Raw genomic sequence first — 46749 nt, forward strand, 5'->3', positions numbered from 1 at the left:
TGGTTATTTCAGTAACTTCTACCGTACCTACAATCGTAGCCCTTTAGCAGAAGAGGCGTTGTTCATGAATGCATACTCGCTATATTTAGATGCTCCAGATTTCAATTTGGATCAGCAGAGTAGTCAAGAAGCAGTCTCAGCTATTCAGCAGTTTGTGACTAGATTCCCAGGATCAGCGAGCTATGAAAGAGCCATGGATATGCTTCAGGACCTTGAGGGAAGATTTGAAGAAAAAGCCTATCACGAAGCGTCGATGTATTATCGATTGAAGGATGGACTTTACCCTGGTCAAAACTTGTTGGCTTGTGTGGTAAGTTTTCAGAACTTTGCAAAAGATTTTCCTGAGAGTAAATACAATGAGGAAATCGCATATAAATTAGTAGAGGTAAGTACAGCCTTGGCCGAAAACAGTGTTTATTCCAAAAAAGAGGATAGATTAAATGAGGCTTTAGGTTTTGCTACTACTTTCTACAGAAGGTACCCAAGCAGTAAATTTACCGCCGAGGTTCAATCTTTTGAGTCAGAGACGAAGAAAGAATTGGAGGATCATATGAAGTTGAAGCAAGAAGTAGCAGAAAGAAATGCAAAAGCAGAAGCTGAGGCTAAGGCTGCTGCAGAAGCTGCAAGTGCGACTCCTCCTCAAACAAAAAATGATAATTAATTAAATCGAGATAAAATGGCAACTAACCCATCCATCATTACACGCGACTTGGATAAAGTAGCTGCGAAAACTGGCAACATCTATGAATCTCTTCATGTTGTAGGTCAGAGAGCAAAGCAAATCTCCAGCAACTTGAAGGAAGAATTGAATACCAAACTTTCTGAGTTTGCTTCTACTGTAGACAACTTGGAAGAAGTATTCGAGAACAAGGAGCAAATCGAAATTTCAAAATTCTACGAAAGAATGCCTAAGCCGTCTACTCTATCTATGGAAGAGTTTATGGAAGGTAAAGTATATCACAGATTCCCAGAGCAGGAAGAAGGTCAATAAAATGAGCCTGAAAGGGAAGCGGATTGTTTTAGGAGTAACCGGCAGCATTGCTGCTTACAAATCCGCACACCTGACCCGACTCTTAGTCAAGAAAGGAGCAGAAGTGCAAATTATTATGAGCGCTTCTGCTCTTGACTTTATTACCCCTTTGACCCTTTCTACACTTTCCAAAAAGCCAGTTCTTCATCAGTTCCAAAAAGATGAGACTGGGGAATGGAATAACCACGTGGAATTAGGCCTATGGGCTGATTTATTTTTAGTAGCACCTTTGAGTGCTAATACCCTATCAAAGTTTGCAAATGGTCTTTGTGATAATTTGCTTTCAGCTACCTACCTATCAGCAAGATGCCCCGTCATGCTAGCTCCAGCAATGGATCTAGATATGTACCAGCATCCTTCCGTAAAAGCTAATCTGGGCAAAGTTCAAACTTTTGGGAATCTCCTACTTGATGCTGAATCTGGAGAATTAGCCAGTGGGCTTTCTGGAAAAGGCAGAATGATGGAGCCAGAACATATCTTGGTGGAGGTTCAGAAGTTTTTTAGCAAAAAGTCCGATTTTAAAGGTAAAAAGGTTCTCATTACGATGGGGCCAACTCAAGAAGCAATAGATCCTGTAAGATTCATTAGTAATCATTCCAGTGGGAAAATGGGATATTCTCTCGCTACATCACTGGTAGATAGAGGAGCTGAGGTTTGGGTAGTTTCCGGTCCGATTCACATTCCTGTTGAGAAATCTAGGTTTCATTGGACTGATGTCAAATCCGCGGAAGAAATGTTCACGGCTGCTAAGTCAGTTCATGATCAAATGGATATTGTGATCTTCACAGCTGCAGTGGCTGATTATGGACCTGCCGAGGTTGCTTCGGAAAAGATCAAAAAAAGTGATTCTGAAATGTCTATTCTGCTAAAAAAGAATGTCGACATAGCTCAATCTTTGGGGCAATCAAAGATGGAGGGGCAGATTCATGTAGGCTTCGCTTTGGAAACAGAAAACGAAAAAGTAAATGCCCAATCCAAGCTTGAGCGTAAGAACTTTGATCTGATAGTATTGAACTCCATGAAAGAAAAAGGTGCTGGTTTTCGTTTAGATACCAACAAGGTTCATATTTTCTCAAAAAATGGAGAACATGAAGAATCTTCACTTGCTCCAAAATCAGAAATAGCTACATTGATTTTGGAGGAAATCAAAAAAACTGAGCATTGGATCAAAGCCTAAGATTTTATTTTATTTTTAGAGGAATGAAAAAATTGCTCTTCACATTTTTATTTCTTTTCCCGTCGATTTTAACTTTCTCTCAGGAGTTGAACTTCACTGTAATCATCAACAGTGATAGAGCGAGAATCCAGAATACAAATGTTTTTACCCAGATGAAAAACTCCTTTGAGCAGTTTTTGAATGGGAGGTCTTGGACTACGGATGAATTTAAACCTGAGGAAAGAATTAAAGGGAATTTGCTGATTACTATTAATGATGTGCCTCAGGTTGGAGTGTATTCAGCGACAGTTCAGATACAAACAGTAAGACCGATCTATGGTACGGATTACGAAAGTCTTGCTTTCAATTTTGCAGACCGCAACTGGAATTTTGAGTACATCGAGTCTCAACCGTTGGAATTCAACCGTTTCACCTTTTTGAATAATATCAGCTCATTGCTGGCCTTTTATGCCAATATCGCTCTAGGATTGGATTATGATACATTCGAAAAAGAAGGAGGAAGTCAGTTTTTTGCCATAGCCAATGATATTGTCAACAATGCACAGCAATCAGGTAGAGCTGGGTGGGTACAAAGTACATCCGATCGGAGAAATCGCTATTGGTTGATTAATGACATCTATACCTCCTCGGTCTTTTCTTCCATTCGTGAAGCATATTATTTTTATCACAGGCAAGGTTTGGACCTGTTGCAGGTTGAGCCAGAAACAGCTTATCAAAATATTTTGGAAGCCATCAAATTAGTTGCTGCTGCCAATAAAACTCAACCGAACGGGATTTTCACCATTTCATTTATGGATGCAAAGAGTGATGAGATTTCTCAGATCTTAAAAAATGCATCTTTGGAAATCCGTACTGAAGCGGTAGAATTACTTTTGGAAGTTGATCCAAATAATGCCAGAAAGTACAACGAGCTGCTGAAAAGCTAAGTCGGATTTTTTAGCTTTGTGCTAATCAAATTACCAATGCTTAAAACCCTCAGTATTTCCAATTACGCCCTTATTGATGAGTTGCAAATGCAGCCTAGTCCAGCTTTGAGTATGATCACAGGTGAGACAGGCGCAGGTAAATCCATTATGTTGGGAGCAGTCGGATTATTGTTGGGAAATCGAGCTGACACGAAGGTCCTTTTGACAGAGGAGAAAAAATGTATCATTGAAGGTGTTTTTGAGATTGGAGCCTATGGATTGGGAGATTTTTTTGAAACCCAAGAATTGGATTATGAAACCCCTTGTATCATCCGCCGAGAAATAAGCCCAAGTGGAAAATCCAGGTCATTTGTCAATGATACTCCTGTGAAATTGGATGTCCTGAAAGAGCTTGGAGCGAAGCTCATGGATGTCCATTCTCAGCATGATACACTTCAATTGGCAGATGGGAAATATCAATTGGGAATCATTGATGCTTTTGCCCAAAGTCAAGCAGAAATCAAGGTTTATAAGACTGATTATTCCGATTTTAGAAAAGCAAAGAAAGCATTCGATACTATTCAGCGGGAAGCAATAGAACTTCAAAAAGAAGCGGATTTCAACCAGTTTCAATTGGATGAATTGAGCTCCCTAACTCTTCAAACTGGGGAGCAGGAGGAGATGGAGTCCAATCAGGAGATTCTTGAAAATGCGGAAGAAATCAAGCAAAAGATCAATGAGCTTTTAAACCTGTTTCATGACGAACAATTCGGATTGGTTCAGGGCTTGTCCCAAGTTCAGCAAGGCTTGCAAAATCTAGGCAGGCTGGCTCATAAATTTGATGGGTTGAAAGACCGTTTTCAGGAGACTTTTATAGAATTAAAAGATATCGCTGATACGCTTGGTGATGAAGAAGGGAAGGTTGAGATCGACTTTGAAAAGCTGGATGAAATCCGAGAGCGATTAAGCAAGATATATCAACTTCAGAAAAAGCATGGTGTTAATTCTGTGGAGGAATTGATGGCTATTGAGGCTGAATTGGCAGAGAAGGTTTTTCAAGTGCAAAATTTGGATGAAAATCTAAAAGAAGCAGAAGAGAAACTGAAGGCTGCTGAGAAAAAGATGTTGAGTTCTGGTGAGCTTTTGAGTAAAAAGAGGAAATCTTGTTTTTCAGTTTTTGAAAAATCTCTTCAAGAGCTTTTGTCAGGATTGGGCATGGAAAATGCCAAGATCCAAGTGGAATGTAAGTCAGTAGCTCCAAGTAATTCAGGCTTGGACGAAGTGGAAATTCTATTTTCTGCTAATAAAGGCTCGATGCCTCAGCCATTAAAGAAAGTGGCTTCTGGAGGTGAATTTTCGAGATTGCTTTTTGGAATCAAATATCTCATGGCAGACAAGATGGCCTTGCCAACTTTGATTTTTGATGAGATTGATACTGGAATTTCTGGGGAAGTTGCCTTGCAGATGGTGCGAATGATGAAAGAAATTTCAAAGGAGCATCAAGTGATTTGTATCACCCATTTGCCTCAAGTGGCGGCAAAAGGGGATATGCATTACTTTGTATATAAGGATAATAATTCTGACAGAACCATCAGTAAAATCAAGCTTTTGGATGAAACTGAAAGGGTTTCTGAATTGGCAAAAATGATTGCCGGCTCCAATCCTTCCTCTTCAGCTGTAGAGAGTGCTAAAGAGCTCCTTCACCAATAGGCCGTCAATTCAGGGAAATTCCCTATTTTTACGCCATAATTTTGACTTCAATCAAAAGCTATATGCCAGAAAATTTGCTAAAAGGTAAAGTAGGGATCATTACAGGTGCATTGGATGAGAATTCAATTGCTTGGAAAACAGCCCTTAAGGCCAAAGAACAAGGGGCGAAATTTGTCCTGACTAACGCTCCGATCGCCATGAGAATGGGAGCAATCAAAGAACTTGCTGAAGAATGTAATACCATCGTTATCCCTGCGGATGCTACTGTGGTAGAAGATATCGAGAAACTATACACAGAAGCTAAGGAGTTTTTGGGAGCGGATTTCGATTTTCTTCTGCACTCTATCGGGATGTCTCCAAACATCAGAAAAGGAAAATCTTACGGAGATTTGAACTATGATTGGATGAACAAGTCTTTCGATGTTTCTGCTATCTCTTTTCACAAAATGATGCATGTGGCTGAGAAAATGGATATCATGAAGGAGTGGGGTTCAATTGTAGGTCTTTCTTACATCGCTGCTCAGAGAGTATTTCCTTTCTATACAGATATGGCTGACGCTAAAGCATTGTTGGAAAGCATAGCCAGAGGTTATGGCTATAGATTTGGTAAATTGAAAAAAGTGAGAGTGAATACTATCTCTCAATCTCCAACCAAAACCACAGCTGGTTCAGGTATCGGTGGATTTGATTCTTTCTACAACTTTGCTGAGTCTCTTTCTCCACTGGGAAATGCTTCGGCTGATTCTTGTGCAGATTATATCGTGACTATGTTCTCTGATTTGACAAGAATGGTGACAATGCAAAACCTTTTCCACGATGGTGGATATTCTTTCACGGGTATTTCCGAAGATATCATGGAGAAATTCCAAGACTTGTAATTACAAATTACTTCATAACTAAAGGCTCTGAGAAATCAGGGCCTTTTTCATTTCCTGTCGTCCAAATTCTATTTTTTGGTTTCCTATTTTACCCTATCTTATTGCACTAAACATCAACCACCAAACTTTATGTTAAAAAAGATACTAATGACAGCAGTCTTTGCGGTTTTTGCAATGAGTGCTTTTTCACAAATAGAACCTGCCCCAGATAGAAGTGAGGGAGATGGGCCTTATGATAAGTTAATCATTCGTGGCGTTGTCTTGATTGATGGGACTGGAGCACCACCGACAGGTCCTGTAGATATTGTAGTTGAGAAAAACAAGATCACCAGAATCCAGCAAGTAGGATATCCTGGGCTACCTATTCAAGAAGCTAGAAGGCCAAAAGCCGATGAGAACACGAAGGTTTTGGACTTAGAAGGATATTATTTGATGCCAGGCTTTATTGATGCTCATGCTCACATAGGAGGTAGGGGACAAGGTACACCTGCTGAATATGTATACAAACTTTGGATGGCTCATGGAGTGACTACAATTCGTGATCCTTCGGCAGGAAATGGCTTGGACTGGGTATTGAGCGAAAAGAAAAGATCCTTGGCTAACGAAATCGTTGCCCCTAGACTATTGGCTTATACCTCATTTGGTCAAGGAGCTAAAGAGCCAATCGTTACAGCAGAACAAGCGAAAGCTTGGGTAAACGAGAACAAGAATAAAGGTGCGGATGGGATTAAATTTTTCGGAGCGAACCCAGAAGTAATGGAAGCGGCTATATCTGAAAATAAAAGAATCGGCTTAAGATCAGCGATGCACCATCAGCAATTGGATGTAGCAAGATGGAATGTTTTGAATTCTGCCAGAGCAGGTTTGACTTCTATGGAGCACTGGTACGGTTTGCCTGAGGCATTATTTGAAGATCGCACAATTCAGGATTTCAGATTGGATTATAATTACCAAAACGAGCAGCACAGATTTGCTGAGGCTGGTAAACTATGGAAACAAGCTGCTGCTCCATACTCTGAGCATTGGAATAATGTGATGAATGAATTATTGGAATTGGATTTTACTTTGGATCCAACGTTCAATATCTATGAAGCAAATCGTGATTTGATGAGAGCGAGAACTGCAGAATGGCATGATACCTATACTTTGCCTTCTCTGTGGAGATTTTATTCTCCAAGCCGTCAGTCTCACGGATCTTATTGGTTTGATTGGACTACCGAGGAAGAATTGCAGTGGAAAGAAAACTATAGACTTTGGATGACTTTCATCAACGAATATAAAAATCGTGGTGGTCGAGTAACTGCAGGATCTGACTCTGGTTTCATTTATCAATTGTATGGATTTGCTTATATCCGTGAATTGGAATTGTTGAGAGAGGCGGGTTTCCATCCTTTAGAGGTGATTAGGTCCGCAACTATGTATGGTGCAGAGGCATTGGGTATGGAGGAGTCAATAGGAACTGTGGAAGTTGGGAAGTTGGCTGACTTTGTGATTTTGGAAGAAAATCCACTTCAAAACTTGAAAGTTCTCTATGGAACTGGAGCCATCAGAATAGATGAAAACAACAAGCCTGTTCGTGTTGGTGGAGTGAAGTATACAGTAAAAGACGGAATCGTATATGATGCTAAAAAGCTATTGGAAGACGTTAAGAAAATAGTTGATGCAGCAAAGGCTGAAGAAAATGCAACTATTACTCAACCGGGTTTAGACTGGTAAGTCTCAACTATTCCAAATAAATTGGGTTGGTGATCAAATATTACCAACCCTTTTTTTATCTAAAACAATTATGTAATGCCGCAAATTGAAGTAAATGGAGTTCAAATTTTTTATGTGGAGGAAGGAAGTGGAAAGGAGACTATCGTTTTTTCTCACGGTTTATTATGGAGCCAACGAATGTTTCGTGCCCAGATCGAGGAGCTTTCCAAAAATTATAGGGTAATCGCCTACGATCATAGAGGACAAGGTCAAAGTGAGGTTAAAGCTCCTTTTGATATGGATACTTTGTACTCTGATGCCTTGGAGCTAATCAAAAAGCTCGGGAATGGGAAAGTTCATTTTGCAGGTTTATCGATGGGAGGTTTTGTTGGAATGAGATTGGCTGCAAGGAATCCCGAACTGATCAAAAGCTTGATTCTTTTAGAAACCTCTGCCAATAGTGAACCAGTAGAGAATGTTCCTAAATACAAAACACTCAATGGAGTGGTTAAACTTTTGGGTGTGATTTCTCCCGTTGCCAATAAAGTTATGAAAATCATGTTTGCAGAATCTTGGCTGTCAAATCCTAAAAACAAGGAAGAGGTTAAGTTTTGGAAAAAAGAGATGATGACTAATAAAAGGACCATCACTGGCCCAGTTGATGGAGTGATCTACAGAAATGGAGTAGAGGATGAGTTGTTAAATATTTTTTGCCCAACGATGGTAATCGTTGGAGATGAGGATGTGGCAACTAAACCAGAAAAGGCTAAATTCATTCAAATGTCCATCAAAAATGCCAAACTTCATCGAGTTACCGGGGCAGGACATAGTAGTTGCATCGAAAAACCAGAGGTGGTCAATCAGTTGGTTTCTGAATGGTTGGATGTTTTTTAAAATATAAGTAGCTGTAAATCAATGTCATTTTAAATTTTTTTTGAAAATGTGAAACCTTTTTCTACATTTGTATGTATATACATTAAATACAAAGGAAAATAAAATGGGAACGATAGAAGAAGCTATACAGCAAAAGGAGTTTAAAGACCCTTTCAACAAGTTGGTGGTGAACCTGTTGTATACTCATAGTTATTTGGTGACAGCTCAATCCAAGATGTTTAAGCCAAATGATATTTCTCCAGAGCAATACAATGTATTGAGAATCTTGAGAGGACAAAAGGGGAAACCGATTACTGTTTCATCTATTCAGGACAGAATGCTCAACAAAATGTCAAATGCATCTCGTTTAGTAGAGAAACTGAAAAACAAAGGTTTGGTAGAAAGGAATGAATGCCCTGCTGATAGAAGGCAAGTTGATATCTTAATAACTCAAAAGGGTATGGAGTTGCTTTGTACCGTTGAAAAGAGTGTGGAAGATTTCAATCAGGAAATCGTTCATCTTTCTGAAGAAGAAGCAAATGTATTAAATGGCCTTTTGGACAAATTGAGAGGTTAAAAAAATTTGACAATAAATATGTCTATACATATAATGTAAATACAAAAAAAAATAATTTCAACTTTAAATAACAACACAATGAAAACTGCAAAATGGATTATTGACCCAACTCACTCAGAAGTTTCTTTCAAAGTAAAACACCTAGTGATTTCAACTGTAACAGGTTATTTCAGAGAATTTGAAGGTTCTGCTGAATCTGCATCTGAGGATTTTGATGGAGCTACTGTAGCTTTCTCCGCATCTATCGATAGCATCGATACCAACCAAAAAGACAGAGACAATCACTTGAAATCAGCTGATTTCTTTGATGCAGCAAATCATCCAAAGTTATCTTTCGAAGGAACCATCAAGAATGATGGCGGAGATTACAAATTGATTGGTAACTTGACTATGAGAGAGACCACCAAAGAAGTTACTTTGGATGTAGACTTTGGTGGAGTAGCTGGTGATCCTTACGGTCAAACCAAAGCTGGTTTTGAAATCGAAGGAAAAGTTAACAGAAAAGACTTTGGTCTATCTTGGTCTGCAGTTACCGAAGCTGGTAGCGTAGTAGTAAGTGATCAAGTTAGATTGATTTTAAGCGTGCAGCTTGTCAAACAAGAAGTAACTGAAGAGGCAACTGCCTAATTCTTCAAAGCTGCCCTAGGGCAGCTTTTTTTATCAAAAAACAAAACTCAATCTCATGAAAACGCTCGTCACAGGAATACATCATATCACTGCCATTGCAGGAAATCCTCAAGCTAATATAGATTTCTATACAGGGGTTCTTGGACTAAGATTGGTTAAGAAAACTATCAATTTTGATGCTCCAGATGTTTACCATTTCTATTTCGGAGATGAATTGGGGCAGCCGGGGACAATCTTTACTACATTCCCATTTACTGGTGCTAGAAGAGGGCGAAAAGGAGTCGGAGAATTAACTTATACTGCTTTTTCAATTGGGAAGGACTCTCTTGAATTTTGGAGAGAGAGGCTGAAGAAGTTTGGAGTAGCGATATCTGATACTTTGACAAGATTCGGTGTTGAATTGATCAGATTTGAAGATCATGACGGGATGGGAATCGAGTTGGTAGCAAATGACGAGGATTCTAGACCCGGTTGGACTTATGGACAGATTCCTTTGGAGCATAGTCTCAAAGGTTTTTATGGGGCAACACTCAATCTTCGAGCAAAAGAGTTGACTGAAAAGCTACTTGTGAATCATATGAATTATCATTCCATCTCTGAAGAGGGAAATAGATTTAGATATGGAACAGAGGGGAAACCTGGAGATATCGTGGATATCCTAGTTGACAAAGAAGGCCCTCATGGAATGCAAAGTGCTGGGACTGTTCATCACATAGCTTTCCGTACTGAAAATGCTGCAAGTCAGCTTGAGGTTCAACAAATCCTCCTAGAAAACGGTTATCATGTCACAGAGGTGAAGGATAGAAATTATTTCACATCTATCTATTTCCGTGAACCAGGAGGAGTGCTATTCGAAATAGCTACTGACGAACCGGGATTTGCTATAGATGAGGATGAAGCACATTTGGGAGAATTGGTAAAACTTCCAGAATGGGCTGAGCCTTCTAGAGAAAAAATTGAAAAAAGTCTGACTCCGGTCACTTTGGACCCAATGAAATATGAATGAGTTGATTCAAGCAGGTAAACCAATCGCTCAAGCGGAGAAGGTTGCAATACTCCTCCATGGTAGGGGGGCAAGTGCCCAAAGTATTTTGTCTCTTCAACAGTATTTAAACATGGAGGAGTTTGCACTTTTGGCTCCACAAGCGAGTGGGAATACCTGGTATCCTTACAGTTTTATGGCTCCTGATTCCAGTAATGCTACTGCTTTGGAAAAATCTCTGGAAACAGTTGATGAAGCGTTTCAATTTGCAATCAAGCAAGGGGTCAAGCCTGAAAATATTTACTTCATTGGGTTCTCTCAAGGGGCCTGTTTAAGTTTGGAATATGCTGCACTCCATGCTCAAAAGCTTGGCGGAGTGATCGCTTTTACAGGTGGAATGATTGGAGAAAAACTGAAGTCTGCCAAATATTCGGGTGATTTCGAATCTACTCCGATATTTATTGGAAGTAGCAAAAGGGATTTCCATGTTCCCTTAGTGAGGATTCAAGAATCAGCCGAATTATTGGAAGAAATGGGAGCTCAAATCAAAACTTTGCTCTTTGAAGACGGAGATCATACCATTCGTCAAGATGAGATTGACTGGGTAAACAAGAATATGTTACCTTAAGAAAAATTGGTTTTCTTAGTTCAAAAAGTCTTCCGGAATCTTTCCGGAGGACTTTTTTTTACTGCCTTTTGCCCAAGTTTCGGTTTCCTCAGACCAGATTGTTTCAATAAGAATAACTCACCTGAGAGCCTTTCTCTTGATCGAGTTCTACTTTGGCGAATACTCCGATTTCCTGCTGCAATTCTTCCACGTGACTGATGATGCCAACGATTCGGTTTTCATGTCTCAGGGATTTTAGTGTTTCAAAAACGACCCGTAGGGCATTTCTATCCAAAGCGCCAAATCCTTCATCCAAGAAGAAAAAGCTTTGATCGGCTTGATTGAGTGCTTTGATCTTTTCTGCCAAAGCCAATGCAAGGCATAAAGAAGCTTGGAAAGTCTGTCCACCTGAAAGAGTTTTTAGCAAGCGTCTTTTACCACCGTTCAGGTAATCAATCACCCAGAAAGTATTGTCATCATCGATTTCTAGGCTGAGACTGTTTTTGCTCAGCTTCATAAATCTCAGATTGGCTGTATTGCAAAGTTCCTTGAGGTAAATAGAACTGACATATTTGACGAATCCAGATCCTTTGAAAAGCCGCTCCAATTCTCTGAGATAGGTTTCCCTTTTTTCAACCTTCTCTTTAGTCTGGGTGAGTTGCAGTTTTTCTTGAAGCTTTTCCTTGATGATTTTAATTTCCTCTTCAAGTAATGCCGCTCGTTTTCGACTTTCTTCAGCAGCAGATTTCAACAAATGGAATTTGGCCTTGGATTGCAAGAATTGCTCTTCTTGGAATTCAACTACTTCTTTTTCCTGCTCCAGTTCTGAGATCCTACTTTCTGCCAAAGCCAATCTTTGATCAAACTGCTGGATCTCTTTGGCAACTTTCTCTGCATCCAGGGAATGCTCAAACAAGCGAATCAATCTAGCTTCGTCCTCAAATCCATGTTCGGTCTTGAGGTTTTCAAATTCTGATTGGAGCTTGGATAATTTTGAATCGGCTTGTTCTAATTGAAGTTTGAAATTTTTTAGATCAGCCTGATTGGTGGTTTGCTTGGTCTTGACCTCCTGCAAATGAGCAACCTTTCCTTCCCAGTCTTTCAAGGCATTTTCAATATCCTTCTCCACCTTGGAGATAGCAGCATCGATTTCATGGACTCCTCTTGAGAAAAAAACTTTGCAGAATGTGGGGTCTTGGAGATCTTTTTCCTTGGATTGAATTTGAGAAGAAAAGGTCTCTTTTTTCAATTGAGCCTGTTGAAAAGCGGCTTGCTCCATATCCAGTTTTTCACGATTTGCTTGCCAATTCTTTCTAATCTCCTGCTGTGCCTTTAGGATAGATTCCCTTTGCTGATGGCTATTTTCCAAAGAGGCTATTTTCTCCTCCAAAGATGAACTATCTGTGATTCCAAGTTGATTGACTTGGTTTAGCACATTTGAAAGCTTTTCATCCAATTGAAGTTTTTCCTGTCCCTTGCTTTGGATGTTTCTTCGATGATTATCCAGATACAATTGCTGCTCTTTGAGCTGCTGGATCAGGTGTAAAATGTCTTCCATGACATTCTTTTCCTCACTTAATCGCAAATCCATTTGCCGAGCCTCCTTTTCCTGTTTTTCTGCACTCAGCGGATTGGGATGTTCTGCAGCACCACATAGAGGACATGGTTTTCCATCTTCCAAAAGATGCGCATGAGCATGTAGCCCCATATTTCGGAGGGCATTTTCACGCATTTTTTCAACCTCGGAAATCCGCTTTTTTTGCTCTTGAAGCCAGTCTTCTACTTTCTCGAAATCAGAGGGGATTTTGGATTGAAGTCTTTCTAATGTCTGGGAAACCACCTTTTCCTCTGACTCAAATTGTTTCAATAATTTTTGCTGATGCCCAATTTGCTCATCCAGATCTTTCCATTGCCTTTGAAAGGATTTGAGATCAGCCAAATTACTTGAATCGGCAACAGGCAAAGAATCCAACTCCCTATCCAAATTTTGAGACTGTGAATCCAGATTGGATTGAGTTTCCTGCAATGAATCTATGGAAGGCTTTAATGTCTCCAAATGAGCCTGACTTTGTGCAAGACCCTCTTGGAGCTGTTTGATTTCGATCACTTTTTTGAGATCCCGAATCTTTCCTTCCCTTTGGGGACGATTTTGGTTTTTCTGCTTCAGCTCCTTTTCCTCAACTTCGAGTTGAAGGATTTCCTTTTCAAATTCTACTTCAAATCGGCTGCAGTCTGTAATGCTAACCTGGAATTTCTCTCGGTCTTTTTTGAGATCATTGATTTGATTCCAGATCGGGCGAAGATGATTTTTTGCGGTGATGAATTCCTGATGAAGAAGTCGTTGTTTGTCGATTTGTGGCTTTTGCTCGACAAGTTCTTTCCTCATTCTTTTGAACTCAATCCAGCTTGCATGTTTCTCCTGAAATTTCTCCAATTGACGAAGCTGGGCGTCTAAATCATTCACCTCTTTGCCTACTTGATCAGACTCGGTCTTTATTTTTTCAAGGAGCTCAGACTTTTCTGATAATTGCTCGGAAGAGTATTCCTCCAAGGTTTGGATTTTGGCTTCTAAACGTATTTTTTCATCCTTTACCTCGCGAAGTAAAGTTCCCGTTTTTCCAGAAAGATCAAATCGCTCCAAGCCAAAAAGCTCCTTCATCATCTCGGCTCGTGGTCCAGGAGTCAAATCAATGAATTCCCTGAATTTTCCCTGCGGAATGATGACTGTTTGCTTGAAATGCTCCTTTTTCATTCCAATAATATCCTCCGCCCGAAGTTCTAAAGGAGTCCAATCCGAACCGGATTTCTCATAAAAAGTATGCGTAGCGGGATCTACTTTTTCGGGATCTTTCTTGTTCCTTTTGGCTTCATATCGAGCCAAGAAGGTCTTCGAATTATTTTTCCCCGCATGAAAAGTAAAATTGATCAGAAGCTGATCGCTTTGAAGATTGAGCATGGAATTTTTCTCTCCTCGATCGGAAAGCCTTTCTGTACTTCCATAAAGCGCCAATAGGATTCCTTCCAGAATGGAGGATTTTCCACTTCCCACTGCTCCAAAAATTCCAAACAAACCAGCAGCAGTCAATTGGTTGAAGTTGATACTTTGTCTTTCACGATAGGAGTATAGTCCCTGAATGTCTAATTGAACTGGAATCATGCTTTTGCTTCCTGACTGATTACTTCTTTAAAAATTTCCAAAAGTTCCTCATTGGGCTTTTGGCCTCTTTCGCTTTGATGATACAACTTGAAAAGGCTGACCATGTCTTTCTCTAAATCCTCTGCCTTCAAGCTGAAATCCTCTTTTCCTGTTGGGTTTTTGATCTGAGGAATTAAGTTGACGATTCCGTCATGAGCTTTCAGAATTGCCTTTCTGGTAGCAGCGTCAATAGAATGCTCGGTGATGAAAGTGAGCTCCACAAAACAATAAGGATTTTGCTCCAACCAGTCCAAGGTATCAGCCAATTGATCAAAAGTCTTTCGATAAAGTGGCCGGCCATGCTTGAGACCAATGGCTGTGGTCTCAGCTGGGGAATCCGGTTTCAAATCAACAATCACCACTTTTTTCTCCTGATCAGCTTCCGAAAAAGAGTAGGCCAAAGGAGAACTGGAATAAATCACTGGGCAAGGTTCCTTGGAAACTGTCTGAAATCGATGCAAATGTCCCAAAGCCGCATATTGAATTTGGTTGGGGATGTTTTGCGTAAAAAGTGCCTGAGTTCCCCCAACGTGAAGAATAGGTCTCTCGGATTCCGGTTCGGCATCGGCAGGGATTTTGGCTCCTTCTTGAACAAAAAAGAAATGGCCCATATATAGGTTTACGCCATTTGAGTCACAATAGGTATCAGCCAATTTTCGCCATTTGTCTGAAAGAATATTTCGGAATTCTGCTTCGCGATCTCCCTCTCCCAAATAAGTTTTGAGGCTCACTTCATTTGCATAGGGTGCTAAGATAATTCGAATGGGAAATGGGTGCTGAGGAAGTTTGAGCTCAACAAATCCAGACTCGGAATTAATAATCTCCAGTCCTGATTCTAATTTCCCCGTGGGTATTACCGAATCATACCTACTATAAAACAGGATTCCCATTTCTCTAGCCAAAGGATCCGGAGCCTCTACAAACTGGGTACTGTCATGATTTCCGGAAATGGCAATGATGGGTCTGGTGCCGTTTTTGGAAAGTTTGTGGAGGGATTTGTAAAATAATTCTACCGCTTCATGAGATGGGTTAAAAGAATCGAAAATATCACCTGCTAAAAGTACCAGGTCTACATTTTCATCTTCAGCGATTTGGAGGATTTCGTCCAAAACAAGCTTCTGCTCCTCCAATCTGGAGAATTCCTGAAGCCTTTTTCCCAAATGCCAATCTGCAGTATGTAATAGTTTAAGCATAAATTTTACTTGTTTCCCACCTATTAATCATGATTCAAATCAATTATGAAATACGCAAATCGAATGATAAGAAATTCGATTTGCGTCATAACAATGTGATTGGGTTAAATCTCTTTTCTCCAATCTCCAATCTCCGATAAGGAAAAGTCTCTGATTTTTGAATCCCAAAGACACAATGAAATAGGTTTCCAAGTATCGGTGGAGGATTTGAATATTCAACTAAGATACCTTGTAGGCCTTCCTTCTACAAATGAAATCAGGGCTTCCGTCAGCAATTGGCATTTTTGTTGAATAGGAGTTGGGAATGTCATTTTAGTGATGCGAGTATTATTCAGTGTTTTGTTGGTTTTGGGCTTGTCTTTGGGGGCATTGGCTCAAGAAGTTGATTCAGTTAGAGTTCAGACTGGGGTTGCCAGTTATTATGGGAAACGTTTTCACCAGAGGAAAACTGCCAATGGCGAGATTTTTAATATGGATAGCTTAACTGCTGCGCATAAATATTTGCCATTCAATACTTGGGTGAAAGTGACACGTTTGGATACCCAAGATTCTGTTTGGGTAAGGATCAATGACCGGCTTCCCAAGACATCAAAAAGAATTATTGATCTATCGCGGAGAGCAGGGACAGAATTGGATATGGGAGATGTGGGAATTACAAAGGTATCTCTTCAAGTAGGTTCTATCAATGAAATGAATGCCTTGTATTCTCATTTTGGGGGAGACCCACCAGGAACATTAAGGCTTCGTATGTACGAGCAGCCAATTCGCCTAATTGCACGGCCTAAGGATTGGTGCTGGAATTTGGGGTGTTAATTTTTACCCCATCTCCTGATACCTAAACCAAGCAACTACCAAACATAAAATCAAAGCCAAAACAATCTTAGGAAGTTTTTTGGTGTTGTGGGTTTTGAACTGAAAGAATGCGGCCCCTACCATTACCAATCCTAAGGATAAAGCTGAAACAGGTGTAAGGATCGGAAGAATTCCTGTAAGCCAAGGAAGGATTAAGCCAACAATTCCCAAAAACTCCAATATGGCGAGAATTCTAATGGGAGTAGGACTACCTCCAGAAGGTACGAGATGATATTGAACCAGCTTTTCTGTAGGGGTTAGTAATTTCATTTTAGCAGGTCCAAAAAACCAATAGACCAAATAGACTTGAATTGCCCAAAGTATAATGTTCCCGATGTTCATTTTCTGAATTTTTTAAGTCAATTAAATTACTAATTAATCTGAAATATTTTTTTGGTCAAATGCACTAAAATTTGATATATGACATCATTTCACTTCCAAAAAATGATACCTTCGGGAATCCGAATTTGAATTAATCAATTCTCCTTATTCCTATTTTAAAACCGCCTCTATGAAAACAATTTGGTCCCTTTTCCTTTTAGCCATTCTATTTTCTTGTAGTCCAAATCAGGATGTTAAAATGCTTCCCGATTTGACTCCATACAATTTGGAGTTTGATTATCTCCCTACGACTTGGGATGAAGGGCTTCCATTGGGAAATGGCCAAATCGGAGCTCTCATTTGGCAAAAAGAAGACAAACTCAGGCTCTCGTTGGACCACGTAGATCTTTGGGATGAGCGAAAAATGGAAAACCTCCAAGGTGAGCCATATAAATATTCCTGGGTGAAAGAGCAATGGGAAAGTGACACCTATAAAAATGTGCAGGACCTATTTGATGCGCCTTATGATAAAGCACCAGCACCATCCAAAATCCCGGGGGGAGCTTTGGAATTTGCAACTTCTAGTCTGGGAAAAGTGAAAAAGAGCACCCTTTATATTGCTACTGGAACAGGTGAGGTTCAGTGGGAATCAGGTGCAAGTTTGAGGACCTATGTTCATGCAGCAAATCCTATCGGCTGGTTCAAGTTTGAAGGGATAAAAGAGGAAAGCTTTTCTCCAGAATTGATGATTCCTGCCTATAACCTTCCAGGTGAATCAGAGGCGGACAATCCTGTGACTGGTCAAGACTTGAGAAGGCTGGGCTATCCAGAAGGGCTGGTAGAAGATTTGGAAAACGGGAAAGTTTATACCCAAAAAGGATATGGCGATTTTGAATATCAAATCACTGTGAGATGGAAAAAAAACAACTCTGGTTTGGAAGGCGTTTGGGCCATCAGTACCAATTTGGAAGGAAAACAAAATTCAAAGGAACTGACTCTAGAAGCATTGGAAAAGGGGTTTTTGGCTTCATTTCCAACGCATTCTGAATGGTGGAATTCTTTCTGGAGCAAGTCCAATATTTCCATTCCTGATTCTGTATTACAAAGACAATGGTATCTGGAGCAATATAAATTTGCATCAGCAGCTAGAGAAAATACTCCGCCGATTTCCCTTCAGGCAGTTTGGACGGCAGATAATGGGAAACTTCCGCCTTGGAAAGGTGACTTTCACCATGATCTGAATACCCAATTAAGCTATTGGCCAAGCTATACTGCCAATCATCTGGATTTGTCGAAAGGCTTTTTGAACTGGCTTTGGAAGAACTATCCGACATTCAAGGAATACACCAAGACTTATTATGAATCTGATGGACTCAATGTTCCGGGTGTGAGCACTTTGACCGGGGCACCTATGGGTGGATGGATTCAGTATGCATTTGGTCCAACGGTTTCGGGATGGCTTTCCCATCACTTCTACTTGCAGTGGAGATATAGCATGGATAGGGAGTTTTTGGAAAATGAGGCCTATCCTTGGTTCAAAGAAGTGGCGATTTATTTCGATGAGATTTCTGAAAAAAATGAGCAAGGAATGAGAAAACTACCCATTTCTGCCTCGCCAGAAGTTCACAATAATAGTCGTCAGGCTTGGTTTGGAGAGACAACCAATTTTGACTTGGCAAATATCCGATTCGTATATACCAAAGCTGCTGAATTAGCCAGAGAGCTGGGGAATGAACAGGAGGCTGAAAAATGGGAACGTATTTTGGCAGAATGGCCAGACTTTGCAGTAGGAGAAACAGGGATGTTGTTAGCACCTAATATTCCTTTGGAAAATTCACATAGACACTTTTCTCACCTGATGGCGATTCATCCATTGAGTTTGATCAATTGGTCGGATGGAGAAAAGGCGCAGGATATTATCCGTAAAACAGCCCAGCATCTAAAGACTACGGGTTCCTCAGCTTGGGTTGGTTATTCTTTTAGCTGGCAGGGGAATGTGCAGGCAAGGATGCTGGATGGTGAAGGAGCGGCTGAGACTTTGAGGATTTTCGCAACAAGCTTTTGCCTTCCGAATAGTTTCCATGTGAACGGAGATCAGTCTGGAAAAGGATACTCGAATTACAAATACAGACCATTTACTTTGGAAGGGAACTTTGCCTTTGCCTCTGGGGTACAGGAAATGTTGATCCAAAGTCATGAGGATTTTATTCGCTTGTTTCCAGCGGTGCCTTCTGCTTGGGAAAATGTTTCCTTCGATGGATTCTTGACTCAAGGAGCTTTTCAGGTTTCTGCAACCAAGGTGAATGGATCACAAATCACAGCTAATATCTCTGCTCCAAAAGGAGGAAAAATAAGAATCCTAAATCCAATTGAAGGGACTTGTCAAGTGAATGGCGAAAGCTTGGATGCTGGAGAAGTTTGGGAAAAGGAAATGAATCCAGGAGAGTCTATCAAGCTTTCATTCGTAAAATAGGCTTGAGGATTTTATCTTTAGCAAAGACCAATGATTTTGCATGATGAAAGGTTTGTTGCTAGGGATTCTAATTTCAGTTTTTTGCATTCAGAATAGTCAGTCTCAAGCGAGGTTGACTATTCCTTCAGATGCCCAACAGGTACTTTTTTTGGGAAATAGTATCACCTATGCCGGGAAGTACATCGCCTATGTAGAAACCTGCTATCGGTTGAAAAATCCTGATTCCACCATCGAATGGATCAATTTGGGTCTGCCGAGTGAGACTGTTTCTGGGCTTTCTGAGGAAGGGCATGCCAATGGAGAATTCCCACGCCCAGATTTGCATGAAAGGTTGTCTAGAGTTTTTGCAAGCCTTGATCCGGATGTGGTCTTTTTTAATTACGGGATGAATGATGGGATTTACCTTCCTTTCGACATGGGTAGATTTCAATTGTATCAAGATGGAATCAATTGGCTTTATGGAGAGATCGAATCAATAAATGCAATTCCTGTTGCCTTGACACCTCCAGTTTTTGATCCAAACAAAGGGATTGATTATTCTCAGGTTTTGGATGTGTATTCCGATTGGTTGATTAGTAAAAGAGGCAGTGATTCTTGGGAAGTCATAGACATTCATGGACCCATGAGGGAGTATTTAGCAAAGGAGAGAAGGAAGCATGCTGATTTTTTTCTTGCAAAAGATGGGGTGCATCCTGGGGATGAAGGGCATTGGTTGATGGCTCGAGAGTTCTTGGAAAGTTTAGGATGGGAAAAATCTTCCCAGTCTAAATCCTTTGAGCATCTCACCAAATCTTTTCCGCAGGCTTCAAAACTTCTGGAGCTTATCACTAAAAAACAAATTATCCAGCGAGATGCCTTCTTACGAGAAACCAAGCATTTGAGACCAGGTCTGGCGGAAGGATTGCCTATGGATGAGGCGGAAAGGCAGATTCTGGAGTTGGAGGAGGAGATTTTGAGTTTGCTGAATTCCGATAAATGATTTTCTGGAAAATGGGAAGGCATTTGCCTTTTTCTCCCCGATCAAATCTGTATATTAAATTCCAAATTTGATCCCATGGAAAATCTACACAAAACCTCCTTTCAGTTTATCAGCGAACCTTCAGATGTGAATTTCGGAGGAAAAGTCCATGGGGGAGTGGTGATGAAGTGGATTGATCAGGCTGCTTATACCTGTGCGAGAACATGGTCAGAAACCTACTGCGTGACTGTTTATGTAGGGGGGATTCGCTTTTACAAGCCTATCAATATCGGAGAAGTTATCAAAATAGATGCGGCGGTGATCTATACCGGTACCTCCAGTATCCATATTATGGTGGAGATTTATTCCAGGGATTTTTCGGATCATGAGTTTGAAAAAAAGACCCACTGCATCATCATTTTTGTCTCTGTAGATGAACATGGAAATCCAAAAAAGGTCAAGCCTTGGATCCCTCAGACGGATCAAGAGAAAAAACTGGAAGAATATGCCATGCGCCTAAAAACTCTTCGTGAAACAATCCACAACGAGATGAGACCATTTTTCAATGAATAATCGAAATGCTTGAAAGAATAATATTTTAAGTATATCGTTCTTTTAGTAATTGTATTATTCGAAGTTTTTAAAAGGCAGTCGAACCTTTTTTAACTTTTTTAACAAGCAATCTATTTCACTGTCTTTGACCTTGGAATTATTCTTAGTTTATTAGGATACTAACGATTATTTCGATGAACAACTACCGTATTATTTGCCTCATCATTTTTTCTTGGGGTCTTTTTTCATGTGAGCCAGAAGCCGAAAAACAAGAGGAAATTCCAGCTGAATCTTTTAGAAATGAGGTTGCCGCCACAGAAGTCAAAGTGGCCAAAGCAGAAACCAAGAGTTTCGATTACCTCATCAATGCTACCGGAAAGCTCGAAGCTGCTGGTCAGGTAAAAGCCATTATCGAGCAACCTGGGTATTTGATTGCTTTGCCGATTCGTGAAGGTCAGTTCGTCAATAAAGGTGAAATAATCGCCAAGTTAGATCCTACCAATTCTGAGATAGCCTTAGAGAAAGCCAAAATCGCTTTGAAGAATGCCGAGGCAGCTTTTGAAAATGATAAGCTTGGTTTTTTACGTGATTTTGAATCTGGAGATACTGAAAGAATCCAATTTTTGGAAGAACAGCTGAAAGCTAAAAACGGGGTTTATTTAGCGGAAATTGACTTGAAAGAAGCTCAATTGAACTTGGAGAGATGTGAAGTGAAAGCTCCAATTTCGGGAAAAATTGCTGACCTCAAATTCAAGGAAGGTAGTTTGATTTCTAGCAATGCTGAGCTTTGTGAAATCCTAAGCACATCCAGTTTGGAGTTGAAAGTAAATGTGCTGGAATCTGATATTTCTTTGATTTCAATTAATCAAAAAGTGGAGGTTTATCCGGTATCCGATATTCAAAATGCCTTGGAAGGCCGAGTTTTAGGAATCAATCCCAAAGTAGATGAAAATGGACTGGTTCAAGTTTCTATTCGGCTTACATCTTCTAAAGACTTGCTTCCAGGAATGAACGCGAGAGCCATCATCCGAGCCCCTCAATCCAATTCTTTGGTAGTTCCAAAAGATGCTGTCGTTTATCGATCTGGTAGAGCGGTAGTCTTTACGATTGAAAATGAAGAGTCCAAATGGAACTACGTAGAAGTAGGAAAAGACAATGGACAAGAAATAGAAATCCTGGAAGGTATAGAACCGGGAAGTACGGTCATCACGACTAACAATCTCCAACTCGCACATCAGGCACCGGTACAAATCGTAACTGAATAAAGGATGGTTCGATTTTTACTAGCCCGGCCCATTGCAGTATTTATGACTTTTTTGGCATTGATGGTGTTTTCTTTCATCGTCTTCCGCACATTGCCGATTTCCTTGCTGCCACCCATCGACGTTCCTCAGATCGTGGTGAAAGTATCCTATCCCAATGCCTCTCCAGAAGCGATTGAGCAGAATGTTTTGAGGAATATTCGAGAAGGTCTGATCACTTTGAATGGACTGGAGGATATGGATTCGAAAGCAGGTTCAGAAGTTGGTACTATCCGTCTTTCCTTCAACTATTCCACACAAATGGAGCTGGCCTATATCGATGTCAATGAGAAAATTGACAGAATAGCCAATAATCTACCGGAAGGAATTGCAAGGCCGGAAGTAATCCGAATCAATACCTCGGATATCCCAGTGGCAAGGGTTCAGGTAGTTCCCAAAGAAGGTGTTGATGAGATCGAGGTTAGCCTTTTGGCTGAAAATGTTCTAAAGAAAAGAATCGAGCAGCTTCCTGGAGTTTCTTTGGTAGATATCAATGGGAAAAAAGATCGAATCATCATAGTTGAGCCAAAGGAGGAGGAAATCCGAGCTTTAGGAATGACTCAGGAAAACCTGATTTCCGCGATTCAATCTGGAAATACAGATTTGCCGGGAGTCTCCGTAAAAGATGGTCAATTTCGGTATTATTTGAGATTAGCCACTCGTGTAGATACACCAAGCGATATTGAAAGCCTTCCTGTTTCTGCGCCTTCAGGAGCGATTGTACCATTAGGTAAGTTGGCAAATGTCAGCTATCAAACACAGGAAATGCTTGGATATCATTTGTTCGGTTCCAAAGAGGCATTAGTCATTACCGTTCACAAGCAGGCTGCTGCCAAGATGAATGAATTGATCCCCGAGTTGAAAGATGCTTTGGAGCTTTTCAAAACAGATTATCCTCAGGTGGATTTTGAACTCACTCAAGATCAATCCAATCTTCTAAATGCTGCAATTTCCAATCTGCAAACATCCCTTTTGTTTGGCGGGATTTTCGCCTTTGGCGTACTATTTCTTTTTATGAAAGATTACAGACTTCCTCTGATTATCGGGGTGAGTTTGCCATCTTCTCTTTTAATCAGTTTTCTAGTTTTCTACTTTTTCGATATTTCAATCAATATCATTTCACTTTCCGGTCTCGCTCTTGGGATAGGGATGTTGATTGACAATGCGATTATCGTTTTGGATAATATTACCCGAAAAAGGGAATTGGGATTGGACCTTTTTGAAGCCTGCGTGCAAGGAGTAGATGAAGTCATGAGTGCGTTGATTTCATCAGTTTTGACTACGCTTTCAGTATTTGTTCCGCTAGTTTTCTTAAGCGGGATTTCAGGGGCCCTATTCTTTGATCAGGCGATAGCAGTGACAGCAATCCTTTCTGTTTCCTTGGCAGTTGCCTTCATTCTTTTGCCGATGTTGTATTTTCTCTTTTTCAGCAAAAGTAAAAAGGTGGATGACGGCGAAGAAGGGAAGTTTTTTTCTGCGGTTTTGGGACTTTATGAAAAAGGCTACGATTTAGTCTTTGGCAATAGAAAAGTAGCACTGCTTTTCATTATGCTATTGATCCCAGTTGGATTAGCTATTTCTCTGCTTCTGCCATCTGAGGGCCTTCCTGAAATTGACAAGTTGGATACGACTCTGGAAGTGAACTGGAATGAGCCTATTTCTGCAACCGAGAATAGAGATCGAGTGGTCGCTTTGATGAGACATATGGAGGGAGGCTATGAGCAGGCAGAATCCGATATTGGTGTCAAGCAGTTCTTATTATTTGATGGTGAAAACTCGATTCAGCAAGCTTTGCTTTATTTCTTGTTTTCTTCGCAAGATCAAAAAAATGAGCAAGTAATAAAGCTTGAGGAGTTTATTGAGAAAAATTACCCAGGAGCCGAATTTCTAATTGGGGATGCTCCCAATGCCTTTGATCAATTATTCAATTCTTCTTTGCCTTACTATGAGGTGAGATGGAAAGATTTAGCTGCAAAAGAGCCTGTTCCAGAAGATAAAATGGGGCCTTGGCTAAGTCAATTTCCTACTTCAGAATGGGAAAGAGGGCCAGGACTTGAAAAAGAATCCTCTGTAGTTTTTACACTAAAAGCTGAAAAACTAGCGACCTATCGAATTACTGTAGATCAGATTCAATCCCAGTTGCAGAAACTATTTGGAAGCTTTTTGATCACCGATATCAGAAGGTTTGGAGAAGTGACTCCAGTGAAATTAAAAGAGCCCCAGACCAGATTTGAAGACTTATTGAGAAATACCCAAATCGCAGCCTCAGATTCGGCTTACTATACTTTGTCTGAGTTTGTGGATTTTCATTACGATGATCATTACAAAAATGTCACGGCAGACAAAACCGGGATTTATCAATCTGTATTTGTGACTGCGGAAAATCCTGACGCTTATAAATCAGATTTCATTAAATGGGGGACAGACAAGAATTTGGGAGTCTCCATGGTGGGACAATATTTCAAGGATCAGGAAAATATCAAGCAGCTGATTGGAATTCTTTTGATTTCTGTCCTGCTCCTTTATTTCATCTTGGCTGCACAATTTGAAAGCTTTATTCAGCCTCTGATTGTTGTTTTGACTCTTCCGCTTGGAATAGGCGGAGCTTTTTTGGTGATTCTATTGGCAGGTTCTTCTTTGAATGTGATGTCTGCCATTGGTTTGGTGGTGATGCTGGGTATTATGGTTAATGATGCGATTTTGAAAATCGATACCATCAATAGATTAAGAAAAGATTTGGTATCAGAACCAGGGACTTCAGCTGAGGAAGCTTTGGAATTGGCCTTGCATAGAGCTGGCCAGATTCGTCTGAAACCAATTTTGATGACTTCGATTACTACCATTCTTGCCTTGATCCCTATTATTTTCAGTGCAGGTTTGGGAGCAGACTTGCAGAGACCTTTGGTTTATTCTGTGATTGGTGGCTTGACGATTGGTACGTTGACAGCTTTGTATTTTGTGCCTTTGGCTTATTGGTTTTTTGTATCCAAAAAGAAACTAAAGGAGGCTTGATATGACCCCATTCCGCGTTTTAGTTGCATTTGTGGTGATGGCGATCATGGGGATCGCAGTCATTCCTTTGCTTTCGGTGGATTTGAATCCGAGGGATCGGGAACCCGTATTGACGATCTCCTATTCCGTTAATCAATCTTCTCCTGAAATAGTTGAAAAACTGGCTACCTCGCCACTGGAAGGCGCTTTTTCCCAGCTTTCAGAATTAAAGAAAATTGAGTCTTCTTCCAATTACAATGGAGGAAGTATTACCCTTCGATTTGACAAGAAGGCGGATATGGAGATGAAGAAATTTGAGGTCTCTTCCTTGATCAGGCAAGTACATCCCCAGCTGGATTCCAAAGTCAGTTTTCCTTTAGTCTATCAATCTGCTCAGCAGCGAGATGATCGGAAAACCCCGATTCTGACTTACTCCATGAATGGCCCTTTTGCGGCTTTTGAAATCAAAAAAATAGCCGAGGATTTCATCAAACCATCCATTACCCGCTATGAAGAAGTGGAGGAAGTAAGTGTCAATGGCGCGACTGATTTGCAGCTTTTTATCACTTTTGATATCCAAAAACTCCAAGCTTATGGTTTGACAAAAGGCCAGCTTTCAAACCGAATTTCTCAAGCTTTCGGTAGGAGTTTTCCCGGCTCTGTGATAAACAATAGGGGTGAGACTCTCTTTGTGCAAGTAGATCGCTCCTTGGAAGAAATGAGTCAGGTAGAAAACCTGAGAGTTTCAGAGATCAATGGACATAATGTTTTGCTAAAAGATGTTGCCAAATTGACCTTGGAGGAGGCCGAAGCGAATTCCTATTTCCGAATAAATGGAAATAACTCAGTCACTATTTCAGTCTTTAATCGCGAAGGAGTGAACAAGGTCTTGCTTGCGAAGGATATTCGGGAAGCAGTAGAAAATGCAAAAGCTCTGCTTCCGGCAGGATTTGAAATCACATTGGAAAATGATGATACCGAGTTCCTAGAGAAGGAATTGGATAAAATTTATAAGCGCTCTGGTCTATCCATTCTGATACTGATTGTATTTATTTTTCTAATCAATAGGAACCTGAAATACCTGAGTATTCTGTTTCTGGGTATCGTCATCAATCTAAGCTTATGCGCGATTGTTTTATACTTTTTGAAAGTTGACATCCACCTGTATTCTTTAGCAGGGTTAACGATTAGTTTTGGATTGATCGTGGATAATGCGATCATCATGATTGACCACTTGCATAAGCATAAAAACAGGAAGGTTTTCTTGGCATTATTAGCGGCTTCCCTGACTACAATTGCAGCTTTGATGATCGTATTTTTCCTTCCTGAAGAGGATAGGAAAAATTTGACCGAGTTTTCCATTGTGGTTTCTGTCATGCTGGGAATCAGTTTGATTATTGCGCTGGTTTTTACTCCAGCCTTTTATCAGGTCCTATTCAAAGAATCTGTTCAAAAAGGCAGAAAACTAACAATCCCACAACTTAAGAAGCGTGTAAAAAATCTTCATCGCTATGAAAGGGGAATTGCGTGGACTGCCAGGTATAGGAAGGTCTTTATTACATTCTTGATTTTACTTTTTGGACTGCCAATATTCTATTTGCCTGCCAATTGGGAGGATCATGAGTGGTATAATAAAACCGTTGGAAATACTTTTTATCAAGAAGAAATCAGGCCTTATGTGGATCAGGCATTAGGAGGATCTTTCCGAATGTTTGTGAGAGGAGTCTATGAAAAAAGCTCTTATCGGGAAGCATCCAAGACTCGATTATATGTTTATTGTCGACTTCCATTCGGGAATACATTGGACCAGATGGACTTCATCATGCGTGAGTTTGAATCCTATTTGAAAGGGGTGGAAGGGATAGAGCAATTTGAAACGATTGTTCAATCTGGTCAGCAAGGGATGATTTCAATCACTTTCAAAGAGGCATATGAGAAGTCTGCGTTGCCCTATCAACTGAAGGGAAAGCTATCTGTTAAGTCTACAGATTGGAGTGGCGCCCAATGGAATATTTATGGAGTGGGACAGGGCTTTTATACCGGATCGGGTGGTGAAGGAATTCCTTCCTATCGAGTGACAATGAAAGGGTATAATTTTGATGAGCTGGAAAGACAAGCCAATGTCTTGGCAGAGAAACTATTGAAACATAAGCGGATTCAGGAAGTGAATACCAATGAGCGTTTGGGTTGGGGGGATCCAAAAACTGAGGAGTTTGTGCTGCGATTGGATCAAAACCAGATTGCTTTGGGTAAAACCAACCAGTATGAGATCATCAATACGATGCTTGACTTAAGCAAACCTCAAGGGCCTTCAGGTTCCTTGGTTTTGGAAGATCAAAACTATGGGATGGTGATCAGAGAGACGAACTCCAATGATTTTAGCAGGTTTGATTTAGAGAAAAATGGCTTGATCTCTGGAACGGATAGAATCTACAAAATTTCAGATTTTGGGACTTTAACAAAGGAAACGACTACTAGTGCCTTGAGAAAAGAGGATCGGCAATACATTCGATCTGTGGCATTTGAATATATGGGCTCAGGAAAGTTTGGGAAGGAATACTTGGATGAGGTCTTGGAAGAAATGAAACGGGAAATGCCAATTGGCTATACTGCCGAAACCCAATCATATTTTTTCAGTTTTGAAAAAGCAAAAAGACAATACTCCCTCATAGGTTTATTGATAGTGGGGATTTTTATGATTTGTGCTATTCTTTTCGAGAACCTCAAACAACCGGTCTATATCATAGCGATTATTCCTATCAGCTTTATTGGTTTGTTTTTGATCTTCTCACTATTTGATTTCTACTTTGATCAAGGTGGTTATGCTTCCTTTGTGATGCTCGGAGGATTGGCGGTGAATGCAGGGATTTTTATCATCAATGATCTGAATAACCGATTCACAGGCGTTTACAATCGGAATGTTTTGAAGTCTGTTGCTGGAAAAGCCATTCCGATTATGCTGACAATTCTTTCCACCTGTTTTGGCTTGATTCCATTTATCATGGAAGGACAAAATGAGATTTTCTGGTTCTCGCTAGCCATCGGAACCATAGGCGGTTTGGTATTCAGCTTAGTGGGGGTGTTTTGGGCTTTGCCAGTTTTCCTTTGGAAAAAAGAGCCAGTTTTACAGCTTGAAGTAGCCGATGTTCCAGCAAAACCAAAAGTGAAGAAAAAAAGAAGACTCTTCTTCTGGAGAAAGAAGAAGAGTCAAAAAGGAGAGGATCAAGGATAAAGCAAATACTTTTTCCTCATCTCTTTATATTTACTCAAGCCTGGTTCCCAACTGGCTCGGATTTCTTCTTCTGAAACTCCTGAGATAATTTGCTGTCTGAATTCTCCAGTTCCGATTAGTTTTTCAATGGTCCCCATTTGATTACTCAAGCTGGAATCAAAAAACTTTTCCTTATGCGGATGGGCTTTGTAGAGCTCAATAATCCATTTGAAATTGATTTGGCCGCTTTTTCTTAATTTATCTGTGTCAAACTCTCTCAGATCCAATCCATAACAAACTTGATCCATGAAAAGTGGAGTCTCTGCCATTCCTTTGATGCCTGTTGGCGTATAGGAGAAATCGTAAATTCCTTTCAATTCGGGACTTCCCAATACTGTAAACGGGAAATAGGTTCCTCTGCCATGATTGAGATAAACACCTTCAAACATACAGGTGGATGGATATAAAAGAACTGCCTGCTGCGTATTGAGATTTGGAGATGGAGGCACAGGCAAAGTATACTCCATATCATGATTGTAATTGGCGACAGGAATGATTCGAAGTTTACATTTTACTCCATTCGTTAGCCAGCCTTCCCCATTTGCCATTTGTGCAAATTCACCTACCGTCAATCCATGAGACATGGGGATAGGGAACATTCCGATTCCTGATTTATACTTCATGTCCAATATAGGTCCGTCAATCAGGTATGCATTTGGGTTGGGACGGTCGAGAATCATCAGTTCTTTGCTATTGGCTGCGCAGGCTTCCATCAATCTGGAAAGTGCATTGATATTCGTGTAAAATCTAACTCCCACATCCTGCAAATCATAAATCATGATGTCTACATCTGCCATGTCCTCAGCAGATGGCTTATTCTTTTTGCCATATAATGAGATGATTGGGATTCCTGTTTTAGGATCAGTTTCATCGCTGACTTTTTCACCGGCACTGACATTTCCTCTGAATCCATGTTCCGGCCCAAAGACTTTCACCACTTGAATTCCTAGACTTTGAAGACTATCCACCAAATGTGTGGTTCCAATGATAGCCGTTTGATTAGCCATGATTGCCACTCGTTTTCCTTTCAAAAGAGGTATATAAAGGTCAGTTTGATCGGCTCCGGTTTTGATGGGTTGGTTTTGAGCCTTTAGTGTTAAAGTGAAAAAGAAAAGAACGAAGGCAAATGCCAAAATCTTAGAGATTGGTAGAAGTTTAAGGTTTCTACGACTTAGTTTTTTTAAAGAATTCAAGACTGTCGTTTTTTAAATGAAAGTTTAAAATAGGGACAAAAGAGATGGTATGTTCAAGTAATTATTTTTTTCGCTAGAAAATTAATTCTGATGGTCTGTCCTATATTCTTTCAATAATTCGACTTATTCCTAAAGTCCATTTTAAATTTTATTTATGAGGTTTAGATCTACCACCCTCTTAGGGTTTTTAACATTACTTATTTTTTCCTGTTCTAATTCTTCCAAAAATGAATCCGGTATTGAAGGGAACCTTCTTCAGGAATTCCATTTTGAGGTACTTGACTCAATCAAAGTGGATGCATTGGAAGTGTTAGTTGCATTGGATTACAATCCAGAGAACGACACTTATTTATTGAAGCAGCAACGGGAGGGAGTTATTTACTTGGTTGATTCAAAAGGGAATATTTTGGAACAACGAGATTTGGGAGGAGAGGGGCCTAATCAGGCTGGAACCTTCATGGAAGGTCAATTTGCAGGGTCTGGATATGTATTTAAGGAATTGTCTCCGACAATGGATTTCCATGAATATGATTCTGACTTTCAAAAAATAAAAGTTCATCCAGGAGCAGCTGTGGGATTGAATGCTTTGGTGATCAATTATTACAGACAAACATTTGATTTCTTGACCTTGAATGGTTCACCTTATTTGATAGGAGAGGAAATAAATGGCTATGAAGCTGGTGTAATAGATGGAAGTAAGATTGGAGCAGAGTTTTACGATAAGGCTACTTCAGGATTTCTTTTGAACCTAAAGGATGACTCGCTGCAAAGAATCAATCTATTTGCAGAAGACTGGAAGCCGAGACTTGAGAAAAATTGGATAGGAAATAGTTTACCAAGCATAACCTATGATTCTAAATCCCATACAGCATTTGTGCTTCCCTCCAAAGGAAATCAGTTGAGTGTTTTTAACGTAAACTCAGGCGGATTAGAGTTGAAAGAAAGTATTGAATTGGTTCATCCTGACCGTGAAGGAGCAATAGCCAATGCAGATCAGGATGGTTTAACTTATCCAGGCTTTGATGATGTTCGAAATTTAGGAGAATACCAGTTGGTGTCTTTCAATACTGCGATGCCTGAGGATGTTTTGACAGGAATAAAAGCCAAGGCAGGAGAAGAGTACTACAGAGATCCTGAATTCACTCAAGCAATTAAGACTTATAGAAAAGAACGGTATATTCTGATCAAAGAGGGAAAACAAGTTGGAGTTGTCAATGGAGGACCAGAAGAGGGCAGAATCAATTTGGGACTTCCGGATGGGACCGTTCTTGTTAAGGCGGCTGATGGAGAAGTAGAAAGGGATTACAATTTGTTTTATAGAATGAGGATGGTGGAGAAGTGAATATTGTAGTATTTCTTAAAACACATCATACCATACTAAGCCCACAGAAAAAGTCATATACTTTAATGGTGCTCTTCGGAAATCATAGATGAATTTCTCTTCATTGGGATCATACCCTACATCTCCTTTTTGAAGAAATCGGACGACATTTCCATCTTGAAAAGTGCCACGAAGCTCTAGAAACATCATTTCTTTGGAGTCAATTGGGATTTGAATTCCCGCTCCAATTCGATAAGCCAAGGCCCAATCTTCGTAATCTTTTCCGCTTTCAATGGCTTCCTCAGAATAGATTTCTTCTCGGATTTTGTAGCGGGTATAGAGATAGTTTACACCCATTTGTGCTTCAATAAAAGGTGTGACTTTACTATTAACCACTGGCAAATACCGAATCACAGCCATTCCAGTTGCTAGGTTATTATTTCTTCTCAATCGCAATTCGTCAGTAAAACCAGGATATAAATCTGTTCTCAATTCCAGATTGCTTCCATAGATTCCATAACCCAACTCCATCCCGACTTGAATGGGAGTTGATTGAAACTCATAAAGGACAATTCCTGAAAGTGTGGGGAAGAAAGTGGATTCTGTTTCCTGTTTCAATTGGCCGGAAGGAAGCGATCCGTTAAAATGAATTCCCGCCACATAAAATTGTGCTTGAGAAAAATGACTCCCCAATAAAAACAGGAATAGAAAAAGGGACTTTCGCATGGGCTTTACTTTGAAAGCTTATACGAAAATCCCCTTTAATGTTTTGGAATTTCAATCAGTCTCTTCTATAAATCGGAACTTTCAAACCGATGTAGGCATCTGCAGATTGGCTGTTTTTGGATATCAGATTCGTGATAATCGAACCTGAGCCTACCATCAATGGACCAACTCTTACTCCAAGTCCCCAATAAACGCCACTGCTATATTCTCTAAAACTAACGGGGCTATAAACACTTAACCATCTTGTTTCGAATCTCGGAGTAATAGTCAATTGGTTCATCATCTTTGAAACAGGGATTTCTCCATGATCTTTGATGGAAAGGGAAACTTGCAAATTGACATAAAAAAGACTCGATATATGATAATCAGCAAAAATCTGGAGTGAAGTTGGAAGTCCAAATCTTTTGTCTTCAGTGAATTCGGAACCTTCGTAATTATCTTCCAAAACTTGCTCTAAGTCCTTGTCCAAAAATTCATCTACATGGATTGAGGCTGTAGTATTATAAGTGAATCTTCGAGAAGCCTTATAATTAATGGAACCAATATCCATTACAGAAAGACCAAATCGTAGTTTATGATCATTCATGGTATAAGAATCAGAATAATCTGTTTCCCGGATTTCAAAAATCAACCCCAAGTCTGCTCCAAATCCTGAACTAGGATCTGAGAAATTGACATCCTCGGAGTCGAAACCAGAGGTGTATCCGTATTGAAGACTGCCTGAAGTGGAAATGATGTCATTGGATGAACTATAACCAGCGCCTAAAATATTACTGGAACCATAGACTCCGCCTGCTCCCATTAAATATTTAAGAGTTATCCCGCCACGAAGGATATGATCTTCATTTTCCATTAAAACTCGACCATAGCTTGCGCCGATTTCTCCCCATGCATGAAGTAATCCTTGTAGATCTTCCATCGACAAATCAAAATTTTCAACCTCTGCATCCTCGTTGCTAATTACTTGGTAAAAATCACCTCCGATATTGTTTAAGTTGAAATAGGTTCTAAAGCGGGTACTCAAGGCTACCGAATTACGTTCATTTAAATTGAGCAGAACAGAAGGGCCGAGAAAATCGACGTTTCCTAAGAAATTATTTTGTTCTGAAGGAGTGGTCGATAAATTATCATCTGAGAAAAAGCCTTCATCGAATTTGTCAAGTTCAGCTAAGTTAATGCCGACATAATCGTTTGAAATAATGGCACTGACGGAAAGGAGGTTTACATCCAATTTCATTTTTGAACCAGTGATTCCAGCTGGGTTGGTGAGGAGGTAGTGGACCCCTGTTCGTCCACCCATGGTTCCTCCAATGAAACTTTGAGCATAAGAGATGGTGGTAGATAAAACCAAAATGGCAAATAGTAATCCTCTTTTTAGATAAGAGAGCATGGGCTAGGAGTTGAGATTAACAATAGGTTTAATAATCTAATAGGGTTAGAATTTTTTCTTTGAACCGGGTTATTGGTAAAAATTGCTTTTCCAGATTTGGAGCAAATGGCACTGGAGTATCCAAGCTGCCTTCTCTCATCACAGGGGCATCCAAATATTTGAAACAATGCTCTGATATCCATGCGCAAATTTCTGCTCCAATTCCTCCAGTAAGGCAATCCTCTTGTAAAAAGATGACTTTTCCGGTCTTTTTCACAGTCTTTTCTACAGCTTCTTTGTCCCAAGGCAGCAAAGTCCTTAAATCAACAATATCTACAGAAAGGCTTAATTCTTCAGCTAGTTGCTTGGCCCAAAGAACTCCCATCCCATAAGTAATTATGGACGCCTGATCTCCCTCTTGGACCAATTTTGCTTTTCCGATTTCTACTGTGTAATAGTCATCTGGAATTTCTTCTGAAATAGAGCGGTATAATCCTTTGTGTTCAAAAAAGAGATAGGGATTCGGATCCTCAATCGCTGCGTTTAGGAGACCTTTGGCATCATAAGGGTTTGATGGATAGACGATTTTTAAGCCTGGAGTATGAAAAAACCATGCTTCATTGGATTGGGAATGAAAAGGGCCGGCGGCCATTCCTGCACCGGTTGGCATTCTTACTACGACATCTGCTTTTTGCCCCCAGCGGTAATGGATTTTTGCAAGGTTATTTACAATTTGATTAAAGCCTACAGACACAAAGTCTGCAAACTGCATTTCAACCATAGCCTTGTATCCATTAATAGAAAGGCCAAGACCAGCACCTAAAATGGCGCTTTCGCAAAGCGGAGTATTTCGCACTCTTTCTCCACCGAATTGATTTTTGAATCCATCCGTGATTTTAAAAACTCCACCATATTCTCCAATATCCTGCCCCATCAAAATCAGGTTGGGAAATTTTTCCATGGATTGACTCAATCCATCAGAAATGGCGTCAACAAAGCGTTTTTCAGTACTTTTTGAGGATTTTGCCTGGATTACTTCTTGATCAAAAGGAAAGTAAATATCCTTGAGTTCTTCTTCTAAATTCGGTGAAATGGGTTCTTCATTGAAAGCAATTTCCAAAGCATCCTGAATGGCAACTTTTGCTTCCTGATTTATCTTTTCTTTAGTCTCAGCATCAAGAACTCCAATATCTTCTAGATAGGCTTCAAAATTGTCTATCGGATCCAGCTTGCTCCATTCTTCCATCAAATCTTTCGGCACGTACTTGGTGCCGGATGCTTCCTCATGGCCACGCATTCTGAAAGTAATTGCTTCTACCAATACTGGTCGGGGATTTTTACGAATGTCTTGAGCAAGGGAAGAAATAGTTTGAAAAACGTCCAATACATTATTTCCCTGAACTTTGACAGTTTCCATTCCATAGCCGGGACCTTTATCCGTGAAGTTTTTGAAAGCAAATTGTTCTTCGTTCGGAGTAGAAAGTCCATAGCCATTGTGCTCTATAACAAAAATGACAGGGAGTTTCCAAACTGCTGCCACATTCAAACCTTCATGAAAATCTCCTTCAGAGCTTGCTCCGTCTCCAGAGAAAACCAAACAGACTTTCTTTTCATCGGAAAGTTTATTGGCTAAAGCTATTCCATCGGCTAAAGCTAATTGCGGTCCCAAATGAGAAATCATTCCGACTATATGATGTTCTATGGATCCAAAATGGAAAGAGCGGTCTCGTCCTTTTGTAAAACCAGATTTTTTACCCTGAAATTGAGCGAAGAGTCTTTCTAATGGAATGTTTCTCCCAGTGAAAATCCCCAAGTTTCTATGCATAGGAAGGATGAATTCATCTTCCTGCAAGGCATTGACAGCTCCTATGGAAATAGCTTCCTGTCCCCATCCGCTAAACCATTTTGAAATTCTTCCTTGCCGTAAAAGAATGAGCATTTTTTCTTCGATTCTTCTCGGAAGGATTAATGATTTGTAAAGAGTCAGGAGTTGTTCGTCAGAAAGGTCTTTCCTGTCAAAAGTTAGTTGGGTTGTGGAGGAAGTGGCTGGTTCCATGAGGATTGGTTTACTTTCCTAAGGTACAATTTGGGAAGAAATTCTCAAGGAAAAATGCTGGGAGATTCCTGCAATAGGGCCCCGGAATAATCCGGGGCTAAAAATGTAATGCAAGGAGTTAAAAAATTTGCTGTACGGTCCAAAATTAGGCAAAAGCCTTTCAGCCGACAGCCTTGAGGCATTAAGCTTGTTTTAATAAAACCGTAGGATGTTGATAATTAGATAATATTGAGGAAACCTGCCTGTTTATTAAGGTGATTGATGGTTTCCAAAAGCTTAGTGGTGAGGATATTCTAGATTATTAAAAAGAATAATGTTGTTAGCTTTTGAGTTAGTGAAGCGGATATTCAAATATAATATCATCCATGACATAACCATTTCCGATGTCGATGACTTCTCTTCGGAGTTCTTTGAAGCCATAGTGAATATAAAAGTCAATCGCTGGCTGGTTTTCCCGATTGACATTCAGTTGAAGAAAATCTTGATTATTGGCTTTTGCTACTTCTTTAGCTTTGGCAAAAAGTAATTTCCCAAGTCCTTTTCCCTGTTGATTAGGTAAAATGTAGACCTTGTGGATTTTGGTTTTACGGGGTTCATAATTCACCTGAATTCCCAAATAGCCAATTGCCTTTCCATCTTCTTTCACTAAAAAAAACTGATGCCCTTCTGAAAGCTGCTTTCCGAGTGTTTCTACACTATACATCCAATTGAGCATGTATTCGATTTGCTCTGGAGAAAGAATTTTCCCAAAAGTATGAGGCCAGGTCTGGTGAGCTACTTCTTGAACCAAAATCAGATCGTCTTTTTCAGCAGGGACTATTTCTAGCATTTCTTTTTTTCTTCTAAAATAGAAAAACCGACCCAAAAACTGAGTCGGTTTATTATCAGAAAATCATTTCTCCTAAACATTATTTGGATCAGGATGAACATAAGGAGCTCGATAGGGTCTTTTCAGTTTGGCGGTAGCTTCCGGATCGCCAATGATGGTTCTTGTTTTGGGATCATATTTCAGTGCTCTTCCTCCCAGATCCATGGAGATATTTGCCAAAATACAAGAGGCGGTGGAAATATGCCCTTCCTCTATATCTGCAATGGGTAGGGTATCAGTCTCGATGGCATTCAACCAATTTTTCATATGGATTCTTGTGGCCGGAGCTGCATTCAATTCAATTCTTTCCTCATCCACATCCTCAGGGTATTCCTCTCTTTCATACACTACATCGTAATGAATCGGCTCAACTCCTTCTTCTAGTGGAATGAAATCCGCCTGCATAGTACTGCCTGCAAGCATACCTTTTTCTCCATAAATTTTAAATGCCCAAGGATATTCCGGATCGGTTGGATTGCCCCAAGTTCTGTGTTGCCAAACTACATTCAACTCAGGATATTCAAAGATGGCAGACTGTGTGTCTGAAATATTGGATTTCCCATCTTTTTGAACGTAGATACCTCCGGTGGAAGTAATCTGAGTCGGCCAACCAAGTTTTAGCATCCAACGGACCGTATCAAGCATGTGGACGCACATGTCTCCTGTGATTCCGTTTCCATATTCGATGAAAGTTCTCCACCAGCGAATATGTGGTAAACCATCATATGGGCGTTTTGGAGCAGGTCCAGCCCATAGATCGTAGTTAAAGAAATCAGGAACTGGTTCTACAGGAGGATTTCCATTGGCTCTCATGTGATAATAACAGCAAACTTCAGCATGGCTGATTTTCCCTAATTTGCCAGTATCGATTATTTCTTTTTTAGCTTGAATTAAATGGGGAGTCGATTTTCTCTGTGTTCCGACTTGCACTTTTCTGTTGTATTTTCTGGCTGCAGCAACCATGGCTTCACCTTCAATGACATCTACAGATATTGGCTTTTGGACATAGACATGAGCTCCGGCTTTCAATGCATCGATTGCCATCAAGGCATGCCAATGATCAGGTGATCCGATGAGTACAAATTCAGGCTTTTCTTTTGCTAAAAGCTCTTTATAATCTTCATAAAGAGCCGGTACTTTTCCTGATTTCTGCCTTTCAGAGACAAGTTGTCCCGCAGCTTCTAAAATATGGCGATCAGGATCACATAGTCCGACTACTTCTACGTCAGCTACTTGGATTAGGCGAAAAAGATCTGACTTGCCATACCAGCCGGTGCCAATCAGAGCCACTCGGATTGGACCTTCTTGATCTTTGAAATCCATTCCAAGCAATCCAAAACTGGCCAAAGTCATCATCGCTGATGAACCTTTGATAAAATCTCTACGGTTTAGAGCATTCATTGATTTGAGGGTTTGAGGTTTATTGCATTCATAAGATACAAAAACCCAAACCCTTGGCAACAAGAATTTTAAGAATGGAAATCTGAGGATAAAGAAGTTTGATAAAAAAAGCCTTAAACCTGGCCAGGCTCTGGATGGGCATAACCATCCCGATAGGGCCTTCTTAGTAATGTTGTAGCTTCTTCATCACCAATAACTATCATAGTTTTTGGATCATATCTCAAAGCTCTTCCTCCCAAGTCCATGGACATGTTTGCTAAAATGCAAGAAGCTGTGGAAATATGGCCTTGGAGCACATCAGCAACTGGTAAAGTGTCATTTTCCACAGCCTGAAGCCAGTTTTTCATCTGTCCTCTCGTTGCAGGGGCTGCATGAATTTCAATGTCTTTTTCAGTGACGTCTTCAGGATATTCTTCTTTTTCTAAGACAACAGGGTAGTGGATATGCTCTCCATTATTATTGCCATCTGGGTAAAAATCTGCTTTCATTGGGCTTCCTGCGAGCATACCATTTTCACCATAGATTTTGAAAGCCCAAGGATATTCTGGATCAGTTGGGTTTCCCCATGTTCGGTGTTGCCAGACGACATTGATCTCATCAAATTCAAAAATGGCAGTTTGGGTATCTGAAATATTGGAAATAGATGCTTTGTCAACATAAATCCCTCCCGTGGAAGTCACTTGAACAGGCCATCCCAAATCAAGCATCCATCTGACGGCATCCAGCATGTGCACGCACATGTCTCCAACAATCCCATTTCCATATTCCATAAAAGCTCTCCATCCACGATGCAGAATTCCTCGATAGGGAAGCTTTGGTGCAGGACCAGCCCAAAGTTCGTAATTCAAGTTTTCCGGAACAGGAATTACATCAGGGTGACTTCTATTCCGCATATGATAATAGCAACATACCTCCGCATGTGAGATTTTTCCAAGCTTGCCACTATCTATTATTTCCTTTTTTGCCTTGATTAAATGGGGTGTGCTTCTCCTCTGGGTTCCTATCTGTACTTTTCTTCCATATTTTCTACTGGCAGCCAAAATCGCTTCTCCTTCAATCACGTCTACCGAGATTGGCTTTTGTAAATAAACATGTGCTCCGCTTTTTACCGCATCAATAGCAATCAGAGCATGCCAGTGATCTGGAGTACCCACGAGTACATATTCTGGTTTTTCCTTGGCCAAAAGTTCTTTATAGTCCTCATATAAAGCAGGTACTTTTCCTGATTTCTGGCGAGTAGCAACCAAACCTCCTGCGTCTTTCAATTGCTTGGAATCCACATCACAAAGAGCGACAACATCTACATCCGCCACTTGAATCAACCGAAAAAGATCAGATTTCCCATACCATCCGGTACCAATCAAAGCCACCCTAATCGGGCCTTCCTTGTCTTTGAAGTCCATGCCAAGGAGTCCAAAACTGGCCAAAGTCATAAATGCTGATGATCCTTTGAGGAAATTTCTTCGATTAAATTGATTCATAGGTTGATGGGTTTGAGGATGCCAAAAATCAATTTACAAAAAGCACCCATTTCCCCAAATGGCCTTAGGATGGGTGGAGAGAAAATTGGACATAAAAAAACTCAGACTGTTTAGCCTGAGTTTTTGTGGTTTTAGAATTTCACTCCAAATCTCTGTCCCAATTCCGATAGATCTTTGACAACCGGATCAAGTAAAGGGATTCCATTCGTCTTTCTATATTCTTCCAATTCCCTTTCAGGATCTCCTGGGATCAATACTTTTTCATTTCCAGGAGTGGTTTCAGCTGACCTGAATCGCTTGATCCAATTATCCATATGGGACTTAAATTCGCCAGCAGGTCTAAATGCATCTACACGCATAGCTCCAAAGAAGTGGCCGATACCTTCACCAACCGGATTGGGGTCTGGTTCCAAAAATGCCACAAACGGTGGAACCCAAGGCCCGTAATTGGCACCTGAAAGAACCGCAGAGAAGATATCCACTATTGATCCTAGAGCATATCCTTTATGAGATCCATGTTCGCGATCTCCTCCCAGAGGTAATAAAGCTCCACCATCTTTGACTCCATTGGATGAAGTGGTGCTATTCCCATCTTTATCCTGTACCCATCCTTCAGGGGCATCTTGCCCTTTTCTTTGTAGGATTTCCAATTTACCATTGGCAGCAGTAGTCGTTGCCATATCTGCAACAAATGGTGGTTCTTGGTCCGCAGGGATCGCCACTGAAATAGGATTGGTTCCCAAAAGTCTTTCCTTGGAAAAGGTCGGACTCACCAATGGACTGGCATTTGTCAGGGAAATCCCAATCATATCATGTTCCAACGCCATCATGGAATGGTATCCTGCAATCCCATAATGATTTGAATTTTTTACAGAAACCCATCCAGTTCCTGCTTTGCTAGCTTTCTCAATTGCCACATTCATGGCATAAGGAGCAACTACTAACCCAAGCCCTTTGTCTCCATCAACTACTGCCGTGGAAGGGGTTTCGTGCACAATTTTGATATTGGGATTGGTATTGATTCTTCCTTTTTCCCAAAGTCTGACATAGCCCGAAAGCCTTGCTACTCCGTGGCTATCAACCCCTCTCATATCCGCTGAAAGAAGAACATCTGCTCCGATTTGGGCATGAACTTCCGGACAACCGATTTTCAAGAGCATGTCATGGGTGAATTTGTATAATTGCTCGTAGGAAAATGTGTTCATAGTTTTAAAAGTCTTTGTCGGTACAACAAAGATACAACGTATCAGAAAGATTTGTGGCTTTTAGTGGGAGCTTACTTCTGTCAATAAGGTAGAAATAGCTCCTTCCTTTAAGGCGTAGTGCGAACAGGTGATGGACTGAACTGGAATATAGCGAAGGATAAAATCAATCAAAGTGGATGCTACCACGATCATATCCACGCGCATAGGAATCATTCCCGGGATTTTCAGTCTTTCTGCCCGGTCCATTGTCACCAACATTTGGTGGATTCTATGGAATTCTTCAGAAGGCAATTCGAAAACATGCTGTCCTGTCAGTTTGCACTGAAGCATAGATTCGAAATAAATGTCTGTTAGGGTATCAAAGGTGCCGGAAGCTCCGACAAGACTTGTAGGTTTGAATTGTTGAATAGCCTCCAGCAAAGGTGCAAGCTTTTCTTCCAGGTAAGAATAAAGGCGAAGCACTTCTTCAGGCAATATCGGATCATGATGATGAAAAAGCTCCAATAGACGTTGGCCTCCAATTTCAAAGCTTTCTTTCCAAAAGGCTTCTTGAGAAGTTCCGATGATGAATTCAACCGAGCCACCACCGATGTCCATCATCAATTCAGTTTGTCCATTCAAAGAACCAGAAAGCTTAATTCCTTCATAAATTAATTGAGCTTCCTGTTTTCCGGAAATGACATTGATATCAATGTCTAGAGTCTTTTTTACTTCTTGGACGAATTCGGAGCCGTTTTTAGCATTTCGAACTGCGCTGGTAGCGAAAGCAAAAATGTGTTCGATTTTTTCCCCGTCAATTAAATTTCGGAAGTGGCGAAGGGTATGGTAAGCACGTTTGAGTGCATCTGGGGCAATTTGGTCTTGGTTGATTCCACCTTGTCCCAATTTTACAGGAATTTTCTCCTTATAAATTGTCTTAAAATCTCCGTTGCTGATTTCTACCAATAACAAATGAAATGTATTGGTTCCCATGTCAATCACCGCCGCCTTTCGGGTACTCATATGCTCCAAAATTTAGGTTGGGCGAATATAGAAAGTAATTCCAAAAAGCATTGTTAAACAGGGATTAAATTCTTTCACATTTATATCTAAGGAAAAATCATAGAAATAAAGCCTTTCGCATAGATGGGAATTATTTTTTCAGCATTGGTAAAGCTGGTTATATTTGGCTAAGACTAATTGTAATTTCATGGACAATCAGAGTAAACCCATTTATGCCGCTTCTGGAAATCAGGAGAAAATTGATCTGCTCAAAAAGAAGAATGCCGAAGCATTGTTGGGTGGAGGAGAAAAAAGAATCGAATCTCAACATAAAAAAGGTAAGCTAACCGCACGAGAAAGGGTAGACTTGCTTTTGGACGAAGGATCTTTTCAAGAGATTGATAAGTTCGTAATGCATAGAGCCAAAGATTTTGGTTTGGATAAAGAGCATTATTTAGGAGATGGAGTGGTGACAGGCTATGGAGAGGTAAATGGGCGATTGGTCTATGTCTTTTCTCAGGATTTTACAGTTTTTGGAGGCTCCCTTTCGGAAACCCATGCCGAGAAAATTTGCAAAATCATGGATATGGCCATGAAAAATGGAGCTCCAGTGATTGGTTTGAATGATTCAGGTGGAGCTAGAATCCAAGAAGGAGTAAACTCTCTAGGTGGGTATGCAGATATTTTCTATAGAAATACGAAAGCTTCTGGAGTGGTACCTCAGATTTCTGCCATCATGGGGCCTTGTGCCGGTGGGGCAGTTTACTCTCCTGCGATCACAGACTTTATATTAATGGTGGAAAACACCTCGTATATGTTTGTGACTGGTCCCAATGTAGTAAAGACCGTAACTCAGGAAAATGTCACAGCAGAAGAATTGGGAGGAGCGTCAGCTCATAGCACCAAATCAGGAGTGACGCATTTTTCCTGCAAAAATGAAGTAGAGTGCATTCGACATATCAAAAGTTTGCTTTCCTATATCCCTCAGAATTGTGAAGAAATTGCTCCGGTTTATCCCTATGAGTTAAAAGAGGATGAAACTAGGAGTGTTTTAGACTCTGTAGTTCCTGAAAACCCAAATCATCCATATGATATTCGTGAGGTAATTTCTGGGATCGTAGACTCTGATTCCTTTTTGGAGGTCCATGAAAACTATGCAGATAATATAGTAGTGGGTTTCGCCCGATTGGCTGGCCGAAGCATAGGTATTGTAGGAAATCAACCTCAGTCTATGGCAGGAGTGTTGGATAATCATGCATCAATAAAGGCGGCTAGGTTTGTGCGCTTTTGTGACAGCTTCAATATTCCTTTATTGGTTTTGGTAGATGTTCCGGGATTTTTGCCGGGTACCGATCAGGAATGGAACGGTATTATTACGAATGGAGCCAAGTTATTGTATGCATTTTCCGAGGCTACTGTTCCAAGAATTACAGTGATTACAAGAAAGGCCTATGGTGGAGCGTATGACGTGATGAACTCAAAACATATTGGGGCCGATATGAATTTTGCCTGGCCTTCTGCGGAGATTGCAGTAATGGGTGCCAAAGGGGCTTCAGAGATTATTTTCAAGAAAGAAATTGCAGAGGCTAAAAATCCTGAGGAAAAACTTCAGGAAAAAGTCGATGAGTATACTGCGAAGTTTGCCAATCCTTACCGTGCAGCTCACAGAGGTTTCATTGATGAGGTAATTATGCCTTCTGAAACCCGAATCAAATTGATCAAAGCATTTAAAATGTTAGAGAACAAGGTGGATCAATTGCCTAGAAAGAAACATGGGAATATTCCTTTATAGTCCTTGGTCAGAAGACGATAGACAATTAGATGAACGATTCAACTTAACATCACAAATTTGAAGAGCAGTCGATTCAATTTCATTGAATATTGCAGAAGAAAGTACAAGCCAAAGTAATGCGGAATTCAAAAAGTTATTGGGTTATTCTTTAAGGTCCACTGTTGAAGTAGTATCGGCGATGTTTATTGCAAAAGGAGGAAAATATTTTACAGACCAAAATTTCAATTTAATTTATTCAAGTTGTGAAGAACTTGTAAAAATGATACAGGGTTTAAAAAAGAGTTTGAATTAGGTAACCTTTGAAAACACTTTTAACAATTAAATTTTAAAATCTATGGTCTATGGACCATGGACTATTAACAATTATTATGGATCAAAACACTTTCCTATACACCTACCTCAACAACGCCTCACCAACAGGATTTGAGGCTTCTGGTCAGCAAATTTGGCTAGATTATATCAAACCTTACGTTGATACCCATTTTACAGATAATTATGGGACTGCAGTGGGAGTGATTAATCCCGATGCTCCTTATAAGATGGTGATTGAGGCCCATGCGGATGAAATCAGTTGGTTTGTCAACTACATCAAGGACGATGGTTATATCTATGTAAGGAGAAATGGAGGTTCCGATCATATGATCGCTCCTTCGATGAGAGTAAATATTCATACAGATAAAGGAATAGTTCCCGGAGTTTTCGGATGGCCAGCAATCCATGTTAGAAAAGATGGTAAAGAAGATACTCCAACATTGGACAATATATTTATAGATGTAGGAGCAAGGTCAAAAGATGAAGTGGAGGAGTTGGGAATCCATGTGGGATGTGTAATCACTTTCAAAGATGAATTGACCGAATTAAACGGGAAATTCTATTCTGGAAGAGCTCTAGATAATAGAATTGGCGGCTATATGATTGCTCAGGTTGTCAAGAAAATCAAGGAATCTGGAATTCAACTTCCATTTGGTTTATATGTAGTCAATGCAGTCCAAGAGGAAATCGGTTTGAGGGGTGCGGAGATGATTGCCCATAACATCAAGCCAAATGCAGCGATCATTACAGATGTCTGCCATGATACTACCGCACCTATGTATAATAAGATTACTAGTGGAGATCAGACCGCAGGAAAAGGTCCTGTCTTGACCTATGGAGCTTCCGTTCACAAGAAATTGTTGGACTTGATAATTGATACAGCCAAGAAAAAGGACATTCCTTTTCAGAGATCTGCAGCTTCAAGAGTTACTGGGACAGATACCGATGCTTTTGCTTATTCTAATGAGGGCGTTCCTTCAGCTTTGATTTCCCTTCCTCTGAAGTATATGCATACGACTGTGGAAACAGCAAGTAAGTCTGATATCGAGCAAGTGATTAACTTGATGTATGAGTTTTTGATAGGATTTGATCCGTCATTTGACTTTAGATATGTTGTATAAATAGAAAGCTTTGATCCGTGATTCTCTGAAGGAGACTTCTGGTCACGGATCATTTTTACTTTTATGGAATTTAAAGACCAGTTAGGGAATTCATTTTTTTTACAAAAACCACCTCAGCGGATTATTTCATTAGTCCCATCTCAAACAGAGTTATTGATTGATCTTGGGCTGGTGGACAGGTTGGTCGGGGTGACCAAGTTTTGTATTCATCCAACCTATATTAAAAAGGAGAAAGCAATCATTGGCGGCACCAAAAATTATCGGTTCGATGTCATTCAAAGTCTAAATCCTGATTTGATCATTGGTAATAAAGAAGAAAATGAGAAAGAGGGGATAGAAAAGCTAATGGAAGATTATCCTGTTTGGATGAGCGATATTTTTAATCTGGAAGATTCTTTGTCGATGATCAGAGAGTTGGGAAGCTTATTGGATGTAAAAGATAAAGCTGAAAGTATTGCCTCTAGAATAGCAAAAGATTTCGAGAACCCTATTCCGTTCAAAGGAACTGCAGTTTATCTAATATGGGATAATCCAATCATGACTGCAGGGCAGGGTACATTTATTAATGTGATGTTGAAACTTTCTGGATTTAATAATTTGGTCCAAACTGATCGGTATCCTCAAATGGAAATGGAGGATATTAAAGAATTGAATCCGGAGTATCTTTTATTGAGTTCCGAACCGTTTCCTTTTAAGGAGAAACATGTGGAGATTTTTAAAAGTCATTTTCCAAATACTCAAATCTTATTGGTGGATGGGGAAATGTTTTCATGGTATGGAAGTAGATTGCTCAAAAGCCGGAAGTATTTCGAAAGCCTTTAAGTATAACGTAGGAAATGTATGTGTTTTCCGCTCATGAAAAATTTTATTTTCTTCCATGACTTTTTTAAAATTTTCATTTAACTTTCAATCTTAAACACCATTTATACTATGAAAAAATCGAGAATAGCCTGGGTAGCCCTTTTTGCCTTGGCATGGGCCTGTGGTCCAAAACCCGCAGAGGATACCAGCGAGGAGGTAGTGGCAGAAGAAGTTGTAATGGATAACTCCCTGACTCCTGATGAGAAAGCAGCTGGTTGGATGCTTTTATTTGATGGACAATCTTTAGATGGCTGGAGGGCATTTAACGGAGATACTACTCCTTCCAATTGGATTGTAGAGGACGGCGTGATGAAAGGACTTGGCGCAACTGGCGGGGAAGACTTTGGTGGCGATATCGTTTTTGACGGTATGGAATTTGAAGAATTTGAAATGGAATTCACTTGGAAAATCTCTCCAGGAGGAAATAGTGGAGTATTCTATCATGTTGTAGAAGGCCCGGATTATAAAGCTCCTTATTATACTGGTCCAGAATATCAGGTAATCGATCAATTAGGATTCCCTCAGCCATTGGAAGATTGGCAGTCTCTTGCTGCTGATTATGCAATGTATGTTCCAGATTACGAAGGTGTGGTTAAGCCTGCAGGTGAGTGGAACACTTCTAAGATTATCTTTTCTGAGGAAGGTGCTAGCTATTGGTTGAATGGAAAGAAAACTGTTGAGTTTGTTCCTTACTCTGAAGATTGGGAGACTAGAAGAAATTCTGGTAAGTGGGAAGAGTTCCCAGATTATAAAATTGCCAAAAAAGGTTTGATAGCTCTACAGGATCACGGTGACCCTGTATGGTTCAAGAATATTAAAATTAGAACACTATGAAAAAACTACTTGTATTGACCCTGTTGCTGGCAAGTGTCCAGTTTTCTTTTGCTCAAAAGAAGGAAAAGCTTTTTAACGGTAAAAACCTAGATGGATGGGTGATTTACGGAACTGAGAAGTGGTATGTAGAGGATGGATTGTTGATTTCTGAAAGTGGACCAGACAAAGGTTATGGCTACTTGGGTACCGAAGAGCAATACGATGACTTCGAAATCACTTTGGAATTTAAACAAGAGGCAAACGGGAACAGTGGTGTTTTCATCAGATCTACTGTAGATGGTACCAAAGTTTCGGGCTGGCAAGTAGAAGTAGCACCTCCAGGACATGACACTGGGGGGATCTATGAATCTTACGGAAGAGGCTGGTTAGTGAAGCCAGATCCAGAAAAAGATAAATATTTGAAATTCGGAGAATGGAATAAAATGAAAATTGTTGTGAAGGGTGATAATGTAACCTCTTACCTAAACGGACACGAGATGGTAAACTTCACAGATGCCAAGATTGGAGAAGGAAAAGGCGGTGTTTGTCTTCAAATCCATGATGGTGGTGGAATTAAAGTTTACTGGCGAAACATTGTTTTGAAGAAACTATAATCTGACCAAATAATTATAAAAATAGCCCCTGGGAGAAGCCCTCTCAGGGGCTATTTTTTATTTCAAATTTTTTCGATTCGTACTCAGGCAGTTAGGTGATAGTTGTGATTTTTTTCTGTTATGGTATTGTGGAGTCGGATAATTCTCGGATATTTGCACTCCCAATCGACGCGAACGGCGGCGAAAAAGATTGAAAAGGCGGAGTGAGCTGATGAGCGGTCCTGAGGGGCTTTGAGTGAATCGGTAAAGATTCAGAAACGGTGAAAAAAATAATTTCAAAAAGTTTTTGTGATTGAAAAAACTTCTACTACCTTTGCAAACCCAATCGGAAAGAGATCGGGAAACAAAAACAGAAAAACACGAAAAGCAGGCTGTGAAGGCGGTTTTTTGACAGAATCCAGTAACGACTGGAATCAAGTTCTTTGAAGTGATGTAAGGCGAAAAAAAATAATAACCTGAGAGTGAA

The 46749-nt window shown here is 40.2% G+C and carries 37 protein-coding genes and 1 pseudogene (1 of these 38 cut by a window edge); 26 read left to right on the top strand and 12 right to left on the bottom strand.

What is annotated here, in order from left to right; all coding sequences use genetic code 11:
• The 12 genes from BUF13_RS16005 to BUF13_RS16060 all read left to right on the top strand — a co-directional run.
• Window positions 1–661, top strand: the 3' portion of a protein-coding gene (locus BUF13_RS16005) for an outer membrane protein assembly factor BamD (protein ID WP_073572816.1). 260 nt of this gene lie to the left of the window's left edge; 661 of the gene's 921 nt are visible here — the last part of the coding sequence; the start codon falls outside the window, past its left edge; it ends in the stop codon at window positions 659–661.
• Between the two features lie 15 nt (window positions 662–676).
• A complete protein-coding gene (locus tag BUF13_RS16010) occupies window positions 677–991 on the top strand; it encodes a DNA-directed RNA polymerase subunit omega (RefSeq protein WP_073572817.1) in 315 nt (104 codons plus the stop codon).
• A 1-nt stretch (window position 992) separates the two neighbouring features.
• Window positions 993–2207 carry a bifunctional phosphopantothenoylcysteine decarboxylase/phosphopantothenate--cysteine ligase CoaBC gene (gene coaBC, locus BUF13_RS16015; protein WP_073572818.1) on the top strand — a complete coding sequence of 405 codons (1215 nt, stop codon included), beginning with the start codon at window positions 993–995 and terminating at the stop codon, window positions 2205–2207.
• Between the two features lie 23 nt (window positions 2208–2230).
• Entirely contained in the window at window positions 2231–3133 is a 903-nt protein-coding gene (porD, locus tag BUF13_RS16020) for a type IX secretion system protein PorD (protein WP_073572870.1), read from the top strand.
• 36 nt (window positions 3134–3169) lie between these two features.
• Window positions 3170–4822 (top strand): DNA repair protein RecN, encoded by a 1653-nt coding sequence (recN, locus tag BUF13_RS16025; protein WP_073572819.1) that lies wholly within the window; start codon window positions 3170–3172, stop codon window positions 4820–4822.
• Between the two features lie 62 nt (window positions 4823–4884).
• Complete coding sequence (locus BUF13_RS16030; protein WP_073572820.1) at window positions 4885–5700, top strand: enoyl-ACP reductase FabI; 816 nt, start codon at window positions 4885–4887, stop codon at window positions 5698–5700.
• A 129-nt stretch (window positions 5701–5829) separates the two neighbouring features.
• Window positions 5830–7416 (top strand): amidohydrolase family protein, encoded by a 1587-nt coding sequence (locus tag BUF13_RS16035; protein ID WP_073572821.1) that lies wholly within the window; start codon window positions 5830–5832, stop codon window positions 7414–7416.
• A gap of 75 nt (window positions 7417–7491) precedes the next feature.
• Window positions 7492–8289, top strand: a complete 798-nt coding sequence (locus BUF13_RS16040) for an alpha/beta fold hydrolase (RefSeq protein ID WP_073572822.1) — start codon at window positions 7492–7494, stop codon at window positions 8287–8289.
• 103 nt (window positions 8290–8392) lie between these two features.
• Complete coding sequence (locus tag BUF13_RS16045; RefSeq protein ID WP_073572823.1) at window positions 8393–8845, top strand: MarR family winged helix-turn-helix transcriptional regulator; 453 nt, start codon at window positions 8393–8395, stop codon at window positions 8843–8845.
• A gap of 78 nt (window positions 8846–8923) precedes the next feature.
• A complete protein-coding gene (locus BUF13_RS16050) occupies window positions 8924–9472 on the top strand; it encodes a YceI family protein (RefSeq protein WP_073572824.1) in 549 nt (182 codons plus the stop codon).
• A gap of 55 nt (window positions 9473–9527) precedes the next feature.
• Entirely contained in the window at window positions 9528–10478 is a 951-nt protein-coding gene (locus BUF13_RS16055; RefSeq protein WP_073572825.1) for a ring-cleaving dioxygenase, read from the top strand.
• Window positions 10471–11082 carry an alpha/beta hydrolase gene (locus BUF13_RS16060; protein WP_073572826.1) on the top strand — a complete coding sequence of 204 codons (612 nt, stop codon included), beginning with the start codon at window positions 10471–10473 and terminating at the stop codon, window positions 11080–11082. The genes BUF13_RS16055 and BUF13_RS16060 overlap by 8 nt, the downstream gene beginning before the upstream one ends.
• 103 nt (window positions 11083–11185) lie before the next feature.
• Here the strand turns inward: BUF13_RS16060 and BUF13_RS16065 are convergent, their stop codons facing one another.
• On the bottom strand, window positions 11186–14218 hold the full coding sequence (locus BUF13_RS16065; protein ID WP_073572827.1) for an AAA family ATPase: 3033 nt from the start codon (window positions 14216–14218) through the stop codon (window positions 11186–11188).
• Window positions 14215–15450, bottom strand: coding sequence for a metallophosphoesterase family protein (locus BUF13_RS16070; protein WP_073572828.1), 1236 nt, complete (start codon window positions 15448–15450; stop codon window positions 14215–14217). Before BUF13_RS16070 ends, BUF13_RS16065 begins: the two co-directional genes overlap by 4 nt.
• A 318-nt stretch (window positions 15451–15768) precedes the next feature.
• Here BUF13_RS16070 and BUF13_RS16080 point away from each other — a divergent pair, with 318 nt between their 5' ends.
• The gene (locus BUF13_RS16080; protein ID WP_073572830.1) at window positions 15769–16263 is read left to right on the top strand and encodes a septal ring lytic transglycosylase RlpA family protein; all 495 of its coding nucleotides are present in this window, start codon (window positions 15769–15771) and stop codon (window positions 16261–16263) included.
• Between the two features lie 3 nt (window positions 16264–16266).
• Here the strand turns inward: BUF13_RS16080 and BUF13_RS16085 are convergent, their stop codons facing one another.
• Window positions 16267–16644: a DoxX family protein gene (locus BUF13_RS16085; protein WP_073572831.1), complete on the bottom strand. Its 378-nt coding sequence runs from the start codon at window positions 16642–16644 to the stop codon at window positions 16267–16269.
• 169 nt (window positions 16645–16813) lie between these two features.
• Between BUF13_RS16085 and BUF13_RS16090 the strand changes: the two genes are divergently transcribed.
• From BUF13_RS16090 to BUF13_RS16115, 6 genes are all read left to right on the top strand, one after another.
• Window positions 16814–19096 (top strand): glycosyl hydrolase family 95 catalytic domain-containing protein, encoded by a 2283-nt coding sequence (locus tag BUF13_RS16090; protein ID WP_073572832.1) that lies wholly within the window; start codon window positions 16814–16816, stop codon window positions 19094–19096.
• 40 nt (window positions 19097–19136) lie between these two features.
• A complete protein-coding gene (locus BUF13_RS16095; RefSeq protein ID WP_083586481.1) occupies window positions 19137–20075 on the top strand; it encodes an SGNH/GDSL hydrolase family protein in 939 nt (312 codons plus the stop codon).
• Window positions 20076–20150: 75 nt separating this feature from the next.
• The gene (locus BUF13_RS16100; protein ID WP_073572833.1) at window positions 20151–20627 is read left to right on the top strand and encodes an acyl-CoA thioesterase; all 477 of its coding nucleotides are present in this window, start codon (window positions 20151–20153) and stop codon (window positions 20625–20627) included.
• A gap of 173 nt (window positions 20628–20800) precedes the next feature.
• A complete protein-coding gene (locus tag BUF13_RS16105) occupies window positions 20801–21871 on the top strand; it encodes an efflux RND transporter periplasmic adaptor subunit (protein WP_073572834.1) in 1071 nt (356 codons plus the stop codon).
• A gap of 3 nt (window positions 21872–21874) precedes the next feature.
• Complete coding sequence (locus BUF13_RS16110; protein WP_073572835.1) at window positions 21875–24919, top strand: efflux RND transporter permease subunit; 3045 nt, start codon at window positions 21875–21877, stop codon at window positions 24917–24919.
• A gap of 1 nt (window position 24920) precedes the next feature.
• The gene (locus tag BUF13_RS16115) at window positions 24921–28130 is read left to right on the top strand and encodes an efflux RND transporter permease subunit (RefSeq protein ID WP_073572836.1); all 3210 of its coding nucleotides are present in this window, start codon (window positions 24921–24923) and stop codon (window positions 28128–28130) included.
• Here BUF13_RS16115 and BUF13_RS16120 read toward each other — a convergent pair.
• On the bottom strand, window positions 28121–29302 hold the full coding sequence (locus tag BUF13_RS16120; RefSeq protein ID WP_073572872.1) for an exo-beta-N-acetylmuramidase NamZ family protein: 1182 nt from the start codon (window positions 29300–29302) through the stop codon (window positions 28121–28123). The two genes, BUF13_RS16115 and BUF13_RS16120, sit on opposite strands and share 10 nt — an antisense overlap.
• 214 nt (window positions 29303–29516) lie before the next feature.
• Here BUF13_RS16120 and BUF13_RS16125 point away from each other — a divergent pair, with 214 nt between their 5' ends.
• Entirely contained in the window at window positions 29517–30704 is a 1188-nt protein-coding gene (locus BUF13_RS16125; protein WP_073572837.1) for a hypothetical protein, read from the top strand.
• A 15-nt stretch (window positions 30705–30719) separates the two neighbouring features.
• Here BUF13_RS16125 and BUF13_RS16130 read toward each other — a convergent pair whose 3' ends face one another.
• The 8 genes from BUF13_RS16130 to BUF13_RS16165 form a co-directional block, all read right to left on the bottom strand.
• Entirely contained in the window at window positions 30720–31409 is a 690-nt protein-coding gene (locus BUF13_RS16130; RefSeq protein WP_073572838.1) for a hypothetical protein, read from the bottom strand.
• Window positions 31410–31464: 55 nt separating this feature from the next.
• Complete coding sequence (locus BUF13_RS16135) at window positions 31465–32799, bottom strand: DUF5723 family protein (RefSeq protein ID WP_073572839.1); 1335 nt, start codon at window positions 32797–32799, stop codon at window positions 31465–31467.
• Window positions 32800–32827: 28 nt separating this feature from the next.
• Window positions 32828–34834 (bottom strand): alpha-ketoacid dehydrogenase subunit alpha/beta, encoded by a 2007-nt coding sequence (locus tag BUF13_RS16140; RefSeq protein WP_073572840.1) that lies wholly within the window; start codon window positions 34832–34834, stop codon window positions 32828–32830.
• Window positions 34835–35165: 331 nt separating this feature from the next.
• On the bottom strand, window positions 35166–35663 hold the full coding sequence (locus tag BUF13_RS16145; RefSeq protein WP_073572841.1) for a GNAT family N-acetyltransferase: 498 nt from the start codon (window positions 35661–35663) through the stop codon (window positions 35166–35168).
• A 72-nt stretch (window positions 35664–35735) separates the two neighbouring features.
• Window positions 35736–37103, bottom strand: coding sequence for a Gfo/Idh/MocA family protein (locus tag BUF13_RS16150; protein ID WP_073572873.1), 1368 nt, complete (start codon window positions 37101–37103; stop codon window positions 35736–35738).
• 113 nt (window positions 37104–37216) lie between these two features.
• Window positions 37217–38584, bottom strand: a complete 1368-nt coding sequence (locus BUF13_RS16155; RefSeq protein ID WP_073572842.1) for a Gfo/Idh/MocA family protein — start codon at window positions 38582–38584, stop codon at window positions 37217–37219.
• A 131-nt stretch (window positions 38585–38715) separates the two neighbouring features.
• Window positions 38716–39789: an Ldh family oxidoreductase gene (locus BUF13_RS16160; protein ID WP_073572843.1), complete on the bottom strand. Its 1074-nt coding sequence runs from the start codon at window positions 39787–39789 to the stop codon at window positions 38716–38718.
• Window positions 39790–39849: 60 nt separating this feature from the next.
• Window positions 39850–40791 carry a Ppx/GppA phosphatase family protein gene (locus tag BUF13_RS16165; protein ID WP_073572844.1) on the bottom strand — a complete coding sequence of 314 codons (942 nt, stop codon included), beginning with the start codon at window positions 40789–40791 and terminating at the stop codon, window positions 39850–39852.
• Between the two features lie 187 nt (window positions 40792–40978).
• On the opposite strand from BUF13_RS16165, the gene BUF13_RS16170 reads away from it, so the two are divergent.
• The 6 genes and pseudogenes from BUF13_RS16170 (at window position 40979) to BUF13_RS16195 (ending at window position 46283) form a co-directional block, all read left to right on the top strand.
• On the top strand, window positions 40979–42562 hold the full coding sequence (locus BUF13_RS16170) for an acyl-CoA carboxylase subunit beta (protein WP_073572845.1): 1584 nt from the start codon (window positions 40979–40981) through the stop codon (window positions 42560–42562).
• A gap of 73 nt (window positions 42563–42635) precedes the next feature.
• A pseudogene (locus tag BUF13_RS20890) lies at window positions 42636–42854 on the top strand (four helix bundle protein); the annotation flags it as partial.
• A gap of 49 nt (window positions 42855–42903) precedes the next feature.
• Entirely contained in the window at window positions 42904–43995 is a 1092-nt protein-coding gene (locus tag BUF13_RS16180; protein WP_243839748.1) for a M42 family metallopeptidase, read from the top strand.
• A gap of 63 nt (window positions 43996–44058) precedes the next feature.
• Window positions 44059–44817 carry an ABC transporter substrate-binding protein gene (locus BUF13_RS16185; RefSeq protein WP_073572846.1) on the top strand — a complete coding sequence of 253 codons (759 nt, stop codon included), beginning with the start codon at window positions 44059–44061 and terminating at the stop codon, window positions 44815–44817.
• Between the two features lie 108 nt (window positions 44818–44925).
• Window positions 44926–45690, top strand: coding sequence for a 3-keto-disaccharide hydrolase (locus tag BUF13_RS16190; protein ID WP_073572847.1), 765 nt, complete (start codon window positions 44926–44928; stop codon window positions 45688–45690).
• Window positions 45687–46283 carry a 3-keto-disaccharide hydrolase gene (locus tag BUF13_RS16195; RefSeq protein WP_073572848.1) on the top strand — a complete coding sequence of 199 codons (597 nt, stop codon included), beginning with the start codon at window positions 45687–45689 and terminating at the stop codon, window positions 46281–46283. Before BUF13_RS16190 ends, BUF13_RS16195 begins: the two co-directional genes overlap by 4 nt.
• Window positions 46284–46749 lie beyond the last annotated feature (466 nt).

The sequence above is a fragment of the Algoriphagus zhangzhouensis genome (assembly GCF_900148515.1).
Lineage (GTDB): Bacteria > Bacteroidota > Bacteroidia > Cytophagales > Cyclobacteriaceae > Algoriphagus > Algoriphagus zhangzhouensis.

Bases quoted from the DNA above. Each gene is read 5' to 3' on its own strand.
- recN (WP_073572819.1), top strand. From the start codon at position 3,170: ATGCTTAAAACCCTCAGTATTTCCAATTACGCCCTTATTGATGAGTTG.
- BUF13_RS16035 (WP_073572821.1), top strand. From the start codon at position 5,830: ATGTTAAAAAAGATACTAATGACAGCAGTCTTTGCGGTTTTTGCAATG.
- BUF13_RS16080 (WP_073572830.1), top strand. From the start codon at position 15,769: ATGCGAGTATTATTCAGTGTTTTGTTGGTTTTGGGCTTGTCTTTGGGG.
- BUF13_RS16150 (WP_073572873.1), bottom strand. From the start codon at position 37,103: ATGAATGCTCTAAACCGTAGAGATTTTATCAAAGGTTCATCAGCGATG.
- BUF13_RS16070 (WP_073572828.1), bottom strand. From the start codon at position 15,450: ATGCTTAAACTATTACATACTGCAGATTGGCATTTGGGAAAAAGGCTT.
- BUF13_RS16160 (WP_073572843.1), bottom strand. From the start codon at position 39,789: ATGAACACATTTTCCTACGAGCAATTATACAAATTCACCCATGACATG.
- BUF13_RS16040 (WP_073572822.1), top strand. From the start codon at position 7,492: ATGCCGCAAATTGAAGTAAATGGAGTTCAAATTTTTTATGTGGAGGAA.
- BUF13_RS16055 (WP_073572825.1), top strand. From the start codon at position 9,528: ATGAAAACGCTCGTCACAGGAATACATCATATCACTGCCATTGCAGGA.
- BUF13_RS16190 (WP_073572847.1), top strand. From the start codon at position 44,926: ATGAAAAAATCGAGAATAGCCTGGGTAGCCCTTTTTGCCTTGGCATGG.
- BUF13_RS16170 (WP_073572845.1), top strand. From the start codon at position 40,979: ATGGACAATCAGAGTAAACCCATTTATGCCGCTTCTGGAAATCAGGAG.
- BUF13_RS16140 (WP_073572840.1), bottom strand. From the start codon at position 34,834: ATGGAACCAGCCACTTCCTCCACAACCCAACTAACTTTTGACAGGAAA.
- BUF13_RS16095 (WP_083586481.1), top strand. From the start codon at position 19,137: ATGATGAAAGGTTTGTTGCTAGGGATTCTAATTTCAGTTTTTTGCATT.
- BUF13_RS16115 (WP_073572836.1), top strand. From the start codon at position 24,921: ATGACCCCATTCCGCGTTTTAGTTGCATTTGTGGTGATGGCGATCATG.
- BUF13_RS16185 (WP_073572846.1), top strand. From the start codon at position 44,059: ATGGAATTTAAAGACCAGTTAGGGAATTCATTTTTTTTACAAAAACCA.
- BUF13_RS16010 (WP_073572817.1), top strand. From the start codon at position 677: ATGGCAACTAACCCATCCATCATTACACGCGACTTGGATAAAGTAGCT.
- BUF13_RS16145 (WP_073572841.1), bottom strand. From the start codon at position 35,663: ATGCTAGAAATAGTCCCTGCTGAAAAAGACGATCTGATTTTGGTTCAA.
- BUF13_RS16155 (WP_073572842.1), bottom strand. From the start codon at position 38,584: ATGAATCAATTTAATCGAAGAAATTTCCTCAAAGGATCATCAGCATTT.
- BUF13_RS16045 (WP_073572823.1), top strand. From the start codon at position 8,393: ATGGGAACGATAGAAGAAGCTATACAGCAAAAGGAGTTTAAAGACCCT.
- BUF13_RS16125 (WP_073572837.1), top strand. From the start codon at position 29,517: ATGAGGTTTAGATCTACCACCCTCTTAGGGTTTTTAACATTACTTATT.
- BUF13_RS16135 (WP_073572839.1), bottom strand. From the start codon at position 32,799: ATGCTCTCTTATCTAAAAAGAGGATTACTATTTGCCATTTTGGTTTTA.
- coaBC (WP_073572818.1), top strand. From the start codon at position 993: ATGAGCCTGAAAGGGAAGCGGATTGTTTTAGGAGTAACCGGCAGCATT.
- BUF13_RS16130 (WP_073572838.1), bottom strand. From the start codon at position 31,409: ATGCGAAAGTCCCTTTTTCTATTCCTGTTTTTATTGGGGAGTCATTTT.
- BUF13_RS16065 (WP_073572827.1), bottom strand. From the start codon at position 14,218: ATGATTCCAGTTCAATTAGACATTCAGGGACTATACTCCTATCGTGAA.
- BUF13_RS16110 (WP_073572835.1), top strand. From the start codon at position 21,875: ATGGTTCGATTTTTACTAGCCCGGCCCATTGCAGTATTTATGACTTTT.
- porD (WP_073572870.1), top strand. From the start codon at position 2,231: ATGAAAAAATTGCTCTTCACATTTTTATTTCTTTTCCCGTCGATTTTA.
- BUF13_RS16050 (WP_073572824.1), top strand. From the start codon at position 8,924: ATGAAAACTGCAAAATGGATTATTGACCCAACTCACTCAGAAGTTTCT.
- BUF13_RS16030 (WP_073572820.1), top strand. From the start codon at position 4,885: ATGCCAGAAAATTTGCTAAAAGGTAAAGTAGGGATCATTACAGGTGCA.
- BUF13_RS16060 (WP_073572826.1), top strand. From the start codon at position 10,471: ATGAATGAGTTGATTCAAGCAGGTAAACCAATCGCTCAAGCGGAGAAG.
- BUF13_RS16180 (WP_243839748.1), top strand. From the start codon at position 42,904: ATGGACCATGGACTATTAACAATTATTATGGATCAAAACACTTTCCTA.
- BUF13_RS16100 (WP_073572833.1), top strand. From the start codon at position 20,151: ATGGAAAATCTACACAAAACCTCCTTTCAGTTTATCAGCGAACCTTCA.
- BUF13_RS16105 (WP_073572834.1), top strand. From the start codon at position 20,801: ATGAACAACTACCGTATTATTTGCCTCATCATTTTTTCTTGGGGTCTT.
- BUF13_RS16085 (WP_073572831.1), bottom strand. From the start codon at position 16,644: ATGAACATCGGGAACATTATACTTTGGGCAATTCAAGTCTATTTGGTC.
- BUF13_RS16195 (WP_073572848.1), top strand. From the start codon at position 45,687: ATGAAAAAACTACTTGTATTGACCCTGTTGCTGGCAAGTGTCCAGTTT.
- BUF13_RS16165 (WP_073572844.1), bottom strand. From the start codon at position 40,791: ATGAGTACCCGAAAGGCGGCGGTGATTGACATGGGAACCAATACATTT.
- BUF13_RS16090 (WP_073572832.1), top strand. From the start codon at position 16,814: ATGAAAACAATTTGGTCCCTTTTCCTTTTAGCCATTCTATTTTCTTGT.